The organism is Pseudoalteromonas sp. NFXS53, assembly GCF_056629255.1.
The window spans coordinates 346,029-402,456 of record NZ_JBWVBR010000002.1 but is presented as its reverse complement, the minus strand read 5'-3'; the positions used below and the strand labels follow the sequence as shown (position 1 = coordinate 402,456).

General features: G+C 41.3%; 61 protein-coding genes and 1 other RNA gene (1 of these 62 running past the window's edge). 39 read left to right on the top strand and 23 right to left on the bottom strand.

From position 1 onward, the window contains the following. A protein-coding gene (map, locus tag AC1HJP_RS04645; RefSeq protein ID WP_480360610.1) for a type I methionyl aminopeptidase crosses the window boundary here: on the bottom strand, position 1 shows a 1-nt sliver of it. Its footprint begins 788 nt before the window's first position; just 1 of its 789 coding nucleotides falls inside the window; only part of the start codon is in view: it crosses the left edge, with 1 base visible at position 1; its stop codon lies off the left edge, out of view. A gap of 264 nt (positions 2-265) precedes the next feature. Here map and rpsB point away from each other — a divergent pair, with 264 nt between their 5' ends. The 19 genes from rpsB to AC1HJP_RS04550 all read left to right on the top strand — a co-directional run bounded on the left by rpsB (position 266) and on the right by AC1HJP_RS04550 (position 21,039). After that, positions 266-994: a 30S ribosomal protein S2 gene (gene rpsB / locus AC1HJP_RS04640; protein WP_404393968.1), complete on the top strand. Its 729-nt coding sequence runs from the start codon at positions 266-268 to the stop codon at positions 992-994. A gap of 104 nt (positions 995-1,098) precedes the next feature. Further along, positions 1,099-1,950 carry a translation elongation factor Ts gene (tsf, locus tag AC1HJP_RS04635; RefSeq protein WP_058030521.1) on the top strand — a complete coding sequence of 284 codons (852 nt, stop codon included), beginning with the start codon at positions 1,099-1,101 and terminating at the stop codon, positions 1,948-1,950. 149 nt (positions 1,951-2,099) lie between these two features. After that, positions 2,100-2,837, top strand: coding sequence for a UMP kinase (gene pyrH, locus AC1HJP_RS04630; protein ID WP_138481234.1), 738 nt, complete (start codon positions 2,100-2,102; stop codon positions 2,835-2,837). A gap of 23 nt (positions 2,838-2,860) precedes the next feature. Next, positions 2,861-3,418: a ribosome recycling factor gene (gene frr / locus AC1HJP_RS04625; RefSeq protein ID WP_421963075.1), complete on the top strand. Its 558-nt coding sequence runs from the start codon at positions 2,861-2,863 to the stop codon at positions 3,416-3,418. A gap of 76 nt (positions 3,419-3,494) precedes the next feature. Further along, positions 3,495-4,268: an isoprenyl transferase gene (locus AC1HJP_RS04620; RefSeq protein ID WP_480360609.1), complete on the top strand. Its 774-nt coding sequence runs from the start codon at positions 3,495-3,497 to the stop codon at positions 4,266-4,268. 11 nt (positions 4,269-4,279) lie between these two features. Continuing rightward, entirely contained in the window at positions 4,280-5,146 is an 867-nt protein-coding gene (locus tag AC1HJP_RS04615; RefSeq protein ID WP_480360608.1) for a phosphatidate cytidylyltransferase, read from the top strand. After that, on the top strand, positions 5,143-6,333 hold the full coding sequence (ispC, locus tag AC1HJP_RS04610) for a 1-deoxy-D-xylulose-5-phosphate reductoisomerase (RefSeq protein WP_480360607.1): 1,191 nt from the start codon (positions 5,143-5,145) through the stop codon (positions 6,331-6,333). Before AC1HJP_RS04615 ends, ispC begins: the two co-directional genes overlap by 4 nt. A 2-nt stretch (positions 6,334-6,335) precedes the next feature. After that, entirely contained in the window at positions 6,336-7,688 is a 1,353-nt protein-coding gene (rseP, locus tag AC1HJP_RS04605; protein WP_480360606.1) for a sigma E protease regulator RseP, read from the top strand. Between the two features lie 68 nt (positions 7,689-7,756). After that, the gene (bamA, locus tag AC1HJP_RS04600) at positions 7,757-10,228 is read left to right on the top strand and encodes an outer membrane protein assembly factor BamA (protein ID WP_480360605.1); all 2,472 of its coding nucleotides are present in this window, start codon (positions 7,757-7,759) and stop codon (positions 10,226-10,228) included. A 58-nt stretch (positions 10,229-10,286) separates the two neighbouring features. Next, complete coding sequence (locus tag AC1HJP_RS04595) at positions 10,287-10,757, top strand: OmpH/Skp family outer membrane protein (RefSeq protein ID WP_480360634.1); 471 nt, start codon at positions 10,287-10,289, stop codon at positions 10,755-10,757. Then, the gene (gene lpxD, locus AC1HJP_RS04590) at positions 10,757-11,794 is read left to right on the top strand and encodes a UDP-3-O-(3-hydroxymyristoyl)glucosamine N-acyltransferase (RefSeq protein ID WP_480360604.1); all 1,038 of its coding nucleotides are present in this window, start codon (positions 10,757-10,759) and stop codon (positions 11,792-11,794) included. Before AC1HJP_RS04595 ends, lpxD begins: the two co-directional genes overlap by 1 nt. Before the next feature lie 10 nt (positions 11,795-11,804). Then, entirely contained in the window at positions 11,805-12,257 is a 453-nt protein-coding gene (gene fabZ / locus AC1HJP_RS04585) for a 3-hydroxyacyl-ACP dehydratase FabZ (protein WP_138481217.1), read from the top strand. Beyond that, complete coding sequence (gene lpxA / locus AC1HJP_RS04580) at positions 12,257-13,030, top strand: acyl-ACP--UDP-N-acetylglucosamine O-acyltransferase (RefSeq protein WP_058030511.1); 774 nt, start codon at positions 12,257-12,259, stop codon at positions 13,028-13,030. Before fabZ ends, lpxA begins: the two co-directional genes overlap by 1 nt. Before the next feature lie 80 nt (positions 13,031-13,110). After that, positions 13,111-14,268, top strand: a complete 1,158-nt coding sequence (gene lpxB / locus AC1HJP_RS04575) for a lipid-A-disaccharide synthase (RefSeq protein WP_480360602.1) — start codon at positions 13,111-13,113, stop codon at positions 14,266-14,268. After that, positions 14,258-14,854 carry a ribonuclease HII gene (gene rnhB, locus AC1HJP_RS04570; RefSeq protein WP_480360601.1) on the top strand — a complete coding sequence of 199 codons (597 nt, stop codon included), beginning with the start codon at positions 14,258-14,260 and terminating at the stop codon, positions 14,852-14,854. Before lpxB ends, rnhB begins: the two co-directional genes overlap by 11 nt. After that, entirely contained in the window at positions 14,854-18,345 is a 3,492-nt protein-coding gene (gene dnaE / locus AC1HJP_RS04565; RefSeq protein ID WP_480360600.1) for a DNA polymerase III subunit alpha, read from the top strand. The genes rnhB and dnaE overlap by 1 nt, the downstream gene beginning before the upstream one ends. Positions 18,346-18,359: 14 nt before the next feature. After that, positions 18,360-19,316, top strand: a complete 957-nt coding sequence (gene accA, locus AC1HJP_RS04560) for an acetyl-CoA carboxylase carboxyl transferase subunit alpha (RefSeq protein ID WP_130257115.1) — start codon at positions 18,360-18,362, stop codon at positions 19,314-19,316. 53 nt (positions 19,317-19,369) lie between these two features. Then, on the top strand, positions 19,370-20,695 hold the full coding sequence (gene tilS, locus AC1HJP_RS04555) for a tRNA lysidine(34) synthetase TilS (protein WP_480360599.1): 1,326 nt from the start codon (positions 19,370-19,372) through the stop codon (positions 20,693-20,695). Between the two features lie 2 nt (positions 20,696-20,697). Continuing rightward, positions 20,698-21,039, top strand: a complete 342-nt coding sequence (locus AC1HJP_RS04550; RefSeq protein WP_480360598.1) for a hypothetical protein — start codon at positions 20,698-20,700, stop codon at positions 21,037-21,039. Between the two features lie 51 nt (positions 21,040-21,090). On the opposite strand, the gene AC1HJP_RS04545 is transcribed toward AC1HJP_RS04550, so the two are convergent. Beyond that, the gene (locus AC1HJP_RS04545; RefSeq protein WP_480360597.1) at positions 21,091-21,987 is read right to left on the bottom strand and encodes a GGDEF domain-containing protein; all 897 of its coding nucleotides are present in this window, start codon (positions 21,985-21,987) and stop codon (positions 21,091-21,093) included. A 144-nt stretch (positions 21,988-22,131) separates the two neighbouring features. Here AC1HJP_RS04545 and AC1HJP_RS04540 point away from each other — a divergent pair, with 144 nt between their 5' ends. Both AC1HJP_RS04540 and AC1HJP_RS04535 read left to right on the top strand, forming a co-directional pair. Beyond that, complete coding sequence (locus AC1HJP_RS04540) at positions 22,132-24,105, top strand: monovalent cation:proton antiporter family protein (protein ID WP_480360596.1); 1,974 nt, start codon at positions 22,132-22,134, stop codon at positions 24,103-24,105. Positions 24,106-24,190: 85 nt separating this feature from the next. Then, on the top strand, positions 24,191-24,547 hold the full coding sequence (locus AC1HJP_RS04535) for a hypothetical protein (RefSeq protein ID WP_480360595.1): 357 nt from the start codon (positions 24,191-24,193) through the stop codon (positions 24,545-24,547). A 54-nt stretch (positions 24,548-24,601) separates the two neighbouring features. Here AC1HJP_RS04535 and AC1HJP_RS04530 read toward each other — a convergent pair whose 3' ends face one another. Beyond that, complete coding sequence (locus tag AC1HJP_RS04530) at positions 24,602-25,753, bottom strand: patatin-like phospholipase family protein (RefSeq protein ID WP_480360594.1); 1,152 nt, start codon at positions 25,751-25,753, stop codon at positions 24,602-24,604. Between the two features lie 151 nt (positions 25,754-25,904). On the opposite strand from AC1HJP_RS04530, the gene AC1HJP_RS04525 reads away from it, so the two are divergent. The 3 genes from AC1HJP_RS04525 to AC1HJP_RS04515 all read left to right on the top strand — a co-directional run bounded on the left by AC1HJP_RS04525 (position 25,905) and on the right by AC1HJP_RS04515 (position 27,489). Beyond that, a complete protein-coding gene (locus AC1HJP_RS04525; protein WP_480360593.1) occupies positions 25,905-26,795 on the top strand; it encodes a DUF3014 domain-containing protein in 891 nt (296 codons plus the stop codon). Positions 26,796-26,925: 130 nt separating this feature from the next. Next, positions 26,926-27,022, top strand: an RNA gene (gene ffs / locus AC1HJP_RS04520) — signal recognition particle sRNA small type. 128 nt (positions 27,023-27,150) lie between these two features. Beyond that, a complete protein-coding gene (locus tag AC1HJP_RS04515) occupies positions 27,151-27,489 on the top strand; it encodes a Tn7 transposase TnsA N-terminal domain-containing protein (protein WP_480360592.1) in 339 nt (112 codons plus the stop codon). On the opposite strand, the gene AC1HJP_RS04510 is transcribed toward AC1HJP_RS04515, so the two are convergent. The 7 genes from AC1HJP_RS04510 to AC1HJP_RS04480 are packed head-to-tail and all read right to left on the bottom strand — an operon-like array spanning position 27,486 to position 32,396. Next, positions 27,486-28,430, bottom strand: a complete 945-nt coding sequence (locus AC1HJP_RS04510) for an ion transporter (RefSeq protein WP_480360590.1) — start codon at positions 28,428-28,430, stop codon at positions 27,486-27,488. The two genes, AC1HJP_RS04515 and AC1HJP_RS04510, sit on opposite strands and share 4 nt — an antisense overlap. A gap of 44 nt (positions 28,431-28,474) precedes the next feature. After that, positions 28,475-29,680, bottom strand: a complete 1,206-nt coding sequence (locus AC1HJP_RS04505) for a low temperature requirement protein A (protein WP_480360588.1) — start codon at positions 29,678-29,680, stop codon at positions 28,475-28,477. Position 29,681: 1 nt separating this feature from the next. After that, complete coding sequence (locus AC1HJP_RS04500) at positions 29,682-30,236, bottom strand: carboxymuconolactone decarboxylase family protein (RefSeq protein WP_480360586.1); 555 nt, start codon at positions 30,234-30,236, stop codon at positions 29,682-29,684. 2 nt (positions 30,237-30,238) lie between these two features. Further along, entirely contained in the window at positions 30,239-30,889 is a 651-nt protein-coding gene (locus AC1HJP_RS04495; RefSeq protein WP_480360585.1) for a DsbA family oxidoreductase, read from the bottom strand. A 2-nt stretch (positions 30,890-30,891) separates the two neighbouring features. Then, positions 30,892-31,254 (bottom strand): cupin domain-containing protein, encoded by a 363-nt coding sequence (locus AC1HJP_RS04490; RefSeq protein WP_480360584.1) that lies wholly within the window; start codon positions 31,252-31,254, stop codon positions 30,892-30,894. 8 nt (positions 31,255-31,262) lie between these two features. Further along, positions 31,263-31,805, bottom strand: a complete 543-nt coding sequence (locus AC1HJP_RS04485; RefSeq protein WP_480360583.1) for a peroxiredoxin-like family protein — start codon at positions 31,803-31,805, stop codon at positions 31,263-31,265. Positions 31,806-31,814: 9 nt separating this feature from the next. Next, entirely contained in the window at positions 31,815-32,396 is a 582-nt protein-coding gene (locus AC1HJP_RS04480; RefSeq protein ID WP_138566648.1) for an NAD(P)H-dependent oxidoreductase, read from the bottom strand. A 119-nt stretch (positions 32,397-32,515) separates the two neighbouring features. Between AC1HJP_RS04480 and AC1HJP_RS04475 the strand changes: the two genes are divergently transcribed. From AC1HJP_RS04475 to AC1HJP_RS04465, 3 genes are all read left to right on the top strand, one after another. Then, a complete protein-coding gene (locus AC1HJP_RS04475) occupies positions 32,516-32,884 on the top strand; it encodes a winged helix-turn-helix transcriptional regulator (protein WP_480360581.1) in 369 nt (122 codons plus the stop codon). A 440-nt stretch (positions 32,885-33,324) separates the two neighbouring features. Beyond that, positions 33,325-33,594 carry an aldehyde dehydrogenase family protein gene (locus tag AC1HJP_RS04470; RefSeq protein WP_480360580.1) on the top strand — a complete coding sequence of 90 codons (270 nt, stop codon included), beginning with the start codon at positions 33,325-33,327 and terminating at the stop codon, positions 33,592-33,594. Positions 33,595-33,701: 107 nt separating this feature from the next. After that, a complete protein-coding gene (locus AC1HJP_RS04465) occupies positions 33,702-33,986 on the top strand; it encodes a hypothetical protein (RefSeq protein ID WP_480360579.1) in 285 nt (94 codons plus the stop codon). 83 nt (positions 33,987-34,069) lie between these two features. Here AC1HJP_RS04465 and AC1HJP_RS04460 read toward each other — a convergent pair whose 3' ends face one another. The 3 genes from AC1HJP_RS04460 to AC1HJP_RS04450 form a co-directional block, all read right to left on the bottom strand. Continuing rightward, positions 34,070-34,840: a DsbC family protein gene (locus tag AC1HJP_RS04460; RefSeq protein WP_480360578.1), complete on the bottom strand. Its 771-nt coding sequence runs from the start codon at positions 34,838-34,840 to the stop codon at positions 34,070-34,072. 123 nt (positions 34,841-34,963) lie between these two features. After that, positions 34,964-35,965, bottom strand: coding sequence for a winged helix-turn-helix domain-containing protein (locus tag AC1HJP_RS04455; protein ID WP_480360577.1), 1,002 nt, complete (start codon positions 35,963-35,965; stop codon positions 34,964-34,966). A 100-nt stretch (positions 35,966-36,065) separates the two neighbouring features. Next, entirely contained in the window at positions 36,066-36,974 is a 909-nt protein-coding gene (locus AC1HJP_RS04450; protein WP_480360576.1) for a LysR family transcriptional regulator, read from the bottom strand. 151 nt (positions 36,975-37,125) lie between these two features. Between AC1HJP_RS04450 and AC1HJP_RS04445 the strand changes: the two genes are divergently transcribed. From AC1HJP_RS04445 to AC1HJP_RS04425, 5 genes are all read left to right on the top strand, one after another. Further along, positions 37,126-37,653, top strand: a complete 528-nt coding sequence (locus AC1HJP_RS04445; RefSeq protein WP_480360575.1) for a cytochrome b — start codon at positions 37,126-37,128, stop codon at positions 37,651-37,653. An 86-nt stretch (positions 37,654-37,739) separates the two neighbouring features. Further along, positions 37,740-38,303 carry a YceI family protein gene (locus AC1HJP_RS04440; protein WP_480360573.1) on the top strand — a complete coding sequence of 188 codons (564 nt, stop codon included), beginning with the start codon at positions 37,740-37,742 and terminating at the stop codon, positions 38,301-38,303. 45 nt (positions 38,304-38,348) lie between these two features. After that, complete coding sequence (locus AC1HJP_RS04435; protein ID WP_480360572.1) at positions 38,349-39,167, top strand: DODA-type extradiol aromatic ring-opening family dioxygenase; 819 nt, start codon at positions 38,349-38,351, stop codon at positions 39,165-39,167. 204 nt (positions 39,168-39,371) lie between these two features. Beyond that, on the top strand, positions 39,372-39,587 hold the full coding sequence (locus tag AC1HJP_RS04430) for a hypothetical protein (RefSeq protein ID WP_480360571.1): 216 nt from the start codon (positions 39,372-39,374) through the stop codon (positions 39,585-39,587). A 165-nt stretch (positions 39,588-39,752) separates the two neighbouring features. After that, positions 39,753-40,145 carry a hypothetical protein gene (locus AC1HJP_RS04425; RefSeq protein WP_480360570.1) on the top strand — a complete coding sequence of 131 codons (393 nt, stop codon included), beginning with the start codon at positions 39,753-39,755 and terminating at the stop codon, positions 40,143-40,145. 38 nt (positions 40,146-40,183) lie between these two features. On the opposite strand, the gene AC1HJP_RS04420 is transcribed toward AC1HJP_RS04425, so the two are convergent. Next, positions 40,184-40,957, bottom strand: coding sequence for a MipA/OmpV family protein (locus AC1HJP_RS04420; RefSeq protein WP_480360569.1), 774 nt, complete (start codon positions 40,955-40,957; stop codon positions 40,184-40,186). Positions 40,958-41,097: 140 nt separating this feature from the next. On the opposite strand from AC1HJP_RS04420, the gene AC1HJP_RS04415 reads away from it, so the two are divergent. Next, positions 41,098-41,496, top strand: a complete 399-nt coding sequence (locus AC1HJP_RS04415) for a hypothetical protein (protein ID WP_480360568.1) — start codon at positions 41,098-41,100, stop codon at positions 41,494-41,496. A gap of 77 nt (positions 41,497-41,573) precedes the next feature. Here AC1HJP_RS04415 and AC1HJP_RS04410 read toward each other — a convergent pair whose 3' ends face one another. Then, positions 41,574-42,995 carry an alpha-amylase family protein gene (locus AC1HJP_RS04410; protein ID WP_480360567.1) on the bottom strand — a complete coding sequence of 474 codons (1,422 nt, stop codon included), beginning with the start codon at positions 42,993-42,995 and terminating at the stop codon, positions 41,574-41,576. Positions 42,996-43,140: 145 nt separating this feature from the next. Further along, a complete protein-coding gene (locus AC1HJP_RS04405) occupies positions 43,141-43,809 on the bottom strand; it encodes a DUF1826 domain-containing protein (RefSeq protein ID WP_480360566.1) in 669 nt (222 codons plus the stop codon). Positions 43,810-43,928: 119 nt separating this feature from the next. Between AC1HJP_RS04405 and acuR the strand changes: the two genes are divergently transcribed. Both acuR and acuI read left to right on the top strand, forming a co-directional pair. Then, positions 43,929-44,558: an acrylate utilization transcriptional regulator AcuR gene (gene acuR / locus AC1HJP_RS04400; protein ID WP_480360565.1), complete on the top strand. Its 630-nt coding sequence runs from the start codon at positions 43,929-43,931 to the stop codon at positions 44,556-44,558. Positions 44,559-44,645: 87 nt separating this feature from the next. Further along, positions 44,646-45,623, top strand: coding sequence for an acrylyl-CoA reductase (NADPH) (gene acuI / locus AC1HJP_RS04395; protein ID WP_480360564.1), 978 nt, complete (start codon positions 44,646-44,648; stop codon positions 45,621-45,623). 69 nt (positions 45,624-45,692) lie between these two features. Here acuI and AC1HJP_RS04390 read toward each other — a convergent pair whose 3' ends face one another. Together AC1HJP_RS04390 and AC1HJP_RS04385 are read right to left on the bottom strand one after the other, a co-directional pair. Beyond that, a complete protein-coding gene (locus tag AC1HJP_RS04390; RefSeq protein WP_480360563.1) occupies positions 45,693-48,740 on the bottom strand; it encodes an efflux RND transporter permease subunit in 3,048 nt (1,015 codons plus the stop codon). A 2-nt stretch (positions 48,741-48,742) separates the two neighbouring features. After that, complete coding sequence (locus AC1HJP_RS04385; protein WP_480360562.1) at positions 48,743-49,837, bottom strand: efflux RND transporter periplasmic adaptor subunit; 1,095 nt, start codon at positions 49,835-49,837, stop codon at positions 48,743-48,745. 173 nt (positions 49,838-50,010) lie between these two features. Between AC1HJP_RS04385 and AC1HJP_RS04380 the strand changes: the two genes are divergently transcribed. After that, complete coding sequence (locus AC1HJP_RS04380) at positions 50,011-50,622, top strand: TetR/AcrR family transcriptional regulator (RefSeq protein ID WP_480360560.1); 612 nt, start codon at positions 50,011-50,013, stop codon at positions 50,620-50,622. An 85-nt stretch (positions 50,623-50,707) separates the two neighbouring features. On the opposite strand, the gene AC1HJP_RS04375 is transcribed toward AC1HJP_RS04380, so the two are convergent. Genes AC1HJP_RS04375 through AC1HJP_RS04365 form a run of 3 tightly spaced genes read right to left on the bottom strand, consistent with a single transcriptional unit; the run spans position 50,708 to position 52,229 of the window. Further along, on the bottom strand, positions 50,708-51,079 hold the full coding sequence (locus AC1HJP_RS04375; RefSeq protein WP_480360559.1) for a cupin domain-containing protein: 372 nt from the start codon (positions 51,077-51,079) through the stop codon (positions 50,708-50,710). A gap of 4 nt (positions 51,080-51,083) precedes the next feature. Further along, entirely contained in the window at positions 51,084-51,626 is a 543-nt protein-coding gene (locus tag AC1HJP_RS04370) for a peroxiredoxin-like family protein (RefSeq protein ID WP_480360557.1), read from the bottom strand. A gap of 21 nt (positions 51,627-51,647) precedes the next feature. Continuing rightward, a complete protein-coding gene (locus tag AC1HJP_RS04365) occupies positions 51,648-52,229 on the bottom strand; it encodes an NAD(P)H-dependent oxidoreductase (protein ID WP_480360555.1) in 582 nt (193 codons plus the stop codon). Positions 52,230-52,336: 107 nt separating this feature from the next. Between AC1HJP_RS04365 and AC1HJP_RS04360 the strand changes: the two genes are divergently transcribed. After that, positions 52,337-52,702 (top strand): winged helix-turn-helix transcriptional regulator, encoded by a 366-nt coding sequence (locus AC1HJP_RS04360; protein ID WP_138559217.1) that lies wholly within the window; start codon positions 52,337-52,339, stop codon positions 52,700-52,702. Positions 52,703-52,741: 39 nt separating this feature from the next. Here the strand turns inward: AC1HJP_RS04360 and AC1HJP_RS04355 are convergent, their stop codons facing one another. Further along, positions 52,742-53,650 (bottom strand): LysR family transcriptional regulator, encoded by a 909-nt coding sequence (locus tag AC1HJP_RS04355; RefSeq protein ID WP_480360554.1) that lies wholly within the window; start codon positions 53,648-53,650, stop codon positions 52,742-52,744. Positions 53,651-53,747: 97 nt separating this feature from the next. Here AC1HJP_RS04355 and AC1HJP_RS04350 point away from each other — a divergent pair, with 97 nt between their 5' ends. Together AC1HJP_RS04350 and AC1HJP_RS04345 are read left to right on the top strand one after the other, a co-directional pair. Next, positions 53,748-55,076 carry an aldehyde dehydrogenase family protein gene (locus AC1HJP_RS04350; protein WP_480360553.1) on the top strand — a complete coding sequence of 443 codons (1,329 nt, stop codon included), beginning with the start codon at positions 53,748-53,750 and terminating at the stop codon, positions 55,074-55,076. 3 nt (positions 55,077-55,079) lie between these two features. Continuing rightward, the gene (locus AC1HJP_RS04345; protein WP_480360552.1) at positions 55,080-55,850 is read left to right on the top strand and encodes a 2OG-Fe(II) oxygenase family protein; all 771 of its coding nucleotides are present in this window, start codon (positions 55,080-55,082) and stop codon (positions 55,848-55,850) included. A gap of 78 nt (positions 55,851-55,928) precedes the next feature. On the opposite strand, the gene AC1HJP_RS04340 is transcribed toward AC1HJP_RS04345, so the two are convergent. Continuing rightward, positions 55,929-56,408: an Lrp/AsnC family transcriptional regulator gene (locus AC1HJP_RS04340; protein WP_480360551.1), complete on the bottom strand. Its 480-nt coding sequence runs from the start codon at positions 56,406-56,408 to the stop codon at positions 55,929-55,931. Between the last annotated feature and the right edge of the window lie 20 nt (positions 56,409-56,428).

The following is a 56,428-nucleotide window of genomic DNA, read 5'->3' as shown; positions in this document are numbered from 1 at the left end:
TTGAGGCTCCAATCGTTAATTTTTTACTTTGCAATAACGCACAAATTTTAGTCGTATCGTTGAATCTGGCGCTTTAATATGGTATAAAGCGCGCCGTCTTTTTACAAATTTATCTTTCAAGATAGTTTGTAGTTAAGACAAACATACTTTTTATATTAACACACACACATATCGACACATACACTTGGGTGCAGGTAATTATATATTACGTGTTGGTGCTATGGGATATGTGGAGGCCTAACCCTAAATATTAGAGGAAATTAAAATGGCAAACGTTTCAATGCGCGATATGCTTCAAGCTGGTGTTCACTTCGGTCACCAAGCACGTTACTGGAACCCTAAGATGAAGCCGTTCATCTTCGGTGCACGTAACCGCGTTCATATCATCAACCTAGAAAAAACTGTTCCTATGTTCAACGATGCACTTAAGTTCTTACAGAACGTTGCATCTAACAAAGGTAAAATCCTTTTTGTAGGTACTAAGCGCGCTGCAAGCGAAGCAGTTAAAGAATCAGCTCTTCAAAGCGATCAGTTCTACGTAAATCACCGTTGGTTAGGTGGTATGTTGACTAACTGGAAAACAGTTCGTCAATCAATCAAGCGTCTTAAAGACCTTGAAGCTCAAAGCCAAGACGGTACTTTCGAGAAGCTGACTAAAAAAGAAGCGCTAATGAAAACGCGTGAAATGGAAAAGCTTGAGAAGAGCCTTGGCGGTATCAAAGACATGGGCGGTCTTCCTGACGCTATCTTTGTAATCGATGCTGACCACGAGCACATTGCAATCCGTGAAGCTAACAACCTAGGTATTCCAGTAGTATCTGTAGTTGATACTAACTCAAACCCTGATGGCGTTGACTTCATCATCCCAGGTAACGATGACGCGATCCGCGCTATCCAGCTTTACACTGGTGCTGTTGCAACTGCTATCACTGAAGGTCGTGAAAGCAACATCGTTGCACAAGCTGAAAACGACGATTTCGTAGAAGCTGAGTAATTAGCTGTCATCAAGCCTTCATCAAACTAAGGTGAAGGCTTGATATTCTTGAAGAGCGGTCATTCCGCACCCCGAAATAAAACTTCATATTTGAGGATATACTAATGGCTGTAACTGCTGCCCTAGTTAAAGAATTACGCGAGCGTACTGGCGCTGGCATGATGGATTGTAAAAAAGCACTAACTGAAACTAACGGTGATATCGAGCTAGCTATCGAAAACATGCGTAAGAGTGGTGCTGCTAAAGCTGCTAAGAAAGCGGGTAACATCGCTGCAGAAGGTACAATCCTAATCAAGCAAGGCGAAGGTTTTGCTGCACTTCTAGAAGTTAACTGTCAGACTGACTTCGTTGCTAAAGACGAAAACTTCCTAGGTTTCGCTAACACTGTACTTGACGCTGCTGTTGAGTCAAAAGGTGATATCGAAGCTCTTAAAGCTCAGTTCGAAGAAACTCGTGTTGCGCTAGTTGCTAAAATCGGTGAAAACATCAACGTTCGTCGCGTTGAGTACATCGATGGTGACAAACTTTCTGCATACCGTCACGGCGACCGTATCGGTGTTGTTGTTACTGGTGATGCTGACGAAGAAACTCTTAAGCACGTTGCTATGCACGTTGCTGCTTCTAAGCCTGACTTCGTTAACCCTGAAGACGTGCCAGCTGAAGTTGTTGAAAAAGAAAAAGCAGTTCAAGTTGAAATCGCTATGAACGAAGGTAAGCCTGCAGAAATCGCTGAGAAGATGGTTGTAGGTCGTATGAAGAAGTTCACTGGTGAGATCTCTCTTACTGGTCAAGCCTTCATCATGGAACCTAAGAAATCTGTTGGCGAATTCCTTAAAGAGAAAGGCGCTTCAGTTTCTAACTTCATCCGTTTAGAAGTTGGTGAAGGTATCGAGAAGAAAGAAGAAGATTTCGCAGCAGAAGTTGCAGCGCAAATCGCAGCAGCTAAAGGCGAGTAATTTTACTCATGAAGCAGAGGCAAAAAGCCACATTTAGGCAGCATTTGCTTTTGCTTCAATGCTGAAAATTCTTTAGAATAACCGCGCATTTATGAGTTTCATAAGCGCGGTTATTTTTTATCCCCACTTTTACATATGGCCCTGAGATTATGACTACGAATAGAAAACCTGTTTTTAGACGCGTTCTTCTTAAATTAAGCGGTGAAGCTTTAATGGGAGATGAAGGCTTTGGTATCGATCCAAAAGTATTGGATCGTATGGCGCAAGAAATCAAAGAGCTTGTAGAACTCGACGTAGAAGTAGGTTTAGTTATCGGTGGCGGTAACTTCTTACGTGGTGGCTCATTAGCAGAAGCGGGTATGAACCGCGTAGTTGGCGACCACATGGGTATGCTAGCAACTGTAATGAATGGTTTAGCAATGCGTGACGCACTTCACCGTGCATTTGTAAACGCACGTCTTATGTCTGCTATTCCGCTTAATGGTGTATGTGACGCATACAACTGGGCTGAAGCAATTAGCTTATTAAAGTCTGGCCGCGTAGTGATCTTCTCTGCAGGTACAGGCAACCCATTCTTCACAACAGATTCTGCGGCGTGTCTACGCGGTATTGAAATCGAAGCTGACACCGTAATTAAAGCAACAAAAGTTGATGGTGTATTCAGCGATGACCCAGTGAAAAATCCAGAAGCGACACTTCACCGTCATTTGACTTATAATGAAGTGATCGACAGAGAATTAAAGGTGATGGACTTAGCGGCATTTACGCTAGCTCGTGACCATAATATGCCTTTGAGCGTATTTAACATGAATAAACCAGGTGCGCTTAAACGCGTTATCATGGGTGAAGAAGAGGGTACCCTTATTTCTTCACAAGTAGCTGAATAATCTACAAAGACTAGGATTGAATTGTGATTAACGATATCAAAAAAGACGCTGAAGAGCGCATGAAAAAAAGCGTGGCAGCACTTGCTAGCCAGCTATCTAAAATCCGTACTGGTCGTGCACACCCTGCATTATTAGACGGTATTACAGTTTCTTACTATGGTGCAGACACGCCTCTAAACCAAGTAGCAAACGTAACAACTGAAGATTCTCGTACATTAGCAATCAATGTATTCGATAAGTCTTTAGCACAAGCAGTTGAAAAAGCGATCATGTCTTCAGATTTAGGTTTAAACCCTATGTCTGCAGGTACCGTGATCCGTGTACCACTTCCTCCGTTAACAGAAGAGCGTCGTAAAGACCTTATCAAAATTGTACGTGGTGAAGTTGAAGGTGGTCGTGTTGCTATTCGTAACATCCGTCGTGATGCGAATGGCGATATCAAGTCGCTACTTAAAGACAAAGACATCTCAGAAGATGAAGCACGTCAAGGCGAAGAAGAAATCCAAAAGTTAACAGACAAGTATGTTAAAGAAATGGATACTCAATTAAGTGCGAAAGAAGCTGAATTGATGGAAATCTAACCAGCTCAAATTTATTAGTTTTGAAACGCCGTCTAGGGTATACTAGGCGGCGTTTTTTTTTACCTAAATCGGAATTATGGTTTTAAGTACTGAAACAGTTTCAAAGCAGTCTTTGCCTAAACATGTTGCTATTATCATGGACGGGAATGGGCGTTGGGCGCAAAGCCGCAATCGTCCTCGTACATATGGACACAAAAAGGGTGTAGATTCCGTTCGTTCGGCTGTTCAGTTTTGTACAAAACTGGGTATTGAATCGTTGACGCTTTTTGCTTTTAGCAGTGAAAATTGGCGACGACCTGAAGATGAAGTCAGTACCTTAATGGAACTGTTTTTATTCGTCTTATCTAAAGAAGTTAAAAAACTACATAAGAATAATGTAAAACTGACTATTATTGGTGATATTTCACGCTTTCCTGAATCCTTACAAGATAGGGTAAAAGCGGCACATGAATTAACCGCTAATAATACAGGTCTGAAATTAAATGTTGCGGCAAATTACGGTGGCCGTTGGGATATTGTACAAGCCGCTCAATCTATGGCGCAGCAAGTACAAGATGGCCAACTTACTGTGAGAGATATCACAGAAGACGCTTTGTCAGCACAATTAAGTATGGCAGATCAAAGTGAATTAGACTTGTTGATAAGGACTGGCGGAGATTGCCGCATCAGCAACTTTTTACTTTGGCAGGCAGCTTATGCTGAGCTCTATTTTACAGATACACTTTGGCCTGATTTTAATGAAGAGGCTTTTTCTGAGGCAATTGCCTGTTTTGTATCTCGAGAGCGACGCTTTGGCTGTACCGGCGAACAAATAAAACAATTACTTGCCGAGTCCAAAACAACAAGTTAAAGGTTATTAATTTGCTTAAATTACGTATTTTAACGTCAGTGGTACTAGCGCCACTGGCTATGCTTTTGGTGTTTTATACGCCGCTATCACTATTTAGTTTTATAGCTGGTGCGATTACACTTCTGGGTGCTTGGGAATGGTCTTCATTGATGGGCCTGAAAAAAATGGCGCAAAGAGGCGCTTTCGTTGCTTTAGTTGCCGCTATTCTTGGCGCACTTCATCTACATTGGCCCATCGAATCACTTTGGCAAAATGGGCAATTATTGTCTGATGCGAACTATGTTTTCACCCTTGCATTTGCATGGTGGTTAGTTGCTACTTTTCTTGTTGTTAAATACCCAAGTATGTCTCGTGCGTGGTCAGAGGGTCTTGTTATGAAGGCTGTAGCAGGCTTGCTAACACTCGTGCCGCTTTGGCTTGCACTCAATGTCTTACGTAGTGCTGAATACCAACAATCGGAGTTATTTGGTTCAACCCTGATTATGGTGGTACTGGGCATTGTTTGGAGTGCAGACATAGGTGCTTACTTTGCGGGTAAAAATCTAGGTAAGCATAAGTTAATGCCAAAAGTAAGCCCAAATAAAACCATTGAAGGGTTAGTAGGTGGTTTACTTACTGCGGTTATCTTTGTCGTTATCTTCTGTGCTTGTGCTGATGTTGAGCAAGCGATGTGGCCAGTTTATGCCTTATTAACTGTGTTTATCGCACTGTTTTCAGCCGTAGGCGACTTACTAGAAAGTATGTTTAAGCGTGAAGCAGGTTTAAAAGATTCAGGTAGCTGCTTACCTGGCCATGGTGGTATCTTAGACCGTATTGATAGCCTCACAGCAGCAGCACCAATATTCGCACTTTGTTATGCTTGGACGGTAGCGTTATGAGCATTCAACAGGTAGTGATCCTAGGCTCAACAGGGTCAATTGGTGTTTCTACTTTAGATGTGATATCTCGCAATGCTGATAAATTTTCGGTATTCGCCTTAGTTGCAGGTCGTAATGTTGAGGTAATGCGTCAGCAGTGCCAGACATTTAAACCAAAATTTGCGGTGATGCAATGTGAACAAGCGGCAAAGCAACTGAAGGATGACTTAGCAGGAACCGAGATTCAGGTTCTGACAGGCGTTCAAGCAATGCGAGACGTGGTTTCTCACAGTGACGTTGATATCGTTATGTCTGCGATTGTAGGAGCAGCAGGTTTGTTGCCGACAATTAGTGCGGTCGAGCACAGCAAAAAAGTACTTTTAGCGAATAAAGAGTCTTTGGTGATGTCGGGCCAAATCTTTATGGATAAAGTGAAGCAACATGGTGCGACCCTGTTGCCGATAGATAGCGAACATAATGCTATCTATCAAAGCTTACCAAGTGCTTTCCAGCAGCATTCAGATCCTAAACTTGAACAGTTCGGTATTCGTAAAATACTGTTAACTGGTTCAGGTGGACCTTTCTTAAATCGAGATATTAATACTTTAGCTGATGTAACCGTTGAAGAAGCTGTTGCTCATCCAAACTGGTCTATGGGTCAGAAGATCTCAGTAGACTCTGCGACCATGATGAATAAAGGCTTAGAGTTTATCGAAGCTAAGTGGTTGTTTAACTGTGATGCAGACGATATCGAAGTGGTGATCCACCCACAAAGTATGATCCACTCAATGGTACAGTATCAAGATGGCTCTGTGATTGCACAAATGGGACAACCTGATATGCGTACACCAATTGCCTACGGCTTGTCTTATCCTGAACGAATAGATGCAGGTGTCGCACCTTTAGATTTCTCACAAATTTGTGATTTTACTTTTACAAAACCGGATTATCATCGTTATCCGAATTTAGCGTTAGCAATAGAAGCTTGTAAAACGGGGCAAGCCGCAACCACAGCTGTGAATGCGGCAAATGAAATTGCAGTTGCAGCATTCTTGAATAAACAAATAAGTTTTACAGATATTTATAAAGTAAATGCTGAGGTACTGAGTCGCATCGCGATTACAAACCTCTTAGATATTGATGATGTGCTTGCTCAAGATAATGAAGCAAGAGTTTTAGCTAAAAACATACTTAAAACCATGGAGTGATTATGTTTGAGTTTTTCTGGCACTTAGGGTCTTTCATTGTAGCATTAGGTATTTTAGTTACTGTGCATGAATATGGGCACTTTTGGGTTGCACGAAAAGCGGGCGTAAAAGTTTTAAGGTTTTCAGTAGGCTTTGGAAAGCCTTTGTGTCGTTGGCATGACAAACTTGGCACTGAGTATGTGATTGCCATGATCCCACTTGGTGGTTATGTAAAGATGCTCGACGAGCGTGTCGAAGCCGTCGACCCTAGCGAAGCGCATCTTTCTTTCAATAACAAATCAGTCTGGTCTCGCATTGCCATTGTTATAGCAGGCCCAATGGCCAACTTTATCTTTGCTATTTTCGCGCTGGCACTCATGTATATGATTGGCGTGCAAAATGCTAAACCTGTGGTAGGTGATGTGCACGCACAAAGCCGAGCAGCATCGTCACAATTACAGTCGGGCGATCATATTTTAGCCATGGGTGGCCAAGATGTACTTTCTTGGCAAGAAGTCACCTTCAGTTTGATGTCTCACTTAGGTGAGCAATCAGTCGACGTCAAAGTGCAAGATGCACAGCAGCAAATTCAGATTCGTACCATCGACTTAACTGGCTGGAAGCTAGATAAAAAAGATCAACCGCCACTAGATGCGATTGGTATCGTGCCATACAGACCTGCTTTAACACTCACTATCGGTCATGTTGCAAAAGGCTCAGCAGCAAGCCAAGCGGGTTTACAAGTAGGAGATAAGCTTCTTGCTGCAGATGGTCAAGAAATCGAACAATGGCAATCTCTGGTCAGTCTTGTACAAGCTTCACCTAATAAAGCCATTCAGCTGGAGGTGATGAGAAATGGTTATCGACAAATCTTATCAGTAACCCCAGAAGCGAGAACTGGACCAAATGGCATCCAACAAGGCTTTTTAGGTGTCGTTCCTCAGTTAGAAAGTTGGCCGCCAGGGTACATTGAAACTAGACATTATGGGCCATTGGATAGTATTGTGCTTGGCGTACAAAAGACCTACGCATTGATCACATTGAGTTTTGACATGATTGGTAACTTAATCACCGGCAAAGTGTCAGTCAATAATTTGAGTGGTCCAGTAGGAATTGCAGTAGGCGCGGGTACCAGTGTCAGTTATGGGTTGGTGGCTTTTCTCAGTTTCTTAGCGTTAATAAGTGTCAATCTTGGAGTTTTTAATTTATTGCCGCTGCCAGTATTAGATGGCGGGCATTTAATGTATTACATAATTGAACTTATTCGCAAAAAACCAGTCTCTGAAAAGACACAAGAGTTAGGTTACAAAATTGGGGCGATGTTGCTTCTAGGCCTAACCTGTTTTGCATTGCTTAATGATGTTTCAAGGTTATAGACCAAAATGTCATTTAAAGCCTCAAAGCGCTATGTACGCTAATAGTTGTAAAGGATAAAGATAATAAAATGCCGATAAAAAAACATCTCGCAGTAACCAGTTTACTTGGCGCAAGCTTTGCGGCAGCTGGGCAAAGCTCCTTTATCGTAGAAGATTTAAAAGTTGAAGGTTTACAGCGTGTAGCATTGGGTGCTGCACTGACCCATATTCCAATTAATGTGGGTGATAACATTGATGAATATACGATTTCTCAAACAGTCAAAGCGTTATACAAATCAGGCCACTTTGAAGACATTTCAGTTTATCGTGATGATGAGCTTCTCATCTTTAAAGTAAGAGAAAGACCAACAATTGCGTCTATTGAATTTGATGGCAATAAAGACATCAAAGATGAGCAATTAAACGACAGTTTAGAGCAGCAGAATATCCGTGCTGGTGAGCCTTTAGATCGAACTGTTTTATCGAACATTGAGAAAGGCTTGATCGACTTCTTCCATAGCATTGGTAAATATAATGCCAAGATCGAAGTGAGCATCACCGAGCTGCCACGTAACCGTGTGCGTTTAAACCTTGATTTTGAAGAAGGTGACGCAGCGTCAGTTAGACAAATTAACTTAGTTGGTAATGAATTGTTTTCTGACGAAGAGCTGTTAAACCTTGTTGAATCTCAACAAGACTTACCTTGGTGGAAGTTCTTATCTAACGACCGTTACCAAAAGCAAACGATTGAAGGCGATTTAGAAAAAATCAGAAGCTATTATTTAGATAAAGGCTATCTGCGTTTTAACATCGACTCAACACAAGTATCAGTGAGCCCAGAGCGTGAGTCAGTGTATGTCACAGCTAATATCACAGAGGGTGAACAGTACACGGTTAAAGGCTTTGACTTTATTGGTGACTTATTAGGTCGTGAAGAGCTGCTGAAGAGTATTATCCCACTTAAAACGGGTGAGCTTTACAATGGCTCAGTGGTAACAGCTTCAGAAGAATACATTAAAAGTTATTTAGCGCGCTTTGGTTATGCAAATGCCGAAGTTCGTACTATCCCTGAAATTGATGACGAGAATAAAGAAGTAAAACTAACACTTTCAGTCAATCCAGGTAATCGAATTTATGTTCGCCGTATTATGGTCAATGGTAACCAAATAACCGCAGATGAAGTTGTGCGTCGAGAAATGACGCAACTTGAAGGCGCATGGCTATCTAACCAGAGTCTTGAGCGTTCAAAACTGCAGATCCAACGTCTACCTTATATGGAAAATGTTGAGTTTGAAGTAAAACCAATAGCTGGTATTGATGACCAAGTTGACGTTGACTTCACCGTTAAAGAGCAACCTGCAGGTAGCTTCCAAGCGGGTGTGGCGTATGGTTCATATGCAGGTCTGCAGTTCAATATTGGTGTTAGCGAATCAAATTTTTTAGGTACTGGTAACCAGTTAGCGTTTAATATCAACACGTCAAAAGGCTCAGACCGCTACAGTATCTCATACACTGACCCTTACTTTACACCAGATGGTATATCTCAAGGTACCAGCATTTTCTATAATAATTACGATTCTTCTGCGTTTAGTCTAGTACCTTATAAATCTAAGAGTTATGGTATTGGTACAAACTTCGGCTTCCCAATCGATGCGGTGAACCGTATCAATTTCGGTGGTCGCTGGATTGAAGAAAGTTTATCTGACATTGCAGACTACGAGCAAACACGTATTATGCGTTTGGCGTTCTTTAACCCTGATAACCCAGACGCAGCCTATGAATTTACCAAATATGAGTTAAGTGTAGGTTGGTCTCGTATTACGGTTAACCGTGGTATGTTCCCTACAGCGGGTTCTCGTCAGTCATTAACTTTGAATGCGACAACGCCGAATTCAGATCTTAACTTCTTCAAGGTTAACTACAATTCTCGTTTCTATTGGCCAATCAGTAATGACCACCGTTGGGTATTCTCTACCAGAGCGGCATTAGCATATGGTAACGGATATGGTTCAACGAACGGTTTTGATCAAATTTTACCGTTCCAAGAGTATTTTAGGATCACTGAAGAAGAATTACGCGGCTTTGACAGAAATACAATTCTGCCAGAGGCAATTAGAAGAGTGACTAAGCCAATTGACGGGTCAGTTTTACCTGATGGCAGTTCAACAGGTACAATTGGGTCGGCATCAGAGTTTGACCAACTCTATTTGTCAGGTCGAATTGGTGGTAATGCCAAAGCAGTGGCAGGGATGGAGTTAATCGTTCCAACCCCATTCTTAGATGAAGAGAATACAAGTTCTGTCAGAACGAGCTTCTTCGTTGATGCTGCTAACGTTTGGGACACCGAGTTTGATATTGACCGCTACTCTGACTTAGCGGAAGATCAGGTTAATAAATTACGTGACTTCGCAGACCCAGGTCGCTTCAGAGTATCGACAGGTCTGTCACTACAATGGATTTCCCCTATGGGACCTATGCTGATTAGCTTTGCTTATCCACTGAAGAAAGAAGACAAAGACGAAACTAAAACTATCAGCTTTAATATAACGAATACATTCTAAGGAGTTTTTTGTGAAAACGATTATAAAAACAACGGCATTAAGCATTTTAGCAGCATTAATGATGGGTACTTCTGCAAGTGCATTAGCGCATAAAGTAGGTATTGTAGATATGCAATCTATCTACCAGCAAATCCCGCAAATGGCTAAGATCGAGCAACAGCTTCAATCTGAATTTGCTGAGCGCCGTCAAGAACTAGAAAAGCTACAAGGTGATGTGCGTTTTGAAATGGAAAAATTTCAACGTGAAAGTGCCACAATGAGCGATGAGCAAAAAACAGCGCTTCGCGACAAAATTCAAGGCATGCAAAAGCAACTTGCTGAAAAAGGTCGTCCTTTAGAGCAAGAAATTAAAGCACGTCAAAACCAAGAGTTAGCAAAAGTACAAAAGCTAATCATTGAAACCATTCAGTCTGTAGCTAAAAACGGTAAGTTTGATGAAGTCAAAGTAAAAGATACGACAATTTACTTTAACCCTGATAAAGTAACCGACCTTTCTAGCAAGGTTGTTGAAGCAGTTAGCAAAAAGTAATGACAAAACAATATACCCTCGCTCAAATTAGCGAATTTTTAGACGCATCCCTTGAAGGGGATGCGTCTCATTGTATTGAGAAGATAGCAACTTTAGCGAATGCTAAAGGAACAGATATCGCTTTTCTAGCAAATAAAAAATATCGTACTCAGCTTGATGAAACTCAAGCGGGTGCAGTGATTATTTCTGAAAAAGAAGCCGCACTGTTCTCTGGCAATAAAGTAATTGTAAAAGACGCTTATATCGCTTATGCAAAACTTGCGCAAATGATGGATACTACGCCGGCTTGTGCCAATGGTATTCACCCGAGTGCCGTAATAGATGAAAATGCACAGCTCGGTGAAAACGTCAGTGTCGCTGCAAATGCGGTTATTTCAGCGGGTGTTGTGCTTGGTGATAACGTACAAATTGGCGCAGGGTGCTTTGTTGGTGAAAACACTAAAATAGGACAGGGCACAAAGCTTTGGGCTAATGTGAGTGTTTATCATGATGTTAAAATTGGTGAACATTGTTTATTCCAATCTGGTGCGGTCATTGGCAGCGATGGTTTTGGTTATGCAAATGAGGCTGGTAAATGGGTGAAAATTCCACAGCTAGGTAGAGTGATTATTGGCGATCGCGTAGAGATTGGTGCGAGCACAACCATCGACCGTGGCGCTTTAGATGACACCATCATCCATGACGATGTAATTTTAGATAACCAAATTCAAATCGCACACAATGTTGAAATTGGTCAAGGTAGTGCAATGGCAGCTTGTTCAGTGATTGCAGGCAGTACAACCGTTGGTAAATATTGCCAAATTGCAGGTCTTGTGGGCATCAACGGGCATATTGATATTTGTGATGGTGTAATGCTGACCGGCATGACCATGGTGACGAAGTCAATCACTGAGCCCGGTGCATATTCTTCAGGTATGCCGCACACCACTAACAAAGAATGGCGTCGTAACATGGCGCATTTTAGAAATTTATCTGATTTTAAAGAGCGTATTAAAGAGTTAGAAACGCGCTCATCTCAAAAAACAGTTGATGAATAAGGATACTATTTTGGCTAACGAATTAAACAGTTTTGATGTTCAAGAAATCATGCGTTTATTACCACACCGTTACCCTATGCTTTTGGTAGATAAAGTGGTCGATTTTCAGCCGGGTGATTACTTGCATGCGGTAAAAAATGTTACCGTGAATGAGCCAATTTTTACAGGTCACTTTCCTGACCAAAAAATCTTCCCAGGTGTACTTATTTTAGAAGCTATGGCACAAGCAACTGGCTTATTAGGTTTTAAAACAGTGCAAAATACTGGCGACAACGAGCTATACTTGTTTGCAGGCGTTGATAATGCACGTTTTAAACAGCCTGTAGTACCAGGCGATCAGATGCATATTCACGTTAAGTTCGAAAAAGAGCGTCGTAATATTTGGCGTTTTTCAGCAGAAGCAAAAGTAGATGGTAAGGTTGTATGTAGTGCAGACCTTATGTGTGCAAGAAGAGAGTTTTAATGTTAATTCATCCTACTGCAGTTATTGAACCAGGCGCCCAACTTGGCGAAAACGTTAAAGTAGGGCCTTACAGCTATATTGGTAATGATGTTGTTATCGGAGATAACACGATTATTGAATCTCACGTAGTTGTTAAAGGGCCTTCGACGATTGGTAAAGGAAATCACTTTTATCAGTTTGCGTCTATTGGAGAAGCCTGCCAAGACAAAAAGTACAAGGATGAACCAACTCAATTAATCATGGGTGACAACAATATTGTTCGAGAATGTGCGACGATTCACCGTGGCACAATTCAAGATCAAGGCGTGACTAAAATAGGTAGTAACAACTTATTTATGGCTTACACGCACATTGCTCATGATGCAGTGATTGGTAATAATGTCATTTTTTCAAATGGCGCAAGTGTAGCAGGTCACGTTCATGTAGGTGATTGGGCTATTCTAGCTGGTAATACCGGTGTACATCAGTTCTGTAAAATTGGTGCTCACGCATTTATTGGTATGTACTCTGGTGTGAGTAAAGATGTTCCACCATTTGTGACAACAACAGGAATGCCAGCAAAACCTGCAGCAGTGAATACCGAGGGTATGAAGCGCCGTGGGTTTGAAAGCGATGAAATTATGGCGGTTCGTAGAGCGTATAAAGCACTTTATAGAAAGGGCTTAACACTAGATGAAGCAGTTGCTTCTCTGGCTGACGATGCGAAACAGTTTGCAGCAGTGCAAAGCATGATTGATTTCTTAGACACGTCTGAGCGCGGCATTATTCGCTAGCCTTGACGGTTTATTTAAAGCATGTACAAACGCCATACAATTTAATGTGTATGGCGTTTTTATTTAAAAAGAATTAGAACATGACGACAAATACACAGCCAATCACGATTGGTGTTGTTGCGGGCGAGCTGTCCGGCGATATTTTGGGTGCAGGCTTAATCAAAGCGTTGAAAGTACATTACCCGAATGCACGTTTTATCGGTATTGCAGGCCCTAAAATGCAGGCTGAAGGCTGTGAGAGTTTATTCGATATGGAAGAACTCTCAGTGATGGGGTTAGTTGAAGTTTTAGGGCGCTTACCTCGTTTACTGAAAATCAGGAAACAGCTAGTCCAGCACTTTATAGATAACCCACCTGATGTTTATGTGGGTATTGATGCACCAGACTTTAATCTTCGTGTAGAAAAGCCATTAAAAGCGGCTGGTATTAAAACAGTGCAATACGTGAGCCCTTCAGTGTGGGCTTGGCGTCAAAAACGCATCTTTAATATTGCTGAAGCAACCAGCTTAGTTTTGTCGTTATTGCCATTTGAAAAAGCTTTCTATGACAAACATGAAGTACCGTGTACGTTTGTCGGCCACACCTTGGCCGATGACATTCCACTTGAAACCGATACAAATGCGGCGAGAATCAAGCTAAACCTTTCTGCTGAAGATACTGTTTTAGCGCTGCTTCCAGGCAGTCGCGGCTCTGAGGTTGGCTTATTAAGTGAGACGTATCTGCAAACCGCTCAAAAACTACAAGAGCGTATTCCTGAGTTAAAAGTTATCGTGCCTTTGGTAAACGATAAACGCAAAGCGCAATTTACTGAGATCAAAGAAAAAGCCGCACCAAACCTAAAAGTTCAGCTGTTAGATGGACAATCTAGCGAAGCGATGACAGCAGCAAATGCCGTATTACTAGCCTCAGGTACCGCGACACTTGAAGCCATGCTGTATAAAAAGCCTATGGTGGTCGGGTATAAGTTTAAGCCTGTGAGTTATTGGATCTTCAAAAACTTTTTTACTTTTAATATTAAGTATTTCTCACTGCCAAACCTGTTGGCTGATGCGCCTTTAGTGCCTGAGTTTTTACAAGATGAATGTAATAGCGATGCGCTAGCCGATGCACTTTTTCCTATGCTAAAAGGCGATAGCCAAGTACTGATTGATAAATTTTACGATATTCATAACAACATTCGACTTGATGCCAGCAAACAAGCGGCTCTAGCAGTTAAGGAGCTTATAAATGCAAATTGAACGACCCAATGTTAAATATATTGCCGGTGTAGACGAAGTTGGCCGTGGCCCACTAGTGGGTGATGTTGTCACCGCGGCGGTTATTTTAGATCCGAATAAGCCAATTGAAGGCCTTGCTGATTCTAAAAAGCTTTCAGAAAAAAAACGTAATGCGCTCGCTGCAGAAATCAAAGAAAAAGCCCTTTGCTACCACATTGCGCGTGCCAGTGTAGCTGAAATTGACGAGCTGAATATCTTACATGCCACTATGCTTGCTATGAGTCGTGCCGTTGAAGGTCTGTCTATTCAGCCTGAATTTGTATTTGTTGACGGCAACCGTTTACCAAAACTAAGCATGGCAGCACAGAGCGTGGTGAAAGGCGATAGTTTAGTGGAAGAGATCAGTGCAGCATCAATTTTAGCAAAAGTTGCTCGTGACCAAGAAATGCTAGAGCTTGATGAACAATACCCAGAATATGGCTTTGCAGGTCATAAAGGCTACCCAACGAAAGCGCATTTTGAAGCGCTAGAGCAATACGGTGCAACGCCACACCATCGTACGTCGTTTAAGCCCGTACAGCGAATTTTGCAAAGTAAGGAGCAGTAATGCCAGCACCGCAGTTTGTTCATTTACGCGTTCACAGTGACTTCTCTATGGTTGATGGCTTGGCAAAGACCAAGCCGATTGTTGCGCGAGCACAAGAGTTAGCGCTTCCAGCTTTTGCTATTACTGATCAAATGAACTTATGTGGCCTTGTGCGTTTCTATGGCGGGGCACATGGTGCAGGTATTAAGCCAATCGTCGGGGCGGATATCTGGCTTAAAAGTGATGAGTTTCCTGAAGAGCCATGCCGTTTGGTGGTACTTGCTAAAAACAACGATGGCTACAAAAACCTGACTTTACTTATCTCGAGAGCGTACCAACGCGGTCATGTATTTCATCGTCCTGTGGTTGATAAGCAATGGCTTGCAGAGCACAAAGAAGGCCTAATTTTACTTTCGGGTGGTAAAGACGGCGATGTGGGTAAGGCGCTTCTAAAGCATAACCATCAGTTGGCATTAGATACTGTTGCTTTCTATGAAGAACACTTCAAAGATCATTTTTATCTTGAGCTGATCCGAACAGGTCGAGCTGACGAAGAAGATTACTTACATGAAGCGGTGAAACTGGCTGAGCAACGTGACTTGCCGGTTGTTGCCACCAATGAAGTGGTGTTTTTACACGAACATGACTTTGATGCGCACGAAATTCGTGTTGCTATTCACGATGGTTACACGCTTGAAGACAAACGCCGTCCAAAACGATTCTCAAAAGAGCAGTATTTAAAAACCCCTGAGCAAATGATTGAGTTGTTCAGTGATATTCCTGAAGCACTTGAAAACAGTGTTGAAATTGCGAAACGCTGTAATGTAACTGTTCAACTCGGAACTTACTTCTTACCAGATTATCCGACTGGTGATTTAAAAATTGAAGACTTCTTGGTTAAGGTCTCTGAAGACGGTCTTGAAGAGCGTTTGCAGTTCTTATTCCCTGACGAAGATGAACGCAAAGAAAAACGCGTTGAGTATGATGAACGTCTTAGAATCGAACTCGACGTTATCAACCAAATGGGATTCCCAGGTTACTTCTTGATCGTAATGGAGTTCATCCAGTGGAGTAAAGATAACAATATTCCAGTAGGGCCAGGGCGTGGTTCGGGTGCCGGTTCATTGGTGGCTTATGCACTGAAGATCACAGACCTTGATCCTCTTGAATTCGACCTACTATTCGAGCGATTCCTAAACCCTGAACGTATCTCAATGCCCGACTTCGACGTCGACTTCTGTATGGATAGACGAGACGAGGTAATCGACCACGTAGCTAAGTTATATGGCCGTGATGCTGTATCTCAGATCATCACTTTCGGTACTATGGCTGCAAAAGCAGTAATACGTGACGTAGGTCGTGTACTTGGTCACCCGTATGGCTTCGTTGACCGTATATCAAAGTTAGTACCGCCAGATCCGGGTATGACCCTAGCTAAAGCCTTTGATGTCGAGCCCCGTTTACCAGAAGCTTACGATGGCGATGAAGAAGTAAAAGAGCTTATCGACATGTGTCGCATACTTGAAGGCTGTACACGTAACGCTGGTAAGCACGCCGGTGGTGTTGTTATCTCGCCAACGACCATTACTGATTTCGCCGCGCTGTATTGCGATGAAGAAGGTAAGTTCCCGGTTACACAATTTGATAAGAACGACGTTGAAACTGCGGGCTTGGTTAAGTTCGACTTCTTAGGTCTCAGAACACTGACAATCTTGCAGTGGGCGCTAGATATGACCAACGAGCGTTTAGCTCGAGAAGGTAAAGAGCCTGTAGATATTAATGCTATTCCACTTGATGACAAAGCTAGTATTGAGCTATTGCTTCGCGCCGAAACCACCGCGGTGTTCCAGCTTGAATCACGTGGTATGAAAGACCTGATTCGTCGTCTTAAGCCCGACTGCTTCGAAGATATGATCGCACTGGTAGCCCTATTCCGTCCGGGCCCACTGCAATCGGGCATGGTAGATAACTTCATCGACCGTAAGCACGGCCGAGAAGACATTTCATACCCTGATGCACAGTATCAGCATGACAGTTTGCAACCTATTCTAGAGCCAACCTACGGGATCATCCTCTATCAGGAGCAGGTAATGCAGATCGCGCAGGTGCTAGCAGGTTATACGCTAGGTGGCGCTGACATGCTTCGTCGTGCGATGGGTAAGAAAAAGCCTGAAGAAATGGCGAAGCAGCGTTCAACCTTCGAAGATGGTGCCGTGAATAACGGGGTCGATGGCGAACTCGCCATGAAGATCTTCGACTTGGTAGAAAAATTTGCAGGTTACGGCTTTAACAAATCTCACTCAGCAGCCTATGCACTGGTTTCGTATCAAACTCTTTGGATGAAAACCCATTATCCAGCCGAGTTCATGGCTGCGGTAATGTCGGCGGATATGGATAACACCGATAAAATCGTCACCCTGGTTGATGAATGTGAAAACATGAAGCTGGCCTTATTACCGCCTAACGTCAATGAAGGCTTATATAAGTTTACTGTAAATTTAAAAGGCGAAATTGTTTACGGTATCGGTGCGATTAAAGGGGTAGGTGAAGGCCCGGTTGAAGCCATTCTCGAAGCACGTGAGCAGGGTGGTGAGTTTAAAGACTTATTCGACTTCTGTGCTCGTGTTGATTTAAAACGTTTAAACAAGCGTGTGGTTGAAAAACTGATTTATGCAGGTGCTTTAGACAAACTGGGACCTGAGCAAAATCAAGCTGGTCGTTCAATCCTAATCGCTAGCCTACCTGCTGCAATGAAAGCTGCTGAGCAGCATCACAAAGCAGAAGCGATTGGTCAAAGTGACTTGTTTGGTTTGCTTGCGACAGAGCCAGATGAAGTGGAGCAAGCGTTTGAGTCTGCTCTTCCTATGCCAGATAAAGAGTGGCTAAATGGTGAGAAAGAAACCTTAGGCCTGTATTTAACGGGTCACCCAATCAATCAGTATCGTAAAGAGTTAAAACACTATACGTCGGGTAAACTAGTTGACTTACAGCCGACTAACCGTGATGTTAGCGCTACGGCCGCCGGTTTGGTGATTAATGCAAGAACGCTGATTAATAAACGAAATCAACGTTGGGGTTTAATAACTTTAGATGACAAAAGTGCCCGAATTGATGTACGCTTATTTCCTGAACAGTACGAAACTTATCAAGAATTGCTGCAAATTAACCAAATCTTGGTAATATCTGGACAGGTCAGCTTTGATAACTTCTCTGGTGGCATTACAATGACAGCCAGAGACGTGTGTACCATAGCTCAGGCGCGTGAAAAACGCATCAGAGCAATAAAAATGACTCTAAATATGGTGCAAATTGACGCGAACTTCTTCGATAATTTACGAAAAGTCTTAGAACCTTATAAATTCGGTACTTGCGAAGTTAAGGTTCAATATCAGCGTCCTGATGCGTTAGCAGAACTAACGTTAGGTACAGAATGGTGTGTGACGCCAACAGATGATCTTATAACGCGATTATCTCAGTTAGCGGCACAAGATATAGAATTAGAATTTAATTAATTAGGTTGTAGAGCATGAGCCTCAATTATCTTGATTTTGAGCTTCCGATTGCTGAATTAGAAGCAAAAATTAAAGAATTACAAAATGTTAGCCGTTCAGGCAGTTTAGACCTGAGCTTAGAAGAAGAAATTTCTCGTTTAAAAGAAAAGAACGTTGAGCTAACTGAAAAAGTATTCTCTGAATTAGGTGCATGGCAGGTTTCTCAACTTGCACGTCACCCGTTACGTCCATATGCACGTGATTACATCGAGCGCATTTTTACTGAGTTTGACGAATTTGCGGGTGACCGTACGTTCGCAAATGACCCTGCAATTTTAGGTGGTGTTGCACGTTTAGACGGTAAGCCTGTTATGGTTATCGGTCAGCAAAAAGGCCGTGATACAGCAGAAAAGATTAAGCGTAACTTCGGCATGCCAAAGCCAGAAGGTTACCGTAAAGCCCTTCGTTTAATGGAAATGGCTGAGCGTTTTAAAATGCCAATCATTACATTCATTGACACGCCAGGGGCATACCCAGGTGTTGGCGCTGAAGAGCGTGGTCAAAGTGAGGCAATCGCACGTAACCTAAAAGTAATGGCTGCGTTAAAAGTACCAACAATTTGTACGGTTATTGGTGAAGGTGGTTCAGGTGGTGCACTTGCCATTGGTGTTGGCGACCGCGTAAACATGCTTCAGTACAGCACGTACTCTGTTATCTCTCCTGAAGGTTGTGCGTCAATCCTTTGGAAGAGTGCTGAAAAAGCGCCTCTTGCTGCAGAAGCGATGGGTGTATCGGCAACACGAGTAAAAGAGTTAGACCTGATCAACAACATCATCGACGAGCCACTTGGTGGCGCGCATCGTAACTACGATGAGATGGCGAAAAACTTAAAAGCTCAACTTAACCGTGACCTTGCTGAACTAACGGCATTAAGCACAGAAGATATGCTTGAGCAGCGTTACAAGCGACTAATGTCGTTTGGTTACTGCTAAACTTAAGCTTTTGAAAAAAGCCGCATTATGCGGCTTTTTTGCGTTTTAGAGTTATGAAACAAACCACGTTATTTAAACAGTTTAAAACAGCATTAGAGCCCAAATTACATTTAGGCTCAGGCCTAACGGTGGCACTTTCGGGTGGTGTCGACTCAGTCGTGTTATTACATTTGTGTAAGACCTACCTTGAGAGTCTAGATTCAAACCAATCCATTTCAGTCGAAGCTATTTATGTTAACCATGGCTTATCTGAAAACGCTCAAGACTGGCAAAAATTTTGTGAGCAGCTTTGTCTATCTCTGAATATTGCTTTTAAAACCAAAGCTGTTAATGTTCAGCCAACACCTAGACAGTCCCTTGAAGCACTTGCTCGAGATGCGCGCTATCAGGCGCTTGATGAGCTAGCAGAGCAGGGTAACTTAATTTTATTAGGTCAGCATGCGGACGATCAGTTAGAAACATTCTTATTACGACTCAAGCGCGGCTCTGGCCTTGCTGGGCTCTGTGCAATGCAAGATACAGTTCGTTTATCATCGGGCAGGCAGTGTATTAGGCCACTTTTAAACATCTCACGAGAAGACATTGAAGCATTTGCTCGCACTTTTTCTTTAGCGCATATTGAAGATGAGTCGAACCAAGATGATAAGTTCGACCGTAATTTCTTACGTAACCAAATCATTCCACAGCTTAAAAAACGCTTTAATGGCTTTTTAAAAAGTACGCTGCGCAGTATTGAGCTGTTACAACAACAGCAAGCCTTAATTGATGAAATAAGCCAAGCTGATTTATGGCTCTGTTTAGATAAAAACACTGTGCCAGCCACGCTAAAGCTCAATGAGTTAAAACAGTTTAGTGCGCTTAGGCAGAGCAATGTGGTGAGAGCATGGTTAAGCGATTTAGAAATAGTGATGCCGTCAAAAGCCCAAATGTCACAAATTTTAACGCAAAGCCTAGAAAGCCGTGAAGATGCGCAAATGCAAGTGCAGTTATCGAAAGGTGCGATCAGACGTTACAGAGATAAGTTGTATTTTGATGCGCAGGAGACCACTCCAAATAACGTTGAAAACATCGAAAGCACAATACTGGTCTTAAATAATAAAGCGACGTTAAAACGCGAGTCCGGCGGTTTACTAAGACTGCCTTTTGAGCATGAGCGCGTTTCTATCCGTTTTGGGCTGTTAAAGTCACAAATAAAACCATATAAGAAAGTACGCAGTAATACGTTAAAATATTGGCTTAAAGAGTTAAAAGTCCCCACTTGGCAGCGAGATAATATCCCCTTAGTGTTTTACGACGACAACCTTGTACAGGTCGTGGGTCATTTTGTATCTGCTGACTATATCAGTGAGGGTAGCGGTATTTCTTGGGAGTTAACCTAAATATGCAACAGAGACAAATTGGTCAATCATTGGCACAAAAATCCCCCATTGGCATGGTATTTACTTTGCTGCTTTTTATTCCTTTAGCTGCGGTTAGTGAGCTAATTGTTGGTAATTTAATCTCAGCGATAGTACTTGGTATGGTCACCGTGATTTTATTACTGAGCTATTGGCACGGAAAAGGTGGTAGCTTTTTTATTTTCGCGCTTTTAATGCCACTAGCTTTAGTTGTGATAGCAGAGTTACCTAGTTTTGTTGCCCTAGCGTGGTTAATTAATGCTTTTTTCTTTGGCGCTTCTGCTTGTTTGTTTGCTTATTTGCTGTGGAGCAAGTCAAAGCAATAGCTAGGGGTTGAAAGTGCCAAAGTAAGTTAGGGGCTTACTTTGGCGAGTTGTTTAGATAGCGCGTGCGCAGTTTCTGCCTGCGGCTTTCGCTTTATATAAACCTTTATCGGCTCTAGCAAAGATATTATCTTCGCAGTCTGCATTGTCGGCTAACGTGAAGCCAATACTGGTGGTCACTTCATATTTAGCCATCAGATCGCAGTGCTCGACAGATGCCATAATGCGTTCTGCAATCAACTTATTAGTAACAAATTCTGGGTCATCAATTAGAATTGCAAATTCATCTCCACCGAAACGATACACACTGTCAGTCGCTCTAATCGAGGCTTTTAAAATATTTGAAAACTCTATGAGCACATCATCACCCGCTTTGTGGCCAAAGTTATCATTTACTTGTTTAAAGTTGTCTAAATCAAGCAGCATCAAACTAAATTTACGTTGATGGCGACGGCCGTTTTCAATCTTCTGAACGAGGTTGTCATTAAATTGGCTGCGGTTATAGAGACCAGTTAATGAGTCTTTCGTTGCCAGTTGTAAAACACGTTGATACATCAATGCGTTTCGCAATGGGTAAACTAAAACTTGGTGTATTGATTGCAGTTTATTTTTAATGGCTGGGCTCAACTGGTATTGGCAAAAGTACACCAGCTTGCCTAAATGCTCGCCATTAAGGTCTAAATCAAAACTAAAAGGTGTGTACTGTTTATCACTGTCTTTTAACTGAAAAGCGCCTAATGCAGTGTGAAACTGTAGTCCTGACAATTTGATGATACGTTCGGCATGCTCTGCATAAATGGCTAGCAGCTCTTCGATATCAAGTGTTGTTTGCAGCTTTTCAACCAGACGATGAGCAAACATTGGCTCTTGATTAATATATTGCTCAGTATTAAACGGCAAATAGTCGCCACGCGTTGTGAGCCTTTGCGTCAGAATATGGACGTTTTCCATTAGTTAGAACCCCTAATTATCATAACTGAGTTCATATAAGCTATTTTTGTGCCAATTTTTTAAACTGGCTGAAAAACAATCGCTTGCTATAGTTAATTAAAGTCGAATTATAAACTTCAATAAAATTGACTCTCTGGAGGCCATTTGCAGAGCATTTACAGTCAAGTTTTTGCCTTATTGCTTGCCGCAATGATTTTGGTTTGGTTGTTCAAGCGCATTGGCTTGCCGGCAATTTTAGCTTATTTAGTCACAGGGGTACTGGCGAGTAGCCCGAGTATTGGCTGGATGAGTATGAGTGATGAAATGCACTTTATTGCTGAGCTCGGCATCGTCTTTTTATTATTTAGTCTCGGGTTAGAGTTTTCAGTACCTAAGTTAATGGCAATGCGTAACTTGGTGTTTGGGCTAGGCAGTCTTCAAGTAATAGTAACAATTCTAGTCGCTATCCCGATTGTGAAGTTTTTTGGTTATGGCTGGCTGAGTGCTTTTACAATCGGCAGTATCATGACCTTATCTTCGACGGCTGTAGTTGTCAAAATCCTGAAAGAGAATGCTGCGTTAAACCAGCGGCGAGGTCAGCTCTCTGTCGGTATACTTTTATTTCAAGATATAGCTGTTGTTCCACTTCTAATTTGTATTCCTTTGTTTGCCGAAGCTGATAATCAAATGTTGGCAAGCACCTTGGCGATAGCCTTAGCGAAAGGCGCGTTTGTCTGTATTTTACTGTGGGCTATTGGTAAATGGCTGTTGCCATTTGTCTTTAATGAAGTGGCACAAGTGAGAACCGATGAACTATTTGTGCTGTCTACTTTAGTGGTTGCTTTGTGCGCGGCTGGTCTGACTTACTTATTTGGTTTGTCTATGGCACTGGGCGCGTTTTTAGCAGGTATGATGTTAGGTGAAAGTCAGTATCGACATCAATTAGAAGCTGAGATCCGGCCCTTTAGAGATATATTAATGGGGCTATTTTTTGTCACTGTTGGTATGCAGCTCAATGTCGGCTTTGTTATTGAAATGTTTTGGTATATCTGTGCTGCATTAGTGGTTTTATTTGTCTTGAAATTATTGCTCATCTGGGGCTGCGCGCAATTAATTGGTGAGCGTAAAAAAGATGCCATTGCATCAGGTATTTTACTTTGGCAGATGGGGGAGTTTGGTTTTGTGCTCATCGCGTTGGCTTCAACACATGAATTAATGGCTTCTACAACCGCATCATTTTTAATCGCGCTGGGTGTATTTTCGATGGCCCTCACGCCTTATTTAATCAGTCAAACAGACCGTATTTTGGGAGTGTTAAACATTGATAGCGAACAAGGTAATGAACAATTTCAAAAAACGTTCGGCAGTCATAATTTAAATGGCCATGTTTTAATTCTTGGGTATGGTCGGGTAGGGCAAACCATTACGCGCTTTTTAAAACCAGAAGCCATCCCCTATGTTGCTATTGAGCGAAACCCACTGCTTGTACAAGAGGCACAAAACGCGGGAGAACCTGTTTTATTTGGGCATGCCGCGCAAAATACCATTTTAAAATCAGCCAAAGTTGAGCAAGCTAAGTTGGTGATAGTCACTATGTCTGACTTTGAACAAAATCAACCTGTAATAGATGCGATAAAAAGAGTCGCGCCGGGTGTCTCCATTATTGTTCGTGCCACAGATGATATACACCTTGAAGACTTTAAAAAGATGGGGGTGGCAGAAGTTGTGCCTGAAGCTCTTGAAGCAAGTTTAATGCTTATTTCTCACGTACTACATATGTCGGGTGTGCCGATGCGCCGTATATTACGCCGAGTAAGCCAAGAGCGTGAAAATCGTTACGAGTTTCTCCATGGCTTTTTTACCGACGGCTCCGTGGAGCAAAATAGCGAGCCTTTAGAGCGTTTAGAATATCTGCATGCCATTGCTTTACCAGAGTCAGCCTATGCTATTGATAAACAAATTGCGCAGTTAAATTTAAATAAGCAGCGAGTCGTGATCACCGCACTGCGCCGAGATGGGCAAGAAATTGAATCTCCTGATGGCGACGTCATATTGCAAGCAAACGACATTCTATTGCTAAAAGGTAAGCCCAGACGCGTAGAGCGAGCAGAGCAATTCTTGCTAGAGGGTCTCTCTTAATTCATCTTAAGTATTTGCATAATATAAGGGTTCTAATACCTACAATCTCGAGTCCTTATGAAAAACTCTAAATAAGGATCCTGAGATGAAAGTAGGTATATTTTGGTTTGTTGAAAACACGTTAGTATATAAGGCTGAAAACACCTTAAGCATAAATAAAGACAGTCTAGGTTTAGTGGATAGTAACTTTAAACACGCTGAAGAATGGGAGCTTAACTTGCTCCATGCGCAATTTAATTTACATATTCCATCTAGTGCTTACCACCACTTTCCAAGAGGAAGAGTGATATTTGACAGTAAGAGCCAAGTTAGTAAAGTCTATTTAGATAAAACAATTTTCACTTGCTTAGTTAAAAACATTCTTATTACGGAGTTTGAACTAGATCGTGAGACAACAAAGTGGTTTTCTGATCCGCATTATCGATGCTTTTATGAAATTTAATCAAATGCAAGTTTATACCTTAAAATTAAAGTAGTAAAAGCATGTTTTGCTTGTTCAGTTTAGCTCAAGAAATTCCCTAATTTCATCGAGCCTATCTAGTCCATCTTGATATCCAAACTCAATGAGCCTTCGGGTATAGGCTTTCTCAAACATTAGATAGCTCGGTAAACTCGATTCAGAATGTTTTTTCACACCAATGGTTCGAAGAAGCGCTCTCACAGCTAATGGCATACTTTCATAACATTCAGCAGCTAATTCGTTAAAGTTTTGCGTCGGGTTAATGACCAGTGTCGATATTTGTTTAAGCTCTTTGTGCTTGTTTCTCGCACTCGTAGGTAATAGACCAATGGTTCTATTGACGCGTTGTAAGCGCTCTAGGTCTGAATGTAATGTGTCAGCAAATACGCCATCAAGAAGGTGGCCTGCAACTGTTGATACACCAGGGAAGTGAGGCTCATAACCAACTTCTCGTTGGCGTTTAGGTTGCTCCACACCAATAATAAATATTTTATCAGCACCAAGGTGAATTGAGGGGCTGAGTGGCGAAAGCTGGTGAACCGAACCATCACCGTAATAATGGTGTTTTAATCTAACACTCGGAAAAACCATAGGAATGGCACTCGATGCCATGAGCAAGTCAAAAGTAATTTGCCCTGCAACGCCTTCACGTTTAGCGCGTTGCCATGGGGCGGCATTATTCGACTGAAACACGGCCACTGATTTTCCGGTTGAATAACTCGAAACTGTAACAGACACAGCCTCTAAGTATTTTTTATGTAAGTTCCTATCAATGCGAGATAAATCTAAAACATCATTAAGCAATGCTCGAAGCGGCGAGTTGTCTAGTAGGCTAGCGGGTGGGTGATTTAAATAGTCAGATTGAAAGCTGCGCATCATATTACCGAGAATATAACTCGACGCGCCTGAGAATGAACTCTTATAGACCATATGGGTATGAAACTGGCGCCATACCCATTCTATTTTGCGTACAGCCAAGTGCATACATGAGGCATAGCAAGCCATCGCAGCTGAGTTAATTGCGCCCGCAGATGTACCATCAATAATTTGAAAAGGAATTTTGGCATTGCGAGGCATGCTTAAAGCCAAAGCCTTTAAAACGCCGACTTGATAAGCCGCTCTTGCGCCACCACCGGTCAGTAGCAAAGCCATTTTTGAATGCTGAGTATTTTGCGGTTTTTTTTCCATATTCGCCCTTAATTATTATGAACTTTTTGCTGCGAATGCCATCAGTTACCGTATATCACTTGCAACAATCACTCAGTGATATATCTTTACTTTATAACTAATTATAGAATATTCAACGGAATATTGTGTTCAGCCATTAAACGGAGCAAACATGTCAGAACAACCTTCTTCAAAGCCTTCCCAAACCCAGCTGCTATTTGCAGCCGTTGTTGTTATGGCGTTAATCGTCGTTGCTGTTTTTGTGTTATCAAGCAAATCAGAGCAGCCTGTCGAAAATGAAAAGTTTAAGCAAGACGTCGTCGTGCCTGCCGCAGAGCCTGTAAAACCAGTCAATACGGCACAAAGTCAACCAGAGCCTGAGTCAGAACCTGAGGTTGTAGAAACATATGAACCTGAACTGCAGCCAGAACCGACATCTGAGCCTGTTGCAGAGCGTGTTGTTGAAGTAAAACCTGCTGAGCCTCAGCTTCCATCGTTGGATGAGAGTGATGTAGAAGTACAGCAAAGCTTAGGTGAATACCTCACTGAGCAATCTTTAGGTTTGTTAGTGACTGAAGATATGGTTCGCAGAACTGTGGTATTTGTAGATAACTTAGCGCAAGGCAAGCTTGCGAAAAAGCATGCGCCAGTGAGTGCACCGGTTGATAAGTTTATGGCGCTTGAGTCAGACATCATCATTACAGATCCAAATAGCTTTGAGCGTTACACACCTTATGTCGACATGTTAACGCAGATGAGCAATGCGCAAATCGTACGTGTGTATAAAAAGTTTCAGCCACTTATTTTTGAAGCCTATGAAGAAATTGGTTATGAGGGCGAAGACTTTAATTACACATTAAATGAAGCTATCACAGAGCTTTTAGACACGCCAATTCCTGAAACAAGCTTGCCACTGATTAAAGATTCTGTGACTTATAGCTATGCATATCCAGAGTGGGAAAAGTTATCAGACGCGCAAAAGCAGTTCTTACGTATGGGTCCTGCTAACATGAAACGTGTTAAGACTAAGCTTGAAGCAGTGAAGAAGTCTTTAGCAAATTAATCTCGCCATATTTTAAGCCGATTGTTTAAGCATTAGGCAATCGGTTTAATTAATTCAGTTTTTCCTTGAATCTAAAGCACATTATAGAGATAATCCTTCCCGCGCCTAACAAGGCCCACTATGGTGGTCTTATTGGTCCTCTCGCAACAATAGTTCGTGAACCTGGTCAGGTCCGGAAGGAAGCAGCCACAGCGAATGACTTGTGTGCCGGGATGTGGCTGGTAAGACTACCACCCAATCCTTCTTAACTGATGTTTGAAGCATAAGCTGTCATATCTGAACTAATTCTTGTCATAATTTGAACAATAACCTGTCATAGTCTGTTTTTTAGTCATAAGCCGTTTGGGTTTTGATTATGATCAGACGTAAAATAAAGCACTCGCGAGTTAAGAACCTATTTAAGTTTGCTAGTCAAAAAAATGGGCAAACGCTTTTAGTTGAAAGCTCTTTAGAGTTTGATGCCTGTTTTCATTTCGAATACTCACCCAAAATAAAAGCCTTTGAAGCTCAACCTTTGACTTACAAATACTATTTTGATGGCAAATATAATAGATATATACCTGACTTTATGCTTACTAATACTTCAGGTGAACAACAGCTTATTGAAATAAAACCACAGAAGAAAATTATAAAATCAGACTTTAGGGAGAGATACTCTGAAAAGCGTAAAGTTGCTAAAAATGAGTTGGGCTAGTTTTTACCGCAATGTACGCACTTCACAGGTTTAGAATTGTGTCTATTATAGTTTAATATTACGTGCTCAAGTTCTTGAGATGAGATCCCCATTGATTGAGATAACTTCTCAATAGCAGCTTGCTCTTCTGAAGTAATTATACCGTCCTGAAGTGCGGTTGCTATCTCACGTTCTAGAAGTTGCTTCCGCGTTCTCAGTTCATCACCGAACTTAGCAGCAAGCATTGCAGCAGGTAGAGCGACGATACCAACACCTAGCAACATAATAAATATGGATATAAATTTACCTAAAAAAGTGATTGGTATAACATCCCCATAACCAACTGTTGTCATAGTCACTACAGACCACCAAATAGCGCTAGGAATACTATCAAACACATCGGGTTGAGCCTCATGTTCAACGCTATATATAACACTGGCTGACATTATTACTAAAACACTCATGATTATAATTGCAGCACCTATACTGGGTAACTCCTTTTTGAAGACATCTATAAATAAATGAAGCCCTTTGAAATAGTGTGTTAGTTTTAATAGTCGAATCATTCTCAACATACGCAGATATCTTAGATCTATTGCAAATATGAATGATAAATAAAAAGGGGCTATTGCTAACAAGTCAATCAGTGATACCGGGCTTAATAAATACTTAACCCTTGATTTTGTTGGTCCAGAACGCTCACTAAGCGGTGATTCAACTGAAACCCAGATCCTCGCGAAATATTCTAGCGTAAACACAACAACAGAAAAGGTGTTAAACAAGAGGAATTCTTGGTGGTACATTTCGCCTATTGGTTTATAAGACTCAAGAATGATAGCACTCACGTTTAAAATGATAAGTACTACGATAAAGCCGCTAAATAATTGACTAGTCCTTGAACCATCGAACCCATGTTCAAGAATATCGTATATTTTTTGTCTAGTTGTTAGTGCCTTGCTCATCTATTTTACCGCTAATTTTTGAGTTAACTTTTAAAGCTTAATTCTTAAGCTTTAGCCTGCTCATCTTTGGAAAAGATAAGATAGGCTTTTGTAACTGGAATAGCTATTTGAGAGATTAGTGCCGTACCCCATAAAAGGTTACCTACCAAAGCTGGCACATGGGGCAGGGTCAATAATGTTGCTAGAGCTAAAACAACACCAAACATACGCACTTTTGCGGTAGCAAATCGATGAGCAATGCGTGCTTCGATATTGAATTGAATCCAAAGTAGACACAGTAAATATGAGGCAAGCCCGATACAACCTATGGCGCCATATTTGAGCGGGTATGGGTCCCAAAATCCTACTTTTACTTCACCAGCCAGCGCAACACCCACCATCACAGCAGACAACATTAGAAACAAATGGGCTAACCACCAGCTAACTAGCGTCCATTTTTTTTGATTTTTAGGTTTTCCATTGCCTACAAAATCGAAATAAATCCAGCATTGAATAAATACTGCTATACCTCCAAACATAAAGTTAAACAGTACCTCTGGAGTGACTTTATACACGCCTTTTTCGGAAAGGGTGATCACGAGTTTAAAGAACCCTTCGCCAACAACAATGAGAAGCAGTAAAGCAAACCTTTCAGACATGTGCCCTAGTCTAGGTAAAAATCGTTTGTATTCTAAAACCCCAATTTTTGGAAGCATATACAGGAGTTGGATCGAAAGTATGGCAAGTGTAAATAACACAAAATTATACGGTTTAGGTAGAAAAGCACTTATTGCGAATACGATAGCAAGAACAAAGAAGTTGCGGCTTACTGTTCGTGAAAGTACTGTTGCTTCAACACCAAGCCTATTCGTTCTGTGATACAAATAGGCGGTGATCATTCTATTTGCTGCATATGCAAGGGCAAAGTACATCCAGCCCTTATCTAAAACATGAGGAATCGACGCAGCCATAACCATCGCGCTTACAATTTGGCAAGACATTATGAGTCGATGTTTTACGTCTGTGCTGACATAGAGTGAGTTAAATACACTAGAATCTGCCCACGCAAACCATATAGCTATAAATAGTCCAGCAAAAGCTAGAAAACCATCCACACTTAAGTGATCACTTAAAAAATTTCCAAGTAAAAATATAATGACCACATGGATCAGATCATAAAATAACTCAACCCAATGCACATGGTCATGGGTATCATCATGATCTAAGTGGTGCTTTGGCAATCGCCACATTGGATGATTTTCTAGAGGCATACTATTTCTCCGGCTTTTCCCAAGCATAAGGCTTCATAGCATCATCCACTTTTGTATGTGTTAATGCGTTTGTGAAGTTTGATATTAGTTTTGATGCCAGTCCGGTTAACACTTCCAATGCTTGACGCTTAGTATATCCCGCATTCAAAAACTCAATTAACTTATCGTCACCAATATGACCTCGGTTGTCTAATAAGGCTTTTGTGAAATCATGAAGCGCTTGAAGTTTTGCGTCTGGCAGTTTAGTGCCATTTCTCAACGCTTCAATAACATCATCTGGCATTTTTGATGACTTCATCATCCATGTATGGCCCGGAACACAATAGTGGCAATTATTCTCAAAGTTTGACGTCATAAAAACAACTTGTTGCTCAACCGGGCTAAACGTTGTTTCTTTCATGAAGCTTGTAAAGGTTTGGTTGTAAGCTTTATATGTTGCTGGCGCTTCAGCTAAAATCTTGTGGAGGTTTGGGATCATCCCAAAGCCAGTTAAAGATTGCTCCATCAGTGGTTTAGATTCTTCTGGAGCCGTATCCGGTTCATAATATGTAAACATAATTAATACTCTCTATATAAATATTGACTGAGTACACGTTCGAATGTAGCTACTTCTTGTGCACCTGATAGGGCTTGATCGCCATTAAAAATAAATAATGGTACGCCATGTATTCCATTTTGATGCCAATGCGCTTCGCTTAACTTCACTTCCTCACTATATGAGTTGTTAGCTAATACAGACTGAGCTTGGTGAGAATTCAAGCCAACCTTGTCAACAATATGGATAAGTTCAGATGCTGTGAATGTGCCTTTATTACTGAAAAAATGCTCAAAAAATGCCTCTGCTAATTGGTTTTGCAAATCACTTTCTTTCGCCCAGTGAAGCAGTTGATGACATTGATGTGTATTAAGCATTTTCATTTCATCAAAGTAGTTAAACTTGAAGCCGACTTTTTCGCCTTCTTCTGTCAACATGGCTCTGGCTCGAATGCTGCCTTCTAACGTAGTTCCGTACTTTTTCGACAAATGTTGTCTTAGGTTTTCTCCTTCTTTTGGCATATTGGGGTTAAGCTCGAAGGGGTGCCAGACAATATTAACGTCGAATTTAGTATCAAAATTGGCTAATGCCGCTTTTAAGCGGCCATAGCCAATGACACACCAAGGACAAACCACATCAGAAACGATATCAATGTTAATTTGTATCTTTGCCATGTTTATTTCTTTTCAACGATAATTGCAGTGATTGTTGTGTCACCAACATTTTTAACTTTGTGTTCCCATTGGTCATGCCACATAACATATCCATCTGGGATCTCCAAAGTCACGTCTTTTTCAGTCGTTGTTATCGTAGCCTTGCCACCTTTTTCGAAGTAAACAGTCTCAGCATTGTGTTTATGCCAATTATCCTGTTCTCCTGGTTTTAATGTCATCTTGAGTACGGTAACTTCTTCGTTCTCAAGCAGTAGTTCATATTGATTTGGAGATGCAATGTGAGCAAATTTGACTTTTGCGTCCTCTGCAAGCGCATTTCCAAACAATAGGACTGAAAAAACACCAGACAATACAACCTTTTTCATAGGAACTCCTATTTACGCATACCACGAATAGGGTAGTTATTTGCAGGGTTTCGTATCCAATCTAAACCACTAATCAATGATTGAAGTTCTGGTCTTACAAACGGGTTGTTAGAGATGTCCACTACGTGAACTTTACCTTCACCATTGACGACAAATAGCCCTGGCTCAGCAAATGGGTGATCCGTTTCTTCAGGCGATCTAGGATCTGATATATACAACCCAAGCTCTTCCATTTGTTCAACAGTAAGGCCGTATGCGATAGGGAAAGTCACATTAAGTCTTTCCATATTACTTTCTAGTTGCTCTTTACTGTCACCAGAAACGGCGATCAAATCTACGCCTGTTTGAGCAAGTAAGCTTTTCGCATTTTCTAACTGGTTTAAGTAGCGGGTACAAAGTGGGCAATGCTGCCCTCTGTAAACAACAATCATCTTCCAATCCAAACCATTTTGAGTAGCAGACAACTTTTTAATATCGCCATTCAAAAGTTTGGCTTCGATATTTGGAAAGTCAGCACCTGCATGCAATTTATTGGTATATTCAACGCTCATGACTGTTCCTTAAAAATGTTTGTTAATGTGCGCTTCAAAACGTTTTAAGTCATTTTCCACATCGGCATTTTTCATCACATCAAAACACGCAAATGTTTCCATTGGTTTCATACCAAAGAACTTGAAGTTCATATGCATAGGGAACAGAAGATCATCAACAGATTTGCCATCAAAGAATTCAGTTTCGTCATTAAATGACTCTTCTGGCGCATTGAAAGTCAATGACATCATGTATTTCGTATTCGTTAGTGTGCCACCCATACCATAGTTTTCTTTAGGTGAGTCATGATGGCGACCGTCACCATTACACAAAGCACCGCCCATACCTGCTGTATACACTTCATCCATATACTTTTTAAAAGACCAAGTAACCCCCATCCAATTAATTGGTGATTGGAAAATAACGAAATCCGCCCACTGATGGTTCTCTAGTTCTTTTTCAACATCTATCGTTTCAGACATTGTTACTATGCGCGTATTGTGACCTTTTGCGTTCAATAAGCTTGCAGCTTTATCTACTAAGGTACTGTTAAGCTTACCTTCAGAAAAAGGGTAATACTGGTGACCATTGATAATTAAAATGTTGCTCATCTGTGTTTCTCCAAAATTAAAATTTATTTTGAACGGTTATTTGTGGTATATTTTAGTTACCATTTAACAGTAATCAATTAGTATACTTTTAGTAACCTAGAATAAATAAGTGGGTAATTGTGGAAAGTTCAGTAAAAACAGACAGTAAAGGAAGAAAAAAAGTTTATAACGCGTGCATGGAGCCTTGTGCGATAGAAAAAGGAATGCGTTTAATTGGCGGAAAGTGGAAAGGGTCAATCATTTATCATTTAAAAGATGAGCCAGTCAGGTTTAATGATTTATCTAGAATGTTAGGTGGGGCTACTAAAAAAATGGTCGACCAACGCTTAAAAGAATTAGAAGAAGAAGGGATGGTCATTAGAAAAGTAATAAGTGATAGGCCGATAGCGGTAACATATGAGCTAACAGATTTTGGCCGTTCTGCACTAAAAATATTAGATGACCTTAAAGTTTGGTCAGAAACATACAATATCGAAATATCTAAATAAATTTCCACACAATCTGATCTATTTTAATCTATCGCTTTTCACTACGGTATTTACGTACCCAGAAGTTATTTTAAAACTTCTGGGTATTCTTTCGTTAATTTCTTTATATCAAGCATAACTTATTTAAACGAATATATGGCGTGTGAAAACGTTATCTTTCAAACATCAAAAACATTCTTAAAATTCAAAAAATAAATATATATACCTAACCATATGTAATTGTTGCTATTTATTTCATTAAGACTGAAAAGTTATCTAGGTATAAAAAAGTATACTGATTGCAATCAAACTAAAGGTATATAAATTAAACCTACTAGTGAGGTAAGTATCATGTGATTATTTTTAGATATACATTTAGTTCTTCATCTCACAATGAGTTTATTTAAAACAAAACTAGAAGAAAGTTTTGAATCTTATATTGTTTATATTTGGAGATCGGTATGGCGATTAATTCAATAAACCCTTTAAACGGCGAAATATTGGCGTCATTTGAGGAAATGACTTCTAACCAAGTTGATTTAGCAATTGGTAAGGCCGATTTGGCTTTTAAAACTTGGAGAGATAAAAACTTCAGTGAACGAGCTGTTGTTTTGAGTCGTGCCGCAGCGTTATATAGAGAGCGAAAAGAAGAGTTAGCTACGCTAATGGCCGAAGAAATGGGTAAAAAACTTGAACACGGTAGAGCATTAATGAACTTTATGATCTTGTAAAGAAATTTAACGAACTTGATAGGGAATATTCGCAAGAGTTTTCTGATAAAGAAGAGGTTAGATATGGGAAATCTGGGAACCAGATAATCTCAGAGCAAAGATCTGATATGCTCGATTTAATGATAACACTTGAAATTCTTTCTTATGGTGAAGGGGATGTAGACCCAAATGAAAAAATTAACCTTGTAGAATACTTTAATGAAAGATCAGATAAATTAGAACAATCGGCAATAGCTCACCCTGAACGCGATACATATCAAACAAGGTCGACACATTCGAAGAAGTTAATTGATACTTTTGAGAGATTTACGTCTGATGGGAGTTTGATTACCTACAAAGAAAAAGCTTTTTCATTGCTAAATGCACAAAAGAAAGTAGATATTACAATTTAGAAGCGTAATTTCTATAATACCCGAAAGTTAATGCTGTGCTTTCGGGCGTATATATTTACTCTCTGTACAGCAAAGTAACCTTCTTAAATAGATTCTATTTTCTGAATGACTTTCGAAATATCTTCTGTACTTATAAAGCCAGGTACTGTTTCTCCATTGGCAAATAAAATAGTAGGGGTAGCACTAAAACCAAATTTTTGTGCCAAAGCTTTTTGAATGTTGAGGTTGTTGATGCATTCTGAAGTGGCTTCATTGTTCGTTTCAAAATGCCCCCTATGCATTGCCGAGTCCATCGCGGCTTGCGGGTTTGTGGCGCAAAGTGCATTCACAGTTTTATTGAACGCTTTGCTACCAGCATTTCCTCTCGGCAACATGACATAATCGACACTGATACCTAGTTGGTTTAAGTCTTTTATTTGAGTATGGAGTTTTCTGCAAAATGGGCAGTCGATATCGGTAAAAATAGTTATTTGATGTCGTTCTTCTTTTGCTGAGTAGGTGAGTAGTTTCTCTCGAGGAATAGATTTGAATAATGTTTGTCTGTGTTGTTTGTTTGCTTGTTCAATTAGGTCTTCGCTTGTAGAGGTGTCGATCACTTTACCCCAAAACAAATGCTGCCCATCTTTGCTAGCAAGTAAGATTTGATTGTCGATTGTGACGCGCTCGAAATAGTCATTAAATGATGTGATTTCAAAGCTTGCTTTAGGACCAAGTAGTCGATGTAATTTTGCACTTAGCACTGAGTTTGAATAACTGGGTGATTGATTGGCAGGTACCTCTTCAGATAGGGCGTTATGACTGATAAAGGATAAAGTGGCAATTGCTAAAATTGATAATTTATTAAATGCTTTCATTGGCTGCTCACAGAATTAGATAAGTGAATTCCTTTATAAAGTGAGCTGCGCATTTTATGTCAGTATAAATGCCTCTAAGTTTCTATAATTATATATATTAGCTTTATTATCATTAACTTATGTCTAGGTTGTGAATTGCCTAAAGCCTATTAATTGGGCTGTATATTCAACATTTTCACACTCTCGTTTTGATGTCACAGAGTCTTTTAGTTTTTTACAAAGTTGCGCATGTTCGCTTTTTTCTATTGTGTTTTCTGAGCTAATTGAAAGTGCCTGTTCTCTGTCGATTTGCAGTCGTACCTTTGAGTTAAGCGGTGTATCTTGCTGTTTATTGACTAAGGCAGCGATTTGCTGTTCGAACATATGTGCACTGCAGCTTGCAAAACCAGCTTCTGCGGACTCTTTACCTTGAATTGCAAAATCTAGAGCATCATTGAAGTTATTCTGAATTGCGGCGATTCTACTCAACAACGAAAACGCTTGTCCTCGATAATAGCTTTGTGATTCATTTTCTAGCACGAGTTCATGTGCTAATTGCTTAGCATGGGCTAGTTGCTGTTGACTGAATTTTATTTCAGCTAACAGCAGCTTGGCTTCTTGAGAATATGGGTTTTCTTTTAGGCTGAATTCCAGCCATTTTTGAGCTGTCGCATAGTCTTGTGAACGATAAGCATCTACTGCATTTGTATAGCTGCTAAAAGTGGGTGGTAAAGCAGGCTCAAACGTATTGTTTTCTTTAATTAACAAGCTTGTTGCAGTGATACAACTAATGGCTAGGCATGCAGCAATGGCATAATGTGTCACTTTATTTGACTTTTTTGCTGCTAATTTTTCAGTGTGAGCTAACCAGTAATAGCCATGGTTAGGTTGAGTGCGAATAAGGTCAATATTGGGCGCAAGCTTACGTATTTCACTGATCACCTGAAAAAGGCGATAATCTTGGTGTTGTGGAGTGCCCCATAAAGCAGTGTGCAATTCATCTTTGGTGATTAGAGTCTGAGGGTTATTAACAAACAGCTCTATTGCTTGCGCTGTCTTAGGTCGGATATTTATGGGTTTACCCGAATGGCGTAACTGGTAGCTTTGATCACAAAAGGTAAATTCTAAAAATTGATAAATTGCCACAAGTTATCCTTAAAGCATACTGACATAAGGCCTTTATAAAGGTTAATTATGAAGTTAGCAAATTACCGCTCTGTTCTGGTCAATTTAGGTGTCGTTGTAATTAAAACTCATCCCAATACGGCTTTTCACCAAAAAATTCACTGAGTTCGTCAATAAAGACTCTTACTTTTGAAGAGAGCAGTTTGCGGTGTGGATAAACCGCATATAACGCAATGGGCTCAGGCTCATAGTCTTCTAAGAATATTTTTAAATCACCTTTTTTGAGTGCCTGACCTGCAATGAATGTGGGCTGCACCAAATAACCTTCTCCAGCGATGGCAGCGGCCATCAGTAGCTCACCGTTATTCGAGATAATAGTGGGGTGTTTGTTTTGGCTTATTGATTTTAGGGTATTTAAAAGTAGGTTATCGGTTTTGTCATAGCTAGAGTAACTGTAATGCAAAAAGTGCTTAGGGTTGAGCTCGCTCGGGTGTGAAGGCGTGCCATTATGTATTAAGTATTCAGGTGAAGCGCATAAGACTAAACGCACTGGCGCGATTTTTTTCGCAACCAAAGAAGAGCTTTGCAATTGACCAATTCGTAGCGCAACGTCAAAACCTTCTTCTATCACATCGACTTTACGGTCGTTAAGTTGAATGTTGAGCTCTATTTCAGGGTACTTTTTTCTGAATACACTGATGAACTTCGATAGATGTAAAGTCGAAAATGAAACGGGCGCACTGATATTCAAAGTACCTGTGACCGTTGTTTGCAGCTCACCAAATTGTGCTTCTAAGTTATCTACATTTTCTAGTATTTGTTTCGCGTGTTGGCGGCACTTTTCGCCCGCTTCCGTGAGGCTTACTTTACGGGTCGTGCGATTGAACAGGCGGGCATTAAGATGTGTTTCAAGTTGCGAAATATATTTACTCACCAGTTGATTCGACATCTCTAATTTTTCTGCCGCTTTGGTAAAACTGCCTTCGTCAGCAACGCTTAAAAACACTTTGAGCAATTCAATTTTAATCATTATCACAACCTTCAATTAATAACCCACTATCAACGAAACGTTGTAAATAATACAACATAGCTCTACTTAATCATAAAAAATCGTAATAGTAATATAGCAAGCATTGAAAGAGAGGTTTGTTGATTGAGTTAACAAACGAATGAGGTTTTGAATGAAAAACACGACACAAAACTATGGCTGGGTAGCTAAAAGCCTGCACTGGGTTTCTGCAGTGGTTGTCATAGGTATGTTTGCGTCCGGCTGGTGGATGGTAGAGCTGAATTATTACAGCGACTGGTATAAAACCGCACCATTTATTCATAAAAGTGTCGGTGTACTTTTACTGCTATTGACTCTGGCAAGGCTATGTTGGAAGGCAAGTAACATGAGTCCAGATGCTGTGGGTAACGCATTTGAGCAATTTATGGCAAAAGCTGCGCATGCCGTTTTATACCTGCTGATTGTTGTGATTTGTGTTAGTGGCTACTTAATTTCAACGGCCGATGGTCGCGGTATTGAAGTGTTTAACTGGTTTGTGTTGCCAAGCTTTGGGGAGCTTTTTTCACAACAAGCCGACACTGCAGGTTTCATTCATAAATACAGTGCTTATGGTTTGATGGGGTTAGTTCTTTTACACGCACTAGCTGCACTCAAACATCATTTCATCGATAAAGACAATACATTGAAGCGCATGCTTTAGGACGCCTCACAAAGGTAGGTGTCTTAAAAAGTACATGCATTCATCTTAACTTATTAAATATTTTGGCTTCTAAACAGGAGATTACAATGAAAAAGCTTATTTTAACTGCGGCTATTTTAGGTGCGCTATCAACAACGGCAAGTGCTGCTGAGTACGTGATTGATACCAAAGGCGCCCATGCTTTTATTAACTTTAAAACATCGCATTTAGGTGTGTCTTGGTTAACGGGTCGATTCAACACATTTGAGGGCTCTTTTAACTATGATGGTAAAAGCTATGACAACGCAAAAATTGAAGTGAACATTGATACTACCAGTATCGATTCAAATCATGCAGAGCGTGATAAGCACTTACGTAGTGATGACTTTTTAAATGTGGGTAAATTTCCAACTGCGAAGTTTGTAAGCAGCAAAATTATTGATAAAGGTAATGGCAAGCTAGAAGTGCAGGGCGCATTCACATTGCATGGAACGACAAAGAATATTGTCATTGATGCGCAAAAAATTGGTGAAGGTAAAGATCCTTGGGGAGGTTACCGAGCTGGCTTTTCTGGTACTACTGAAATTCGTTTAGCAGACTATGGCATGAAAGAAGTGCTAGGTCCAACAACGGTGATGCTCGACTTACATGTTGAAGGTATTCGAAAGTAATACACGTGTTTTAACTCACGATTAGTCTGATCTCGGTGGTGTGCTATGAAAACAAAACATAATGTATTTTTTATCTCTCACGGCGGCGGGCCGATGCCTTTATTGGGTGACCCCAGCCACACAGAAATGGTAAATGCACTAGAGAAATTGGCGAAAAGTATTGAAAAGCCAAGTGCTATTTTGTTGATAAGCGCCCACTGGGAAGAAGCAGTGCCGACCATTACCTCTTCGGAGATACCTGAGCTCATTTATGACTACTATGGTTTTCCTGAAGCGGCATATAACATCCAGTATCCATGTGCTAGCTCACCTAAGTTGGCATCTCAAGTGGCAACAGCGTTAGCGCAAGCGGGCATTGAACATCAACTCGATGCGCAGCGTGGCTTTGACCATGGCATGTTTATCCCCTTGAAAATCATGTTTCCAGAGGCTGACATTCCCTGCGTGCAGCTTTCATTGGCGAAGAGTTTAGAGCCGAGCTTACACCTCAATATTGGTAAAGCTTTACAGTCACTAGAGCATGAAAACTTATTGGTGATTGGTTCTGGGTTCTCTTTTCATAATATGCGTGCTTTTTTCTCGCAAGGTGACAGAGAGGTTGATGAAAAAAACCTGGCATTTGAGACTTGGCTCAGAGACACAGTAAGTAATAAAACACTTGATGAAAGTATACGAGCAAGCCGACTCTTAGATTGGGAAAGTGCGCCCCATGCAAGGTTTTGTCATCCACGCGAAGAGCACTTAATGCCACTGCATGTCTGTTATGGCTTAGCTGATAGTGCTGCTGATGAGCAATTAGACGTTAAGATTTTGAATCGATACTCAACCATGTTTGCATGGTTCGAAAATAGTCTTTTAAATTAATAGACTTAAAAATTTTTGAGCTGTAAGGTTATAAAAGCGTCAATTTAGGCGCTTTTTTGATGTAAAAAAACTGACTTATTTTTCTTCCTATTTTTATCTTTCTCCGCTAATTTAAATTTGCAGTTTAGCATGACGCCTCATGGCATTATGTTATGCAAAGTAGTATTTACTTTAATCACACTGATTCTTTTTGAGGGTAAGTATATGGATAGAGTAGAGAAGCTGATGGTTCGAATGGTGTTGAGTGATGTCAGCCAGCACTTTCCTGAGCCAGTAGATTTATTGTCTGCAGATAGTATCAATGCTTATGGTGATGGGCTGTATCAAGTACTTAATGACCTTGAAGAGCAGCAACTTGTAAAACGACTTGAAAGCGGCCAGTTTACTGTTGGAGAAGCCTACAGTCACTTCAAAGGATAAGCACGGTTTAGTCGATAGTCCTTTTTAATCATCGCCAAGGACATGTCTGTTATGAGACTAGTGGCGTAAATTCATTTAAACTCCTCACTGTTTTTAATCTAACCTAATAATACTATGCTTAAAAAAGGCTTTTTATTTTTCACATTGTTTTTCAGCACAATTGCTTTGAGTACGACTGAATTGAAGCCATTTACAAGCGATGGATGTAGTTTGTTTCCCGATGGCACTATTGAGCAGCAAGAATTGTGGTTAGCTTGTTGTGTCGCTCATGACTTTGATTATTGGCAGGGTGGCAGTGCTATTCAAAGAGAACAATCTGACGCGCGATTAAAACAATGTGTTAAAGAGGTTGGCGAGCCTATTATCGCTAGCATGATGTTGGCAGGTGTTAGAGTCGGCGGCAGTCCATACTTACCTACGCCTTTTCGCTGGGGCTATGGTTGGCCATATCCGCGAGGGTATAAAGTGTTGTCAGAAAATGAGCGTCAACAAGTCGAGCATGCAGTTCGAAACGTAAAACTAGAGCAGCATTTTATGCCTAAAACAAAAAAGCAGTAAGTTAATCTACTGCTTTACTGTTGCAAGTATCAATTCAACTAGAAAAACTTACTAAATAACAATCTCAGGCTTAAATTATTATCGCGATCAACCAACGGACTGTCAGTGATACTACTGTCATACATGGTGTAATCAATGGCTAACTGCGTGAAACCGCCAAAGAATATCGGGGTCGACACTGAAAAGCCGATTGATTGGTTTATCGCACTATCACCTTTATAGAGTGCTCTGTTTTGAGTGACTTCGAAGTCTCTTACACCATAATAATAATCGACATGATTTTTATCTAAATGGTTTATTGATAAATTTGGTTCAAAGAAAACAGGACCAAATCGATACGCTTTTCCAATTTTGGCTTTTACTTCATAGCCGTCAGATTTATTGAAGATATCGTGTAAAAAGCCAATGCTTAATTTCCAGTTATCTCGTTCGTATTTAAAGTTTGCGCCTAAATCCATTGAAAAATCCCTCTCTTCCATGCCAATAAATACATCACTGTCTGATCCGTCAAAGCCTTGAAAGCGAGGAGAAGCTTGCACTTCGAATTCGATATCACCTAACTCTAAAAGTTCGTAACTTACAAAAGGGCCATATACCGATAATTTGTCACCGCGATAACCCAAAATAGGCAAAGGCGTTACTCGATTACCATAACCTTTATAAATTTCTTGGCTTAAGCCAAGACCAATGCCATACAAGTAACCTTTTGGTTCAAGCTGAGCACGTACATCGCCTCGTTCATCAGCAGAGACATTTGAAGAAAAAATTATGGGCAATGAAGCAAGTGCTAAGGCTTTTATAATTCTGAACATTTTGAGGTCCTTTTGTTGTCAGACTATCAGTATGGATGAAAAATCATTTTAGATCAGTGTTATGACATTTTTTATGTTTGTACCTTTTTAGGTTTTATGTATTATCAGATTGGTATTAAGAGTTTATAAGGAAGTAACGTATGCAGTGTTACCAATGTAATGTAAAGCTTGAATATGACTTAACCGAAATTCACACAGGTTATGGCTGCTCAGAATGTCATGGAGCTTGGTTACCAGCAAAATTCTTAAAAGCAATTGGCACCGTCAAAGAGTTCGATTACATGGCATTTGTCGGGCAAGTTCAAAGCCAAGTGAAAGAAACGACAGAATTAACTTGCCCATCTGGCTGTGGTCAATTGCATCGTCACTTTTTCGAAAATAGTCATTTTAGTTATTGTCATAGCTGCTTTGGTGTTTGGTTTAAGCAAGGTGAGTTAAAAGGTTTCTTACATAATTTCAGAGATGCGAAAGATATTCGAGTTCTAGATACCGCAGATAGAATTAATGGTCTCGATATATTGTTTGATCTTTTAAAATGAAAGCGTAAAAAAGGCCGCATAAATGCGACCTTAGGTTACTTCTAGGGAGTTAATCTGAAAGCAATAGAGTTTGAGGGTTATTCCATCAACCACATTCTTGCTGTTCTCGCTGGTAGATAAAACTTATGCCATTGACTCGAGATATTTTGCACATCGTTACTTAATGTGTCTCGGTAGTTGCGGTGCCACCATAAATTATCGGCTTGCGTATCTACCCAGATATCTTGGCCAGTACCACATTTATTGATACCAACCACGCCTTTGTGCTCGCGTTTGAATAATAAAATACAGTTATTGTGGCTTAGTATCTGCATGCTACTGCCTTGGGTGGCATTGTGGAATTTGAGCATGCCTTTAATGTCTTCACGACGATAGAGATCATTCCAGCGGTTATCACCACTTTCGTTATTATCCGAATACACTAGTGGTACACCACCATCTCTGCCCAAAACAAATGCGTTCGCAAGTTTTTCGTCTGTGGCATCCATAATTTGATATCTAAAGCCATCATTCAATGGGATATCATGAGTAACGCTAAACGTAATGGCTTTGTTACCGGCCAATGCTTGACCATAGGCTGCAGGGTCAACAAGTTGACTCATTGAACCGCCAAAACTAAATGCGCCTCTGATCTGTGCAAACAGTGGAAAGTCATAAGCTGAGTGGCCTGTTTGTGCCAAGTAAGGCACTAAAAAGTTATCGTAATCACCGCTACCTGAACCACCTGTCGTTATAATTTCACCAAATACATGAGTATCTTTTTTAATGTTGGCATCGAACACGGCATTAATATGGTAGTTGGTCATGTGTTTTGCGGCATCAACTCTAAAGCCCGTTACGCCAATTTGTTTTAACGCATTTAAATACGCTTTTTGTTGAGTGATAACCCAATTGTTAGGGTCTAAATCGGGGAGGCCAGGATCGGGGGCGGCGCCACATAGTCGGTTGTATTGTACATCGCCAACGTCATTGTAATTACTGATACATTTCGGACCACCTTGGTCGTATGTACCGTGAAAATCACCCGCGCCGAATAAGCCATCTTTAACATCACCGAATAGTGTAATGTCGTTGTAATAGTTAATATCAGCGGCGTAATCGGCTAAAACTTCGCTTCCCGGATAGTTAAGATCAGCGCGTTTCCATTGCTCGTTTGCCATATGATTAAAAACAATGTCGGCATATGTCTCTACACCTTGCGCTTTAAGCGCTTGCACCATGGCTTTAAAATCATTGGTATCGCCCAATGGATTATCGATGACACGAAGATCTTGTGGCTGATAACGAGACCACCATGCATCTCCAGTCGATTTATAAGCAGGAGAGACGAGTACTTTTTTATACCCAAGTTCAGCGATTTCTTGAGCCTTGCTCGCAACGTCATCATAGCGCCAGTTAAATGCATGCAAAATAACATCTGCGCTACTTTGGAAGCTGACAGCACCAAGTAAAAGCGCTGCAATTTTAAGTTGTTTATTTGATTTTATATGTGTTGTCATGTGTTTACCTTTTATCGCATTCCTTGCGTGTTGAAATAGGAAACATAAAACTCACATATAAACTAAGTTAATGAAATGTTATGCATACGTATTCATTGAAAGTCTTTTCTCAATAATTAAAATTCCAGAAGAGTTTGCACAGATTTTATTCAATAAAATCAATGTATATACAAAGTTTAAACTCGTTATTACAAAATGCAGGAGAGGCACAAGTAATTGCACTTTGTTCATGATCAACCCATTGAGCGCCTTTCATAAGTGCAATGTCACCATCTTGTAATTGAGAAATATGATGAGGTAAAGGCGCTTTAATTTCGGGCTTTAATTGGTTTGGCGCTAATGGCAAAAACTTCACTTCATCGGGAGCAATCCACCTCTCACCAAGGCCACCTAATGTAGAAGCCATTCTTACAAGGTTTTGCGGTTGATGGAAATGAGGGCTTAAAGAGGTATCACAAGCAATCAGTCTTAACCCGATTTCTTTGGGCTCAAATAACACCTCAAACATTTCTAGCATGAGTTCAATATGTTGTGCTAATAACGATGAATGCGTACTGCCCTCAAGCTTAAATAGAATCTCTTCAAATAAGTCTTTATTTATCTCACCCTGATATTGGAGCACAGTACCTAGATTTTGCTTGGCAAATAACTGTGCTGCATGTGATATAGCCCAACTAGATTTCTTTGAGAAGCAAGTCAGTGTGACTTCCTTATTGTAAATATTGCTTAAAACATTCGCAGAGGCGCTTATTTGGCAACTAGCTGTTTGGTTTAGTTCAGCGTATTCAAGTGGGGCCGCAGTGTTATGACTCATGTTAATTTTATTTGATTGATACAATATAACAAAACTAACATTAAATAATTCTCATTTAAAGTTTTGGCAGTTAAAAAATGAGAATTGCTTTTATTAGACAGTCGGTCTAATATCGTTTCATGATCGAAAAAACAGCAAAACCTCGACGAGGTCGTCCACCCAAAGTGGCGCGTGAAAATCAAGATACAAGAGCCGAGCTAATTCGAGCTGGACTTGAACAGCTAACAGAATCTGGCTTTGCCGCTTCAGGTATTGAACAAATATTAAAGCGAGTGGGTGTACCAAAGGGCTCGTTTTATCATTATTTCAGTAGTAAAGAGGCCTTTGGTTTGGCCGTACTAGAAAGTTATGCAGCGTATTTTTTGAAAAAGCTAAACAGACATTTAGCGCAAAGTGATGAAGCGCCTCTGTCAAGACTGAGTAACTTCGTCGAAGATGCCAAGTCAGGTATGCAAAAGCATAGTTTTAAACGCGGTTGCTTGGTCGGTAATTTGGGGCAAGAGGTAGATTTATTACCCATCAGTTTCAGAAAAGAGTTGGTGGCAATATTTAAAACTTGGCAATGTGAAGTCGCGGTATGTTTAGAAGAGGCCAAAAAACAAGGGCAAGTGAGCCAAAACGAAGATTGCGCGCTGCTTGCTGAGTATTTTTGGATTGGCTGGGAAGGCGCTGTAAGCCGTGCTCGTTTAGAGGCTTCGGTCAAGCCACTCGATAATTATTTTAAGTGTTTTGTAATGGGGATTTCATAGTCCTCTAATTAATAAGTAAGTTAAGTAAGCCTAAGAAAAATTTTTTTTAAATATTATTAGACGACCGGTCTAAATTAGGAGCGAACGATGTTTAAAGGTATTTTAATCAATAAAGATGAACAAGGTTATCAGGCGTCAGTTACTGATATTGATGACAAGGTTTTACCTGACGGTGATGTGACGGTAAGCGTGTCTCACAGTACATTGAACTACAAAGATGCATTGGCAATCACAGGTAAAGCGCCCGTCGTTCGTACTTTTCCGATGATCCCTGGTATCGATTTAGTTGGCGAGGTTGAGCAGTCTGATTCTGATAAATTCAAAATCGGTGACAGAGTATTATTAAATGGCTTTGGTGTTGGTGAAGCACACTGCGGTGGGTTAGCTGAAAAAGCTAGACTAAAAAGTGAGTGGTTGATCCCTTTGCCTGAGTCTTTATCTGCGAAACAAGCCATGGCAATTGGCACAGCGGGTTACACCGCTATGTTATGTGTTTTGGCACTTGAAAAGCAGGGCATTACGCCTGAAAAAGGTGATATTCTTGTTACAGGATCAAATGGTGGTGTTGGCAGTTTTGCCATCGCTATATTAGCTAAGCTGGGCTTCAAGGTGGTTGCTTCAACGGGTCGCTTGGACGAATCAGATTACTTGACCAAATTAGGCGCAAGTGAGGTGATTGATCGTAATACATTATCTGAGCCGGGCAGGCCACTTGGCAAAGAAAGGTGGGCAGCAGCAATTGATTCTGTGGGTGGTCATACTCTAGCTAATGTGTGTGCAGGTATTAAATATGGTGGCGTTGTGGCTGCATGTGGATTGGCACAAAGCATGGAGTTTCCTGCAACTGTGGCGCCTTTCATTTTAAGGGGGGTCACGCTTGCAGGTATCGACAGTGTAATGCGCCCGCTTGAAGACAGAATAGAAGCTTGGTCACGTTTAGGCGATATCATTGAAACAGACATGTTTGAGGCTGTTGCAGCTGATATAGGTTTAAACGAAGTCGTTGAAACCGCTTCTAAACTATTAGAAGGAAAGGTGAGAGGGCGAGTGGTGGTGACCCTTTAATTGTTTTTAGCGACTAAAAAAAGGAGAGCGAATGTGATGCTCTCCTTTTTGTTGGGAATTAAACGACCATTAAGACACGGTTTTACGATAACTTAATCGATAAAACAGACTGTAAAACACAGGGACTGCAATCAAAGTTAAGATGGTTGCAAATGCTAAACCGCCCATGATGGTCACTGACATATCCGCAAAAAACGCATCGCTTAATAGTGGGGCCATACCTAAAATAGTGGTGATAGCAGCCAGTGCAACAGGGCGTAAACGGGAGCTACTTGCTGAAACAATCGCTTCTCTAGGGTCAACGCCTTCGGCAATTTGCAGGTCAATTTCTTCGAGTAAGACTATGGCGTTCTTGATCAACATGCCAAATAGACTTAAAAATCCGAGCAGTGACATAAAGCCAAACGGCATATCAGTGACGAGCAGGCCTGTTACTACACCTACTGCGGCCATTGGCACCACAAGCCAGATAATAAGCGGCTGACGCACCCGACCAAATAGCAAAATAGACACGAGTAACATCACTAAGAAACCAGCTGGCAGACCTGTGCCTAGGGCTTTTTGCGCGTCTCTTGATGATTCGTACTCGCCACCCCATTCTATTTTGTAGCCATCAGGTAGTGGTAGGGCTTCAATTTGTGGCTTAATGCGGGCAAACGCTTTACCAGCGGTTTCGTTAAAGCCTGGCTCTGCCGAAATGGTAATGGTTCTAACACGATCTCGACGATGAATAAGAGTTTCTTCATTTTCTAATTCAACCCCCTTCGAAACCTGTTTAAAGGGAATATAAGTGCGCTGTGATGAACTCCACACTTGGCTATTTTCAATGGCTTCGATATCGTTTTGCTCAACACCTGCCACTTTGGCTTTAATTGAGTAGCTGTAATCACCGTTTTGTAATTTACCTAACTCAAGTCCATTTGATGCATATTGAATGGCTTGTGCGAAATCGTTACGAGAGACAGCAGCAATACCTGCGCTGACAGAGTCATAGTGGGCATTCAGCACAAGCCCTTTTTCACGCCAGTTATGACGAATATCTCGAATTTGCCCATCATTTATCATCAGCAACTCGGCTTGTTCGGCAAGTTCTCGCAGTACCTCGGCATCTGGACCTGAGAATCTAACCGCGAGCTTCGCGCTTCCTCCTGGCCCAAATTGCATACGCTCAGTATAAAAATCGGCGTTTAAATCGAGCTCAGGCATGCTGCTATTGAGCTTTTGGATCAGACCATCGATTTCATCTCGATTGTGCGTGCGTACCAAGAAGTAGCCATAGCTTTCATTTGGTTGCTGAGGCGCATAAGTTAGGGTGAATCTATCTGCCCCTCGGCCAACAAAACTCGTGACAGACTCGACTTCATCATGCTCTAAAATAAGTGCTTCGGTAAGCGCGACTTTACGGGTGGTCTCGCGAATATCTTGGCCTTGCGGGCCCCAATAATGCACAAAGAACAATGGCGCATTTGATGGCGGAAAGAAACCTTGTTTGACTAAGCCAAAACTGCCGTATGCCACAACTGTGATTGCGAATAAGCCAGCGACAGTGATCCAGCGTAACTTAAGCGCACCACGAAGTACTTTTTCATAGCCACGGTAAAATGCACTATGCTGTTGTTGGTCAGCTTGGTTTTGTTCAACTTTGTAAAAGTACTTTCCAAATAGCGGCACGACTGTGATGGCGAGCACCCAGCTCAGCATTAAAGACACTAAAACAACGGCGAATAAAGAATACAGAAATTCACCTGTTGCATCGTCAGATAAACCAATACCAGAAAAGGCCGCGATCCCTATAATGGTTGCACCTAGCAATGGCCATTGTGTTCTTTTGACGATAAAGCTTGCAGCTTCAGCGGCTTTTTTACCTTGCTTCATGCGCAGCATCATACCTTCGGCAACCACAATGGCATTGTCAACCTGCATACCCATCGCGATAACCATCGCGCCTAACGAGATACGCTCTAACTGTAATCCCATTAACCACATAATTAACACAGTGCCCATCACGGTTATTAATAGTACTGAGCCAACTACTACGCCAGAGCGCCAGCCCATAAATAGCATCAAAGTGAGTGTTACAACTACAACCGATAACACCAAGTTATTGATAAAGCCTTTTACTGACTCATCGACAATGGCTGCTTGGTCATAAATAGGCGTAAGGGTGATCCCTGCGGGTAATTTTGTCAGTAATTCATTGGCCTTATCGTTTACACGTTGGCCCACTTCAACAATGTTCACATCATTGATGGCAGAAACAGCTAAAGTGATCGCATCGTGACCTTGATATCGAATAAGCACAGGTTGAATGTCGACTGGCTCAAACTTTAAAGTGGCAATGTCACGAACTTTAATTGACTGATTCGTCCCTGGTACGACTAAGGTGAGGTTATAAATTTCTTCAATATGGTCAACCGGGTTTTCAACAACTAAGCGAAGTTGACGACCTTGCACTTCAACGCGGCCGCCGTTAAATGGCTGCAGGTTTTCTTGCAACAGTCTGGTTAAATCAGGAAAAGAGATCCCTAAACCCGATAGGTGAAAAGGGTTGATATAAGCCACTAACTGCTCTTGCTGAACACCGCTCACTTGCACTTTTGCAACGCCTTCAGTTACTAACAGTTCGCGGCGAATAACGCGGGCAAATTCACGTAATTCGTGAAGCGAAAAATCAGGGGCACTGAGTGCGTAATACATGCCGTATACATCACCAAAGTCATCATACACATTGGGTGCATGGCTGCCCGAAGGCAATTGTTTTGCCGCATCTCTTAAACGCTTTCTGAGTTCATCCCATATTTGGGGGAGTACATCAGAATCAAAATGTGATTGCACTTCGACTGAAATTTCAGAAATGCCTGGCTTAGAAATTGAAGTTAGCCGTTTTAGTTGCGGCATTTGCTGCAATGCAATTTCTAAAGGCTCGGTGATCTCACGTTCTACTTTCTCGGCACTGGCACCGGGAAACTGGGTGACTACTTGCACTTGTTTAATGGTAAAGGCGGGGTCTTCTAAGCGACCAATTTTACCAAGGGCAACGGCACCACCGACTAAAAAGACTATTACCAGCAACCAGATGTTGACTGGGTTTTTTATGGCATAACGTGCGATATCCATGGTTATAGCTCCGCTTTATACGGTTTTACCGCTAAGCCTTCACGCATTTTCGGTGCGCCTGCTGCAACCACTAAATCATCTTTATTTAAACCTTTTGCAATGGCAGCCATATTGTTATCAATTTTAAGTACCTCGACGCTGCGTTTTTGCACGGTTGAATTGGCTTTGTCGTATGCCCAAACATGAAAGCCGTCAGCGTTACTACCTTGCAGTGCATTAAAAGGCACTAACATCACATCATCGTTTGCATTGTCTTCGAGGCTGACTTTAACAATGGCGCGAGCACCGGGTGTTAAACTGTTGTCGCTGACCTGTGCAGCAAATACTACTTTGTATGTTTGTGTGATGGGATCAGGCTGTGTGGCATGCTCTATGTAAGTAAGTTCATACTTCTTCTCTGGAGTAGAAATAATATGGGCTTCAGTTTTAACTAAACTACCTTGTTGGTAGCTGCTAAGCAGGCGCTCAGGCACATTCACGTTGAAGTAAAATAGCGAGACATCTTGCAACTTAGCGATGATGTCGCCAGCTTTTACATAGTTACCGTTTTCAACTAAACGTTCAGATACTTGTGCATTAAATGGCGCCGAAAGCGTGGTGTAACTCAAGTCTTGCTCGGCTTTACTCAGGGCGATTTCAGCCAATTCAAAGTTAGTTTTCGCATTGTCTAATTGGCTTTGAGAGGCCAAACCATTTTTAGCTGTCGCTTCAATACGTTTTAAATCTCTTGCGGCTTGGTTCAATCGCGTTTGGGCTTCTTGTACTCTTTGTTTGAAAAGGGTTGGGTCGATTTGCGCCAAAATATCACCTTCATTCGCCACAGATCCAGTTTGTAGTTTGGTATTGATAAGACGACCTGACACTTCAAAACTTAAATCTATGGTTTTAACTGCCGCAACTTCAGCAGGAAAAGTGCGGGTATATTGCTTCGCGTTGGTCATAACAGGTGAAAGTTTTACCGTTTGAACAACTTGCGTGTCTGTTTGTTGCTCGTTGGCAGGTGCGCAAGCAGTGAGGGCAGACGTCATAGCGATTGTCATAATAAATGCAGTCGTGACTTTGAGAGTCGTTAGATTAACTAAAGCATTAAGTTTCATACTGTGTAGGCTCGCCAAAAAGTTAAATTCATTTTTTTGACTTGCTTGCTGCTGAAATATCAAGCTAAAACGGCAGTTTTGCAAGTAAACTATACGGTGTAGTTTACTGGTGAAAATTGAAAAGTAAACTAATTAGTGTAAAAATAACCCAGTCAGCTATCTGAGAGTGAGTTATGAGCGAAGTTAAAAAAACACGTAGTGAGCTTAAGCGTGAAGCCATAGTGAATGGCGCAGTAGAGGCGTTTCAAAAGTATGGGGTGAGCGATACCAGCATGGACAAAGTCGCTGAAACTGCTGGCGTGTCGAAGCGTACCGTGTATAACCATTTTCAAAATAAAGAGACTTTAGTTACTGAAATAATTAAAGATATTTGGAGCCAAAACTTCGTAAACCACGACTTTCCTTACGATGCGACGACCCCTGTAAAAGCGCAACTTCATGAGCTGGTGGTGAAAGAAATTCAGTTTATGAATGACAAAAAAATGCTTGAACTTATTCGCGTTGCGATGGGGGTGTGTTTATTCAACCCAGACAAATTTGTCGATAACATTGGTGAGTTTTTCGAACAAGAAACGACAACAATCCGATGGTTAAAGTCGGCCATGCAGGATGGCAAAATCAAAGAGGCTGAGCCACGTTTAGCGCATGAGCAGTTGGTGAGCTTATTAAAAGGCCAAGCATTTTGGCCGCAAATTTTGCATCAAGCAGAGCCATTGACTGAGCAAGAGATCACTAAATTGGCTGAAGATACCATCGACTTCTTCTTGGCCTACTACGAAGTTTAAGCTAACAAATATTAAAACGCCTTTTAGCGCTCGCACTAAAAGGCATTTTTGTTTTGGTATTCAATTTATTGCCTAAAATCACATCTTAGTTAGTCTGCTTTGACTCCACAATAATCGCAATAATTTCGGTGTCGCCAACATTACTCACTTGATGTACCCACTGATCGTGCCACATAGTGTGGCCATCAGGGATATCTATGTTGAGTGATGCTTTTTCAGTTTTTATAACAGCACGGCCACCTTGTTGAAAATACACGGTTTCGGCATTGTGCTTATGAAAACGGTCACTCTCACCGGGTTTAAGTACCATTTTGAGTACCAGTACCTGTTCGTTTTCAAGCAAAACGCTGTAGTGCTCAGGTGAAGCAAGATGCGCATGTTCATAAACAGGCTTGGCTTGTACATTGAACACCAACAATAAACAAAGAAAGCAAAATTTGGTTAATTTATTAAACATAAACTTACCTGTGCATACCACGAATAGGGTAGTTATTGTCTGGGTTTCTGATCCAAGCTAAGCCATTTACGAGTGCTTGAAGTTCAGGGCGCACAAATGGATTATTTGAAATGTCGACCACTTGAATATGACCGTCAGCGTTTATTACGAACAAGCCAGGCTCAGCAAATGGGTGGTCAGTTTCTTGTGCTGAACGCGGATCAGAGATATACAAGCCAAGCGTTTTCATTTGCTCAATGCTCAAGCCATAACTTATGTCATAGCTTATCTCTAATTGCTCACAGTGTGCCTCAAGCTGCGCTTTACTATCACCAGAGACGGCAATAATATCGACGCCAATGTCGGCTAGGGCGCCTTTAAACTGCTCTAGCTGGTTGAGATAGCGAGTACATAAAGGGCAATGCTTACCACGATACACCAGCACAAGTTTCCAATCAAAACCAGCCTTTGGCTTTGCAAGATTGACTGACTCACCACTGAGTAAAGTGGCTGTGATGTCAGGAAAAACAGTGCCCGCATGGAGTTTGTTTGTGTAATCTGAGTTCATTTTATTATCCTAGAGTGAATTCTAAAAATGTGTGTTTAAATGTGCTTCAAAGCGTTTTAAATCGTTCTCAATATCAGCGTTTTTCATTACATCAAAGCAGGCAAATGTGGCCATAGGTTGCATATCAAAAAACTTAAAATTCATATGCATAGGGAATATTAAGTCATCAACTGACTTACCTTCAAAAAAGTCATTAGTGTCGTTAAATGATTCTTCAGGTGCATTAAATGTCAGTGAAAGCATGTATTTAGTGCCCGTCATTGTGCCGCCTTTGCCATAGTTGGCTTTAGGTGCTTGTTCATTTCGACCGTCACCTAAGCACAGTGCACCGCCCATACCTGCTGTGTAAACTTCATCCATATACTTTTTGAAAGACCAAGTTACGCCCATCCAATTGACCGGTGTTTGTAAGAATACATAGTCAGCCCATTGGTGGTTTTCAAGCTCTTTTTCGACGTCGATGTTGTCTTGCATCGTCACAACGCGAGTTGAATGACCCTTGCTTTGAAAAATGCTGACAGCCTTGTCTACCAAGGTTGCGTTTAACTTACCTTCAGAGAACGGGTAATACTGATGACCATTGATGATTAAAATATTGCTCATGTTTTGCTCCAGTGTGTTTGCAATTAACTTGTGGTATATTTTGGGAACCTGCCCACCTTAATCAATTAGTATACTTTTGGTAACCTAGTAAAAATGAGCGTCAAAAAATGAAAAGTCGAGTAGAAACAGATAGTAAAGGGCGAAAAAAAGTTTTAGATGCCTGTACTGAACCCTGTGCTATAGAAAAAGGCATGCGTTTAATTGGTGGTAAGTGGAAGGGCTCGATTATTTATCACTTAAAAGATGAGCCAGTGAGATTCAATGATTTGTCACGTATGTTAGGCGGCGCCACCAAGAAAATGGTCGACCAACGGCTAAAAGAGTTAGAGCAAGAAGGCATGGTGTTGCGCAAAGTCATCAGTGAACGCCCTGTTGCTGTGACCTATGAGCTCACAGAGTTTGGGCGCTCAGCCTTGAGCATTTTAGAAGCATTGCGACAGTGGTCAGAATCTCACGATATTGAATTGAATTAGCGAATGGCTTATCGAGTTCTTATTTAGCTCAAAATAGAATTAAGTTGACGCATTTTCGGGATCATAAAGCGCATTCACTTGCTTTCTTATCCAGCGGTTTAATGGATCTTGGTCTGAACGTTGGTGCCAAACTGTGATGACATCAAAAGTCGGTAGGTTTAGCTGGCAGTTTAAAACTTTTAAATTATCGTTGGGTAATAGCTTACTCGGTAGTAGGGCTATCACATCCGTTGAGGCGATACATTCTGCAGCAGCCGCAAAAAAAGGCACTGTCATGACGATGTTTCTTTTTAAGCCATGAGACTTAAAAAACGTATCTGCTGAGCCAACCAAATTCGCACGTTTTGGTGAAATGATAAGTTGTGGGTGAGAAGCGATTTCTTCTATTGTCCAAAGGTGCTCTGCTTTTGGGTGTGTTTTACTGACAACACATTGGTGTGTTTCGGTATATAAAACGTGTTTAGGATACTTGCTGGGCACAAAGCTTGGAAATGACAATACTAGGTCAATTTCAGCACTATCTAATAATTGGCTTAAGTAATCTATTTCAATATCACGCACTATTACTTTCAAATTAGGCGCTTGGGTTCTTAGTTTTGCCAGCAGGCTGGGTAAGATGACTGATTGGGCGTAATCAGTGGCACAGATGGTAAATACCCCACTGATTGAGCTGGGATCAAATTCTTTGGGTGCCACTAGTGTTTCTACTTGAGCAATAATGTTGGCAACGTCACTTTGGAGTGATAATGCATATGGGGTTGGGATGAGGCCATTGCTTTTTCTGACAAATAATCTGTCGTTGAAAGCGTGCCGTAGCTTTTTTAATTGATCGCTCACGGCTTGCTGACTTATTCCCATTTGAGCCGCGACTTTTGAGACATTGTGTTCAATGAGCAAGAAGTGCAACACTCTCAGCTGTTTTATGTCTAGATTTGCTATACCGCTCATGCTTGTATCTCATACTCGTTATTCTTGTTTCTAATTGTATCACCTGTGTCTTAACATGAAATCATCATTTGAAAAGATAGCATTCGTTAGGTGAGACATGACATTGATTTCGTATGACCCAAGTAATGGCCTTGCATTAGGTGAAGTGTCAGTAGCAGATCAAGATAAGATAAATGCAACGATAGCCCATGCAAAGTTGCAACAGTTAAGTTGGCGGCAAACGCCTATACATGAAAGAAGTCGCATTATTAGTCAGGCGTTTAAAGCCTTGATCCCATTTCAAGATGAGCTGGCAGAGTTACTTTGCAAAGAGATGGGAAAAAGTCTGGATAGAGGAACTGGCGAGGTACGAGGGGCGCTATTTTCGGGAAGCTATTATGCGGCTGAAGCAGCAAAAGCATTAGCCCCTCACACTGACGGCAGTGGTGTGCAATATCGACCTCTGGGCGTTTGCGCAGTGATCTCACCTTGGAATTATCCACTAGCAATGGCTGTGAACTTATTCGTACCAGCTCTGGTCGCTGGTAATACGGTGGTGTTTAAGCCCTCAGAAGAAACCCCATTAATTGCGGAGCGTTTTACTCGTTTACTAAATCAATATTTGCCTGAGGGTATTTTAAACATACTGCATGGCGATGGAGAGGTAGGCAGTGCGATAGTTGCTCATGAAAGTATTGATCTCATTGCATTCACAGGTTCACAAGCCGTTGGCAAGCAAATTATGGCATCAGCGGCGTCTTCACTAAAGCGATTGATCATGGAGCTCGGAGGGAATGATCCCATGATAGTGCTTGAAGATGCCAATATCAAAGCTGCAGCGCAATTTGCTGTTGCGAGCAGTTTTGAAAATGCGGGTCAAATGTGCACATCGACAGAGCGTATCTATGTGGCAGAGTCAATCTCAAGTGAATTTATACAAGAAGTTACTGCGTTGGCTTCGCAATATAGGCTTGGCAGTTGGGATGAAACACACGCAGATATTGGACCGATAATCAATGCCAAGCAAGTTAGAAAGATTCAGTCGCATATTGATGATGCATTAAGAAAAGGCGCGCATTTATTACTCGGCGGCCATACTGTTGAAGAACGATATATCGAACCGACTGTGATCAGCGGTATCACTCGTGAAATGGCCATGGAGCAGCAAGAGACATTTGGTCCTGTTGTCGCAATATCTACTTTTCAAACAATGAGTGAGGCGATAGCTCGAGCCAATGATTCTAACTATGGTTTAGGGGCCGTTGTGTTTGGCAAACAGGATGCGCAACATGTTGCTGCACAATTAGAAGCTGGCATGATTGGCATTAACAAAGGGCCTGGTGGCAATGGCGATAGCCCTTGGGTTGGTGCAAAACAGAGCGGTTTTGGTTTTCATGGCAGTGTGCAAGGGCATCGCCAATTTGCACAGATGACAGTGGTGAGTTAAGTAATGAACTATGATGATTTTTATGTTGTTGCACGTGAACAAGGTGCTGAACGCAGTGATATTCCACTTTGGGCAAATAGAGGGGAAAACCCTGCTCAGTTGGCGCTTATTCATGAAAGGCAAGTTGAATTAAACCCAATTGAAGAGGTGCCAGGCGCATTTCAGTTATTGAATGTTTTGTCTCAAGCCGAATGCCAAAGACTTATTGAGATTGCTGAATCGCTGAGTTTTAATTTAGATGCCGCTGTGTCTCTTCCTCGCTCAGTGAGACATAACTCAAGCCTCACTTGGGTCATCGACGAACAAACTGAATCATTAATCTGGGAGCGATGCGCACCGTTATTATCTCAGGGCATTGAAGCCATTTCAGGCCAACTACCTGTTGGTATCAATGCTCGATGCCGTTTTTATAAATATGGAGAAGGGGACTTCTTTAAACCACATATTGATGGTTCTTGGCCGGGCAGCAAGATCATTAATGAACAAAATATCATGAATGCATACGATGACAGATGGAGTCAGATGACATTTTTGATTTTGTTGTCAGATGACTTTAAAGGCGGTAACACACAATTTTGGGTGAATGCACAAGATGGCTCAAGGCCGGCAAAAAATGGAGAGCCTGCAAAAATCATAAATGTCAGAACACCCGCAGGTGGCGTGTTATGTTTTCCGCATGGCACACACCCTTTGCATTGCTTACATAGCTCAGAGGCAATTACTCAAGGCGTGAAATACATTATCCGTACAGACCTGTTATTCCCTATAGATTAACAGGGCATAGGCTCTAATAAGTAACATTCTCCACCAAAGCTCGTCGTCAAGCCGAGCTTTTTTCTTTAATGGTGAACATTAATCCAACTCTACAGGCAAGGCAGTGGTATGTTTCACCTGATCTAACACAAACAGGGTTTGTGCTTCTTTAATCTCAGGAAAACTTCTTAATTCTTTGAGTATGAAACGTGAGAGCTCTTTGTTTGACCGCGCAACGACTTTCATTAAGTGGTCATAGGCACCAGAGAGCGAATAGCATTCTAATATAAGCGGGTGCTCAATCACAGCCAGTTTGAATTTATCAAATGCCGCTTCATTTTTCTGGTCTATGCTCACCTGCACAAAGGCTAATACCCCAAACCCAGCTTCTTCGGCATCGAGTACAGCACTGTAGCCTTTAATGACGCCTTTCTCTTCGAGCGCTTTGGTGCGACGTAAACAAGTTGATTCAGACATATGAGTTTCTTTGGCCAGATCAACCATAGACATACGGCCGTTACTCTGTAGCTGTGAAAGGATATTTTTGTCTTGCTTCTCAAGCATGGCGGTTTCCGTCATATTTTGCCTTTAGGATGAAG

Excerpts from the sequence above, each read along its gene's own strand:
- rpsB (WP_404393968.1), top strand. The coding sequence starts at position 266 with ATGGCAAACGTTTCAATGCGCGATATGCTTCAAGCTGGTGTTCACTTC.
- tsf (WP_058030521.1), top strand. The coding sequence starts at position 1,099 with ATGGCTGTAACTGCTGCCCTAGTTAAAGAATTACGCGAGCGTACTGGC.
- pyrH (WP_138481234.1), top strand. The coding sequence starts at position 2,100 with ATGACTACGAATAGAAAACCTGTTTTTAGACGCGTTCTTCTTAAATTA.
- AC1HJP_RS04620 (WP_480360609.1), top strand. The coding sequence starts at position 3,495 with ATGGTTTTAAGTACTGAAACAGTTTCAAAGCAGTCTTTGCCTAAACAT.
- ispC (WP_480360607.1), top strand. The coding sequence starts at position 5,143 with ATGAGCATTCAACAGGTAGTGATCCTAGGCTCAACAGGGTCAATTGGT.
- rseP (WP_480360606.1), top strand. The coding sequence starts at position 6,336 with ATGTTTGAGTTTTTCTGGCACTTAGGGTCTTTCATTGTAGCATTAGGT.
- bamA (WP_480360605.1), top strand. The coding sequence starts at position 7,757 with ATGCCGATAAAAAAACATCTCGCAGTAACCAGTTTACTTGGCGCAAGC.
- AC1HJP_RS04595 (WP_480360634.1), top strand. The coding sequence starts at position 10,287 with ATGATGGGTACTTCTGCAAGTGCATTAGCGCATAAAGTAGGTATTGTA.
- lpxD (WP_480360604.1), top strand. The coding sequence starts at position 10,757 with ATGACAAAACAATATACCCTCGCTCAAATTAGCGAATTTTTAGACGCA.
- lpxA (WP_058030511.1), top strand. The coding sequence starts at position 12,257 with ATGTTAATTCATCCTACTGCAGTTATTGAACCAGGCGCCCAACTTGGC.
- lpxB (WP_480360602.1), top strand. The coding sequence starts at position 13,111 with ATGACGACAAATACACAGCCAATCACGATTGGTGTTGTTGCGGGCGAG.
- rnhB (WP_480360601.1), top strand. The coding sequence starts at position 14,258 with ATGCAAATTGAACGACCCAATGTTAAATATATTGCCGGTGTAGACGAA.
- dnaE (WP_480360600.1), top strand. The coding sequence starts at position 14,854 with ATGCCAGCACCGCAGTTTGTTCATTTACGCGTTCACAGTGACTTCTCT.
- accA (WP_130257115.1), top strand. The coding sequence starts at position 18,360 with ATGAGCCTCAATTATCTTGATTTTGAGCTTCCGATTGCTGAATTAGAA.
- tilS (WP_480360599.1), top strand. The coding sequence starts at position 19,370 with ATGAAACAAACCACGTTATTTAAACAGTTTAAAACAGCATTAGAGCCC.
- AC1HJP_RS04550 (WP_480360598.1), top strand. The coding sequence starts at position 20,698 with ATGCAACAGAGACAAATTGGTCAATCATTGGCACAAAAATCCCCCATT.
- AC1HJP_RS04545 (WP_480360597.1), bottom strand. The coding sequence starts at position 21,987 with ATGGAAAACGTCCATATTCTGACGCAAAGGCTCACAACGCGTGGCGAC.
- AC1HJP_RS04535 (WP_480360595.1), top strand. The coding sequence starts at position 24,191 with ATGAAAGTAGGTATATTTTGGTTTGTTGAAAACACGTTAGTATATAAG.
- AC1HJP_RS04530 (WP_480360594.1), bottom strand. The coding sequence starts at position 25,753 with ATGGAAAAAAAACCGCAAAATACTCAGCATTCAAAAATGGCTTTGCTA.
- AC1HJP_RS04525 (WP_480360593.1), top strand. The coding sequence starts at position 25,905 with ATGTCAGAACAACCTTCTTCAAAGCCTTCCCAAACCCAGCTGCTATTT.
- AC1HJP_RS04515 (WP_480360592.1), top strand. The coding sequence starts at position 27,151 with ATGATCAGACGTAAAATAAAGCACTCGCGAGTTAAGAACCTATTTAAG.
- AC1HJP_RS04510 (WP_480360590.1), bottom strand. The coding sequence starts at position 28,430 with ATGAGCAAGGCACTAACAACTAGACAAAAAATATACGATATTCTTGAA.
- AC1HJP_RS04505 (WP_480360588.1), bottom strand. The coding sequence starts at position 29,680 with ATGCCTCTAGAAAATCATCCAATGTGGCGATTGCCAAAGCACCACTTA.
- AC1HJP_RS04500 (WP_480360586.1), bottom strand. The coding sequence starts at position 30,236 with ATGTTTACATATTATGAACCGGATACGGCTCCAGAAGAATCTAAACCA.
- AC1HJP_RS04495 (WP_480360585.1), bottom strand. The coding sequence starts at position 30,889 with ATGGCAAAGATACAAATTAACATTGATATCGTTTCTGATGTGGTTTGT.
- AC1HJP_RS04490 (WP_480360584.1), bottom strand. The coding sequence starts at position 31,254 with ATGAAAAAGGTTGTATTGTCTGGTGTTTTTTCAGTCCTATTGTTTGGA.
- AC1HJP_RS04485 (WP_480360583.1), bottom strand. The coding sequence starts at position 31,805 with ATGAGCGTTGAATATACCAATAAATTGCATGCAGGTGCTGACTTTCCA.
- AC1HJP_RS04480 (WP_138566648.1), bottom strand. The coding sequence starts at position 32,396 with ATGAGCAACATTTTAATTATCAATGGTCACCAGTATTACCCTTTTTCT.
- AC1HJP_RS04470 (WP_480360580.1), top strand. The coding sequence starts at position 33,325 with ATGGCGATTAATTCAATAAACCCTTTAAACGGCGAAATATTGGCGTCA.
- AC1HJP_RS04465 (WP_480360579.1), top strand. The coding sequence starts at position 33,702 with ATGCTCGATTTAATGATAACACTTGAAATTCTTTCTTATGGTGAAGGG.
- AC1HJP_RS04460 (WP_480360578.1), bottom strand. The coding sequence starts at position 34,840 with ATGAAAGCATTTAATAAATTATCAATTTTAGCAATTGCCACTTTATCC.
- AC1HJP_RS04450 (WP_480360576.1), bottom strand. The coding sequence starts at position 36,974 with ATGATTAAAATTGAATTGCTCAAAGTGTTTTTAAGCGTTGCTGACGAA.
- AC1HJP_RS04445 (WP_480360575.1), top strand. The coding sequence starts at position 37,126 with ATGAAAAACACGACACAAAACTATGGCTGGGTAGCTAAAAGCCTGCAC.
- AC1HJP_RS04440 (WP_480360573.1), top strand. The coding sequence starts at position 37,740 with ATGAAAAAGCTTATTTTAACTGCGGCTATTTTAGGTGCGCTATCAACA.
- AC1HJP_RS04435 (WP_480360572.1), top strand. The coding sequence starts at position 38,349 with ATGAAAACAAAACATAATGTATTTTTTATCTCTCACGGCGGCGGGCCG.
- AC1HJP_RS04430 (WP_480360571.1), top strand. The coding sequence starts at position 39,372 with ATGGATAGAGTAGAGAAGCTGATGGTTCGAATGGTGTTGAGTGATGTC.
- AC1HJP_RS04420 (WP_480360569.1), bottom strand. The coding sequence starts at position 40,957 with ATGTTCAGAATTATAAAAGCCTTAGCACTTGCTTCATTGCCCATAATT.
- AC1HJP_RS04415 (WP_480360568.1), top strand. The coding sequence starts at position 41,098 with ATGCAGTGTTACCAATGTAATGTAAAGCTTGAATATGACTTAACCGAA.
- AC1HJP_RS04410 (WP_480360567.1), bottom strand. The coding sequence starts at position 42,995 with ATGACAACACATATAAAATCAAATAAACAACTTAAAATTGCAGCGCTT.
- AC1HJP_RS04405 (WP_480360566.1), bottom strand. The coding sequence starts at position 43,809 with ATGAGTCATAACACTGCGGCCCCACTTGAATACGCTGAACTAAACCAA.
- acuR (WP_480360565.1), top strand. The coding sequence starts at position 43,929 with ATGATCGAAAAAACAGCAAAACCTCGACGAGGTCGTCCACCCAAAGTG.
- acuI (WP_480360564.1), top strand. The coding sequence starts at position 44,646 with ATGTTTAAAGGTATTTTAATCAATAAAGATGAACAAGGTTATCAGGCG.
- AC1HJP_RS04390 (WP_480360563.1), bottom strand. The coding sequence starts at position 48,740 with ATGGATATCGCACGTTATGCCATAAAAAACCCAGTCAACATCTGGTTG.
- AC1HJP_RS04385 (WP_480360562.1), bottom strand. The coding sequence starts at position 49,837 with ATGAAACTTAATGCTTTAGTTAATCTAACGACTCTCAAAGTCACGACT.
- AC1HJP_RS04380 (WP_480360560.1), top strand. The coding sequence starts at position 50,011 with ATGAGCGAAGTTAAAAAAACACGTAGTGAGCTTAAGCGTGAAGCCATA.
- AC1HJP_RS04375 (WP_480360559.1), bottom strand. The coding sequence starts at position 51,079 with ATGTTTAATAAATTAACCAAATTTTGCTTTCTTTGTTTATTGTTGGTG.
- AC1HJP_RS04370 (WP_480360557.1), bottom strand. The coding sequence starts at position 51,626 with ATGAACTCAGATTACACAAACAAACTCCATGCGGGCACTGTTTTTCCT.
- AC1HJP_RS04365 (WP_480360555.1), bottom strand. The coding sequence starts at position 52,229 with ATGAGCAATATTTTAATCATCAATGGTCATCAGTATTACCCGTTCTCT.
- AC1HJP_RS04360 (WP_138559217.1), top strand. The coding sequence starts at position 52,337 with ATGAAAAGTCGAGTAGAAACAGATAGTAAAGGGCGAAAAAAAGTTTTA.
- AC1HJP_RS04355 (WP_480360554.1), bottom strand. The coding sequence starts at position 53,650 with ATGAGCGGTATAGCAAATCTAGACATAAAACAGCTGAGAGTGTTGCAC.
- AC1HJP_RS04350 (WP_480360553.1), top strand. The coding sequence starts at position 53,748 with ATGACATTGATTTCGTATGACCCAAGTAATGGCCTTGCATTAGGTGAA.
- AC1HJP_RS04345 (WP_480360552.1), top strand. The coding sequence starts at position 55,080 with ATGAACTATGATGATTTTTATGTTGTTGCACGTGAACAAGGTGCTGAA.
- AC1HJP_RS04340 (WP_480360551.1), bottom strand. The coding sequence starts at position 56,408 with ATGACGGAAACCGCCATGCTTGAGAAGCAAGACAAAAATATCCTTTCA.